The organism is Nostoc sp. PA-18-2419 (assembly GCF_005869855.1).
Lineage (GTDB): Bacteria > Cyanobacteriota > Cyanobacteriia > Cyanobacteriales > Nostocaceae > Nostoc.
The window spans coordinates 57672-115342 of the sequence record NZ_SZNH01000015.1 but is presented as its reverse complement, the minus strand read 5'-3'; the positions used below and the strand labels follow the sequence as shown (position 1 = coordinate 115342).

Below are 57671 nucleotides of genomic sequence, written 5' to 3'. Positions count from 1 at the left end.
GAGGTATACGGCGTATTCATTTGGAGTTCTAGGCATAAGATTGAATTTTTTAAAAAACATTCAACCCATTGTTAACCAAGTTACCCCAGAATGAAAAGGGTAAGCATACGGGAGGTGGGGTAGGGGCAGGAAGACAATAATAACTCCTAACTCACCACGGTCTAAGCGCGCACAAAAAAAGCTAACACCACTCCCATACCCAATGACTAATGACAAATAACCAATAACTCTCCACCTTAGACGGCTAATCCTTTAACCAGTTCCTTAAAAAGTGTAAGTCTTGCATAACTCTTCAATTAAGGTGTGATAACTAATTATCATTGTTGAACAACACCTAATTTAAGAGATAAAAATTATAAAACTTTACTATCGTGGTCTGACCTATGAATACGACCCAAGCCAAGTTGGTAGCAAAAAAACACAACAGCCGTTTCAACCAGTTCCTCAAATTGGGTCAGCTTATAATTTAATGTACCGTGGCGTTAGTTATTGCGTCGCTCCTAATTCCAAATCAGCACAAGTTCCTCTAGCATTAGAAGCTTATCAACTAAGCTTTAGGGGAATCACCTATTTTCTAAATAAAACTGGACAAGGAAAAGTTACCATAGCTTCTCAACAAGCAACTACTGCAAAAATTAGCAGTGTGCCAATTTTTCAGGAATTAAACCTTCAACAATAATATAGCGGCAAGCCGATCTGGAGTTTAGGGAGTGATTAACTTGTAGTACAATCCTCAAAAAACCTTGTAATTTTAGCACTACCTAGTTTCTTTCTCAACAGACCTTGCCAAAGCTGGTAGTTGTGCCAAGATTAATTTGAGGACTTAGGCAAGTAAGACAATGTTAGGACAGTTATTAGACGGACGTTACCAAGTCCTTCAAGTTTTAGGTGGAGGAGGGTTCGGTCAAACCTACATCGCCCAAGACACCCACCGTCCAGGTTTCCCGAAATGCGTTGTCAAACACCTCAAGCCCGTCACTCGCAGCCCCGAATTTCTCGAAACTGCTAGACGGCTATTTAGTAGTGAGGCAGAAACGCTAGAACAATTGGGAAACCATGACCAAATTCCTCGGCTTTTAGCTTATTTTGAAGAGAACCAAGAGTTTTTCTTGGTACAAGAGTTTATTGAAGGACATACTCTCAAAGTAGAACTGCCTCCCAATCAACGTTGGACACAAGAGCAAGTGATTCAACTCCTCCAACAAATATTGGGTATTCTGCAATTTATTCACAGCCACAACGTTATTCATCGAGATATCAAGCCAGACAATATAATCAGGCGGCAACGAGATGGTAAGTTAGTACTGATTGATTTTGGTGCCGTCAAACAAATCCAAACTCAACTGCTTACAGTTGCAGGGCAAACCGGAGCTAGTATTATTATTGGCACCCCAGGATACATGTCTACAGAACAGGGGCAAGGTAAACCCCGCCCCAACAGCGATATTTATTCCTTGGGCATTATTTGTATCCAAGCACTTACAGGTTTACATCCGGTAAACTTTGAGGAAGATGCAGATACAGGAGAAATTTCTTGGCAGCATCAGGCTAACGTCAGTTCTGAGTTGGCATCTGTGCTATCTAAGATGGTGCTACACCATTTTAAACAGCGCTATCAGTCTGCGGCTGAAATTCTAAGGGTGCTTGAACATCTCAATACGAGAGTAGAAGCCCAACAACCTCAACCATCATCTTTTACACAACCCCCTCAAGCTTCACTTCCTCGCCAAAATTCAATTGGATATTTGCCTACTTCTATCCTCTCTCCAGAAAATTATAATCGCTTAGAAAAAATTCTTTTGGAATTTGTCGGTCCTGTTGCCCCAAGATTACTACAACAAGTTGCGGCGTCTGCGTCTAACCCTGAAGAATTAATTAGTCAATTGGCACTTCATCTGCGAGCAAATCAACAAATTGATTTTCACAAGAAAACAATATTTATACTAGAGAAACCTACTATACTCCAGGAATTAACTATTAAATCTGATCGCTCTACAATTATCTCGAATAATTTATCAAACCAAGAACCTGAACTCATAACCGACAGCTTTATAGAAAAATGCGAGCGGGAGTTAGCTGATTTAATTGGCCCCATAGCTAAGTTTCTAGTCCAAAAAGCTGTCAAATCTTCTGGACAAATTTCTCGTGTAGAACTGGTAAAAATTTTAGCCTCAAAAATTCCCGAAGCTCAAAAAGCTTTGCAATTTCAGCAACGCTTACTTTCTTAAATTAGGCAATAGTTGAGTCTAAAAATATGTGCTAGAGGGCAAAGCATCTCCGGCTTTGCTCATCAGTAAAGATTTCCGATTTGGACAATGCCCATAACTCTTTAGCTTTGATTATTCAGCAGCTCCAAAGCTATTCTTAAACTAGCTTTCATGCGATTAAATGCTTCTGCCAAACCACCAATTTCATCATTAGATATCTCTTCAAAATCAGCGGTCATGTCACCAGTACTGACTTGTTGGGCAATTTTTTCTATTCTTTTGATACGTAGAATCACAGCTTTTTTAATTAAGAAGTTAATCAAGAAAAGTATAATTCCAAAGATAGCAATCAAAAGTATCATGATTAATATCCAAGTGCGTTTGGCATTGGCAAAAATATCTTCGGAAGGAATAGAAATTATTTGAGCAGAAACAATTTGATTGAGATGCCAGCCAAAACCATTTTCCGAGCCATAAGTTGCCAACTGACTCTTAGGAGCTTGATCTGGTGTAGAATGACACCGCAAACATTTTCGTAGTGTAATCTTTAATGGTTGAGCAATATAAAATACTTCGCCTTCTGGCAAGTCACGAAAACCAGTAATTTCTAGAGTATTGGGTTCATTACGAAAACGCTTCACAAGTTCAGCTTCAAAATTATCAGCTTTATCTGCTAAATTAGTTGGATTCAGTGTGGCGTCTTTATGAAAAAAGTTTTTATATTCGGGCTTTTTGCGAAAATTCTCAAAAACTTCTTTAGATGAAAAAGTGGGCACTACTTCAGGCATGAAGCTTGGGTTAGTATCTAGTCTAGGTTCTAATAAGGGATCTATACGATTTTGTGTATAGTTTCTAACTGCATTCACCATTCCGATGAGAATCTGCGCTTGAGAAGCTACTTCATTTTGCGCTCTCCCCTGAAGTACACTAGATAAGGCGACGCCGCTTCCCAAAATACTGACAATGAAAACTAATATTAAAAGTAAGTTAAATTTAGCACCTATTTTTAAGTTTTTTAAAGTAATGTTGTTTAACATAATCTAACCAAAGAAGGTGGTATCTTAATCTTGTTTAATATCTATTTATACCTGTTAGAAAGCCCCTAATCAATGAATTAATAAATATTAATTTTTTGTTGCAATATCACCTATTTAAGCACTAATGAAGCCGCTCTAAATTAGTTCTCAAATCTGAGTTATTTCTTTATCATAATTAGTGATGTTTTTGCGATTTTCCCGTCGTTTTTTTCTATTTAATCTACTAGGTTTGACATTTGCAAGCTGTCAATCAGGACGGAAGTTTGAAGGTACGCTAACTATTGGCGTTCTTAACTATGGTGGAGGCGAACAGATAATTAATCAATATGCTAAATTTAATAGTTATTTGGGTGAAAAAACAAATTCATATATTCAACTAGAGCCTGCTTTTAATGAAAATAGAGCGGTTGAGCGCCTTGAGGCTCGTGCTTGGTCGTTGGTATTTGCTCCACCTGGTTTGGCGGCTATTGCGATCGCCCGCTACCAATATGTTCCTCTGTTTCCTTTAATAGGTATTAGTGATTTGCGTTCAATTTTCGTTGTTCGCAAGGACAGCTCAATAACAGATTTAAAACAACTACAGGGTCAAACCCTAGCTTTAGGTCAGTTAGGTTCGGCCACAGGATATTATTTTCCTCTTTACAATCTTTATGGTACAACACTAGCTGAAATCTTATTTGCACCTACACCAAAAGCAGCACTGGAATTGGTAGCTCAAGGAAAAGCTAGCGCTTGTGCAGTTTCGGAGGCTGAATTGAGTCTCCACGGTTCACAGTTTAGCCCGATTGAATTCCGCGTACTTTTTAAAGATCCCCACTATGTACCACTGGGTGTGGTCTTGATTGGGCCTAATGTAGAGCGTAATCGTCAAGAATTCATTCGCAAAGTGATGAGCGAGTCGCCTTCGGGTTTAGCTCAAGAAGTTGGCTATGTACCCAATGGACAAGTACCGAATTACAAATATATGATTTCTGTGGTAGATCGAGTCAGTTCAATTGCTTCTAATTTGCAAACTAAACCTGTGCGTTTATTTGATTCAAAACTGCCAGCAAATATTTAATTGATAATTCCCAAGTTGTTGTAGATTTCGATTAAATTACCATCAGGATCGCGAAAATGAGCTGTGCGGATTCCCCAATCTGGGCGGTCTTTTGGTTGAGTGACAACAATTGCATTACTATCTTTTACTTGCTTGTAGACCTCATCGACGTTATCTACTGCAAAAATCAAGACAATCTTATCTCGATTCACAACATATGAAGGCTGATCGATCCTTGGGACTACTTCGTCCATTAATTCTTTTTTGAACAAACCAAGCTTGAGATATCCGCTATTCAACTCAGCATAGCCGCTATTTTCATCCCCCCAATCGACATCAAATTTTAGCAAATCTCGGTAGAACAGAAAAGAATCTTTGTAGTTGGAGACAAGCAGTCTCAAGTGTGTTAGCTGAAGCTTCATAGTGGCCTTAGTCTACTAACTGTGAATTCTAGGTTCTGGATGCAAAGTCGCCAGCAACTCGCTTTCGACAATTGCTAATTCATCAAGGCGTTGGATGACAATTTCTTTGTCGAAGTAAGTAGCAGCTAAAACCCAATATATACCGTAGTGACGCGCTTCGGATGCCATCAGACCACGATAAAATTTTGCTAATTCTGGATCCGGACAGTAAGCAGCTAATAATCCCAGGCGTTCGTGAGAGCGAGCTTCAATTAAGCCAGTAACTAGTAAAGAATCCAAAAATCGCTGAGGTTCTTGAGGGCGTACAGCAGCTTTTAAACCCGCACCGTAGGGGGGTGGTGGTAGGGGAGCCAGAGGAATGTTCCGGCGTTCTAACCATTGGTTAACTAGCTCAAAGTGTTCTAGTTCTTCACGAGCGATCGCTGTTAACTCCCGCACCATTTTAGTATTAGAAGGGTAGCGAAACATAAAGTTCAAGGCCACGCCTGCGGCTTTACGTTCGCAGTGGGAGTGGTCGAGTAAAATGATGTCTAAGTTGGCGATCGCTTGTTCGATCCAAGCAGAACTCGTGGGCTGCTTCAGGGCGTTGATAGTTGGTAACTGAGTAAGCACATCACAAAACTCCAGAATTGCAATTTGGCTGAGTACTCCAGCAAATAGTTTATATCATGTCCGCCAAAATTCGGCAGTTTTTATATTTTGAACAATTGCAATTAACTTGATGGCTTATCTTCCTGTTCCAAAATGCGTTTTGCTTGCAAAAGTTGTTGCTTGTGTTCTTCACTGACTATGGGGTATTTCAAATTCAGTTCTTCTAATTTTGTGCAGATGATATTCGCAACTACCTGACGTGTAAGCCACTTGCGATCAGCAGGGATAATATACCAGGGTGCCCATTTTGTACTAGTATTATTGAAAACTTCTTCATAAGCTTCCATATAATCATCCCAAAAAGCTCTTTCTTTGACATCGCTATCTGAAAATTTCCAATTTTTTTCTGGAGCCTCAATTCGTTGTAAAAAGCGTTTTTTCTGCTCTTTTTTAGAGACATTTAGAAAAAACTTTAGAATAACTACACCATTATCTACCAAATATTTTTCTGTATTGTTAATTTCTTGAAAACGTTGCTTCCAAATCTGATTTCCGTCAGGAAATTTGGGTAGTTGTTGCTTTTTAAGCATTTCTGGATGGACACGAACCACTAATACTTCTTCATAATATGAACGGTTAAATACACCAATTCGTCCTCTTTCTGGCAAAGCTTTCATTGTTCGCCACAAGTAGTCATGATCTAATTCTTCTGCACTTGGGCTTTTAAAACTAAACACCTGAAATCCTTGGGGATTCACACCAGACATCACATGCTTAATTGTACTATCTTTGCCAGCAGCATCCATTGCCTGAAAAATAATTAATATCGCATAGGTGTTTTGAGCATAAAGAATATTTTGGTAATTTGCTAGTCGTTGAATATCTGCTTGTAATTTACTTAAAGCATCGGTTTTTTGATAAAAATCAGTTTTATAAGCTGGGTCATAGTTTTTTTTCAGAGAAATCTTTGAACCTGGTGGAACAATAAAAGCATCATAATTCATCTATAAAATCTCCTCATTTTTGCCGTTTTGGGAGCGGACGCATAGCTTCACGACCCAAGATAAACATTCCTGCAATTCCTAAACTCACAAACCAAACATATTGATACCAATATTGCCTAATCTGCTCTACTGTATTCAGTTCTGGATGCAAAGTGTTTAAGTACAACAGTAGTACTAGGATCATCAGTGCTCCAAATCCAATAAAGCTTAAGCCAGCACAAATTCGTGCAGGTCGCAGTTCAAAATCATTAATATTGTCTAGGTCAATTTCTACCAGTTGCTTAAAAGAGTCATCTGCCAAAGATGAGGTTGTTTGCAATCTATTACTGAGCTTTGGTGGTAAAATCGGTGCTAGTGTTGCTACAGTTGGGTGGCGTAGCAAAGCCTCAGTGTTTCGTAGCAATTCTAGTGGTTTACGAGTAGTAGTTGGTTGAGCAAACTCTATATTATCTGTAGCAATAGGAGCTTTGGCTTTGCTTTCAAAATCCATAGCACGCCTCAGAAAAACTAAGATATACATAGCGTAGCGAATCAGGGACAAAGGGTCAAAATAATTCGTAATTCGTAATTCGTAATTTGTAATTCATGGTAAGAATTGAGAACTGAAAGACTATTTATAAAGTAAATTTTCTGGTAGAGTCTGTTATGGCTTTAGCCTAACGCACCACTATTTATACCATTTCACGAAATACTTAATCCTTTCCTGCTGCTGCCCTACTTGCCATTTGTATTAATTTTGAAGTGAAATGGTATTACATGGTGGGTTAGGCGCTTTCATTATCTTTTTCGTGACAAATCATCTCAAAATATGCACCTTACACGCTACTACAGTAATTTTATTTTTACTTTATAAATAATTTCTTAAAATTTAAAAGTCAGGATTAGAATTTAAAACTCAGAATAACTGGACAGGAAAAAGTGGTAAGCTAATTAATTTATTTTTTAAATTTTTAAGTGAGTAAGGTACAGAATCTAAATTGAAAATCCGAATATCAAAGCTGTTTTACTCGGAGTCTGAATTCTCTATTATTATTCATCCATCTCTTTTAATGTAGCTAATGCTGATGGAGATAAGCGGCTGAGATAGCGGAATATCCAGTATTTAAAGATAGTATCTAAAATCACGGGAAATGTGGCAATAAATAAATAGATTGCACTGTTATTGGCTGGTAGACCTAAATGTTCTGCCAATCCTTCTAGAATAATTTCCCAGCCATGCGGTGAGTGGAATCCTACAAATATATCTGTAAACAAAATAATTAAAAATGCTTTAGCACTATCGCTAAGACCATAGACAATATTGTCTATAAATGACTTAACAATTACAATTTCTTTCTTGCTTAAACTGATAACTAAGCCAAAAGCAATTAATGAGATTAAATCAGCAAAAATATTACTAATACTAAGATTACTTTTAATCCGAAATTCTTTAGCAATTTCAAATGCTTTGTCTTTTATCTTTTCTTGTACTTCCTCTGACGATAATTTTGGTGCTTGAGTTATAAAAGATTCAAATCTAAGTGCTGCTTGAAAATTCTGTAATTCATGGAGAGCTTCTTTTTCCATGTCAGAATTAATAAAAATTTGAGTTGTATTCTCTCCCCTAATTCGTTCTATTATGGGATTTACTAAAAGTTCTTTAGATAAATACTGTGTAACAATTGGTACAATAATTAAAATGAGGAAAAATCTCAGGGCAATTCTTGTCCTATTTCTAGACGAGCGGTAATTTCTGGTAAAATTTTCTTCTGCATGGGGAGAAAAATCTCCTTTAATTACATTAAGACTTCTGCCAATAGAACCGGGGAAAACTCCAGTTTTTTGAAATGGAGATGTAGTGTTAGTATCTTTGATATTAAGTGGATCTGATTGTTTGTTGATTTTGCTGTGACTAKTTTGTAAGGGCTGATAATTAATGAGTTGATTTTTGATAGCGTACCTCTCTACAACTTCATCAATAACTTTCAATTTGTCTAACAAGACAGAATTAGATATATCGATAATTTTTCGACTCAGTGTGAATTCTGCCAGCCTAATTTTGATAATAGTTAAGTTTTTATCAAGGTAGACTTGCCAATAAGACATCATATTTTCAGTATATTTTCCTGATGCTGAAGAGATTTTATTGCCATGAAAATGTTCAAGTTCAATATTTTTGATTCTCTGAGCTGCTTCGTAAGCTTCTAGGAGTGACCTTTCTGGTGTATTGAAAAACCAACCGTTAGGCGATCGCAAATATTCTTTCAGCTTTTGATAAAGTAATTCTACTCTTGTTGCAAATGAATTTTTCATTATATATATGATTATTTGACAAGATTTAGCAGACTTAAATAAGGATTAAATTTGAGTAATAGTTATTGAAAAATATTCTTAATTATTACTCAAAATTTATAAGATAAACCTGTTATTTTGATTGTACACTGAATAAACAAGTAGGTACACTATAAAGGTGAGTTTCCAGGATTTCCAACTCAAGTGTATCGGCATTATAAGCATAGGGGACTGACAAATAAAAATATCCTACTGTTTAGAGTCAATAGTCAACAGGAGCTAGTGCATTGTGCATTTTCCAACAGTTGTACCGTTAACGCCAAACCGGTAGGGTAGCAACTGGCTTTCATCAGTCAGCAACTTCAAACGGGACAAGTTATTTCTTGGACTTTCCTAGATAGCACTTTTAGGTAGCAGTACAGGAATAAGACAGTGAAAGAGCGATCGCCCTTTTGCTGCTAACAAAATCATTAATTAATTTCAAATGATTCAATCATTTTTTCTATGGTTGGTAATAAGCGCTCATAATCCTCTATTCCGGCTGAATAGGTAATGACGTATGCTTGATTATCCTTTAAAGTCCAAACTTGTAAATTTTTTAAATTCTTTTTTCCATCTTTGCTGATAAAAATTAATTGATTAGCCTGTTTTTTTGCTAAAGTTGTTTCACTTGTATTTATAATAGTTGCATCAGATAAAGTATCTTTAATTTCATTACTAAATAAATCTTGTGATTCCTTTAAAGTTCCATAAAATTTTTCAACAGATACAGTTAAAAGTTCTTGGTAGTTATTCTCGTCACTAGTTTTAGGCAATATAAATATTACTAATTCTTGAGTGATCGAATTTAAATTTTCTTGGATTTTCCAACTTTCTGGATATTTGATTTTTATTCCATAACTAGAATCTTGATATGTTAAAAAAAATTGTGTATGAGTTTGTAACTGCAATAACCATAGACTCATAGTAGCAACTACTGCGGTTATTCCTACACTCATGAAAAATTTCTGACGCGGTGCAATTTGCAAAGGTTTCTGAATTACAGTATCAGGTGTTTTATCCAGCATTTCTAAAGCTTGCAATACTGATGTTGCTGTCGGGTAACGCTGGCGGAAGTCATACAGCACCATTGTGTCTAAAATTTCTCCTAGCTGCTGACTCACTTGTATTTGATTGCGCCAATCAATTTCTCCTGTATTATGGTTAGTTTGTAATTCTTGACTGTTAAAATCAGCAGGATTAATTCCTGTCAAAGCTTGGATACCAATAATTCCGACTGCATAGATATCGCTGCTCAATTGTGGAGTGCGATTAGCTTGTTCGCTTGGTATATAGCCATAACTACCAATGGCAACTGTGAAACTTGTTTGCCCTTGAGAATTAATCATTTGCGTAGTAATTTGTTTTACAGCCCCAAAATCAACTAGTACAATCTTGTTATCTAATTGTCTGCGTCGAATATTGGTAGGCTTGAGATCCAGGTGAATCACATTATACTGATGAACAAATGCTAAAACTTCCAAAATCTCTTTTAAAAGTTTAATAGTTTCGGCTTCACTCAATCGCTTGCCTAAAGGAAGTATTTCTTGGCTAATGTCATGACCTGGAATAAATTCTTCAACTAAATAAAATTCTTGATTTTCTTGAAAGTAAGCCAATAATTGAGGAATTTGGTCATGTTTTCCTAAAGTTTGCAGAATTATTGCTTCTTGGTCAAACAAACGTTTGGCTTCTTTTAAAGTGTATGCATCAGTGGAGAGTGGTTTAAAATGCTTAACAATACACTGCGGATTTCCCGCTGTTTGCATGTCTTGAGCTAAAAAAGTCGTACCAAATCCTCCTTGTCCTAGTTGGGTGAGAATTTGGTAGCGTCCACCGATGGTTTGATCCTGGATTAAATTCACCCCTTCTCCTAGAATTAATTACTCAGTAATTTTATTAATCTTGATTTTTGCACATAATAAAGTGCTAGGTGGTGAGTTAAAAGTGAGGATTTAAGAGTTATTCTCCCCACACTTCCTATTTTTCAAGCAGTAAATTAAATAACGATTGGCTTATGAGTTTGAGTCTGTGCATGATTGTGAAAAACGAAGCAGCAACATTGCCTAAATGCCTAAGCAGTGTGAACAAAGTGGTAGATGAAATGGTAGTGTTGGATACAGGCTCAATCGATCGCACTGCTGATGTTGCCCAACAGTTTGGAGCAAAAGTGCATCATTTTAAATGGTGCGATGACTTTAGTGCCGCCCGCAATGCAGCTTTAAAATATGTAACTGGTGATTGGATTTTGGTGTTAGATGCTGATGAAACTCTCACACCAGGAATTGTACCGTTATTGCGAGACACGATCGCCAGGGATGAATACCTGTTACTCAACCTTGTCCGCCAGGAAGTTGGCGCAGAACAATCTCCCTATTCTCTGGTTTCGAGATTATTCCGCAATCATCCAGATATTCGCTTTGACCGTCCTTACCATGCCTTAGTCGATGATAGCGTGTCAGCAATTTTAACTAAAGAACCCCATTGGCAGGTAGGTTATTTACCAGGAGTGGCAATTCTTCACGTAGGATATCAAAAAAGTGCGATCGCTCAAAATAACAAATATGCCAAAGCCGCCACCGCGATGGAGGGATTTCTCGCTACTCATCCTCATGACCCTTATGTTTGCAGTAAATTAGGGGCATTGTATGTGCAAACTGGCAAAATTCCCCAAGGAATGGAGTTACTCAGACGAGGACTACAGCACATCAGTGAAACTCACGCAGCTGGGGAAGAAAATTACGATATTTTGTACGAACTCCACTATCATCTAGGCATTGCCTACAATCGCTTAAAAAATTATCCACAGGCGATTTATCATTATCAAGCTGGAATTAAATTACCAATTTATCCCATGCTCAAACTAGGAGCATACAACAATTTGGGTAACTTGCTCAAAGCAGCAGGAGATTTCAATGGTGCGAAAACTGCTTACATCGCAGCTTTGAAAATCGATCCGAGTTTTGTGCCAGGATATTATAACCTGGGGATGACATTTAAAGCTTTGGGTTTACTTACAGATGCGATCGCTTGTTATCAAAATGCGATCGTCTTAAATCCCTACTATGCCGAAGCGTATCAAAATTTAGGCGTAGTTTTGCTCAAAGCTGGCAATCATCAAGAAAGTTTAACAGCTTTTAAAAGAGCGATCGCCCTTCACGAAAGGCACAATCCCCAAGAAGCCAAAAGACTACGTCAGGGGTTGCAAGAGATGGGAGTGATGTAGGAGAAGGGAGTGTGGGGAGTGTGGGGAGACAAGAGAATTTTTGAGAATAACTTCTAACTCCTAAATCGTCTCCCCTAGTTTTCCCCGATTGTTTTTTAATCTAAAACCATCGACTTATGGAAACCAATTATAAAGTAAACCTTAAGTAGGGTGTGTGACGGTTTTAGCCTAGCGCACCCTACAAAAATTATATTTTTACTTGATAAATAACCTCTAAAAATTGAAATCAAAACTATAGCCGTAGTCACACCCTTTAGGACATTTTGAAAGGATGAATTCTAGGAATAGTAATAGTTTTACCTCCTGCCCCCTGCCTCCTGCTATACAAATCAGCACAGACTACTAGCTATACCAAACTTTTTAACATCCTATGAAAGAAGATACAAAATTCCTGCTTCTATTTGGTTCAATCTTTGGTGGTGTTGGCAGCATATTTGCTGTTATAGGCATAATTATTGGCATGAATACTCGTTCTTATATCGCCAAGGCAATTCCAGCACAAGGGACAGTCATTGATTTAGTAGAACATTCATCAGTTGACAGTGATGKCCATTATTCTTATGCCTACTATCCAATAGTGCAATTTACTACTCATGCTGGTGAACCAAGAGTTTTTGAATCAAATTCAGGTAGCGACCCACCAGGATATACTAGAGGCGACCAAGTAGAAGTTTTATACCGTCCTGACAAGCCAGGTTCTGCAAAGATTAACTCTTGGCTTAGTTTATGGTTATTGCCCTTAATATTTATCGGCTTAGGCTCGATTTTTGCTTTAGTTGGAGGAATTGTATTAGTTAAGTTGTTTCCGGCTTTGATGAATCCTAAGAGGGCGCTTTAGCAGAGGGCAGGGGGCAGGAGGTAAAACATTACTATTCCTAACATCTAGGCTTTCAAGAGTATCTGTAGGGTGTGTTATGGTGTAGCGTAACGCACCCTAAGTGTATTTCAGAAATCAAACATGAGTTCTATATGATTGCTTGTTTCCACTTCGTTGCACTCGCTTTGGACATACGTTAATAGCAACGAAGTTAACGACAAATGACTAATGAGAAATCACAATTAAACTTCAATTGGCATTGCTTTATCCTCATTCTTTGGCTGTGAACTCAGTCGATCTAAAATTTCTAAAATCTCTTGTTCAAAAGCGACTTGGGCGCGATTAGTTTTACCACCGACATATAAGCGATCGCCTTTTTGTAATGCCCAAATCTGCGAGTGGGAAAAGTAACTCATCACCACACCCAACATCAGTAAAGCAAATCCCGAATAAACAATTGGTATACCCGGATCGGCTTTGATTTGTAAGCCGGTACTACCAATTACATCAATTATTTTCAACTTCACGCCATTGACTTCGGCAGACATGCCAGTGCGTATAGTATTAATTAGTTTGCCTTTGACATCATAAATTAATACCATTCCTTGCAAGTCTTTGGCTAACACGGAAACACCTTGACTCAAATCTGGTTTAGTCGGAATCCAGCTTCCCCAAATTGCACCTTGACCGTTAGTATTTAACTTGACCATTGGTAGCTGAAAAACTGGGCTGTTATTAAATTGGACGCGAACAGCTGCAATTCCCCAATCAGTTTGGTAAAAAGTTACGCCATGATAACGCAGAGGTTGGTTGACAAAAATATTTTTGCGGTCAACTTCCTCTCCCTGATTATTTAGGACAGATAAATCTGAATAAAATTGATTAATACTTCCAGTTGGAGTGTAATCAATCCAAAAACGATTAACTCGTACAGACCAATCTTTTGGCACTTGGCGTACTGCTAAAGGGCCAGCATCTATAATATTTTTCACCTGAAATGTATCGCCACTGGCAACCATTTCCTGGGCCATAAATCCAGTCATTGCTCCCCAAATTCCCCCAAGCAGAATAGTCACAATGCCAATATGCACAATAATTGGGCCAATGCGTCCGATTATTCCCTTACGGGCGTATAACAGATTTTCTTTTTCTGGATCGGAAAAAATTTTATAGCGGTGATTTTGCAATATCTGATTAAGAGAATTAAGAGAACCAGTATCTAATTCTGCACTTAAAGCTAGTTTTTTAAATTGCCGTGGTTCTTCGTAATATTTCCAGCGTTGGGCTGCTTTTAGGGCTGGTAACTGACGGCTAAAAGAACAGGCCGTTAAGCTAGTGCCAAATAAAATGAGTAATGCTAAAAACCACCAAGTCCGATATACATGGTCTAAGCCAACTACTTGAATTACTTTCCAAGTTAAGAAACCAAATAATGCCGGATGTTCTGGATAGTTAGCTTGGTAAAATACAGGTGACTGCCCTTGCTCAATTACAGTACCAGTAGCACTAAAAATTGCAATCAATAATAGTAAAACGATCGCCAGTCGTAAATCTGTTAATATAGGCAAAAACTCTCGGCGGAAATATTGCCCAGGTACAGCCCACCAACTGATTTTTGGGGAAGTGGAATCTTCTAAAGTCATTACTCACATGGGATAATTAATATACAATATTCAGACTTCTGATTTCTTTGTTAAAAACTACCAACAGGAATTCGAGAAATTAAAGAAAACACCCCGAATCCTACTAATAATGCCCCGCTAACTGGGTTAATCCAACCTGACCAGCGACGCAATTCTAGCAACTTTTTGATTGAAGCAGTAAAAGTACCCGCTAAAATCAATGGTGCTACATAACCAGCTGTATAGGAAAGTAGTAAAACAGCGCCTAAAATTAAGTCTTTTGTATTGGCAATCCAACCCAGCAAGCTAGCTAAAACAGGCGTGCTACAAGGAGATGCAACTAAACCGAAAGTCAGCCCCAGCAAATAGGAACGCAATCCTGCTGGTAAATCTGGGGAAATCCAATTTGTTTCGTTCAAGGATGGAAATTGCAGAGGTAGGGCTTCCAATAAGTTTAGTCCCATGAGAATAGCGATGATGCTAACAATGATTGGTAAACCAATTCCCACTTGACCGTAGACTTTTCCTACCAAACCTGCTATTATACCCAGTCCTGCCAGTGTAGTTGCTAATCCCAAAGCAAACCAAGTTGATTGTGCAGCACCCTGGAAGCGGCTTTTTGCTTCATAACCACCGATGTAACCAATGGTAATTGGCAGCATGGAAAGCATACAAGGCGTAAGGCTGGTGAGTAAGCCAGCTACAAAGATAATCCCAATACTCAAGACGCTAATATGCGTCAGTTGTTGAGAAACAAGGGAGTTGGCAAATTGTTCTAATTGATAAAGTCGAGTTTCTAGGGTCTCAAACATGAAGTGTTCCTAAGCGTGAGATGCTTACTCTGCTTGAATTTTAGCTTAGGTTTACCTGTTTTGTCTCAGAGGGAGAGGGAGGTGTAGGGATAATTTAAGAGACTTCCAATTAAAAAAGTATTCGATCCCTGCGGGACGCTACGCGAACGCCCTGAGGGCAGGGGAGCAGGGAGCAAGGGGAGAGAAAGTCGTTTTGATGGGCATGAAATTGGATAATTTATTTTCTGAAAGTCCCCGCCCTGAGGGCAGGGGAGCAGGGGAGCAGGGAGCACAGGAGGAGAGAAAGTCGTTTTGATGGGCATGAAATTGGATAATTTATTTTCTGAAAGTCCCTGACAAAACTTATGGGGGACTCAAAAATTCAATATTACCGAGATTTAAAGTTTTGGCAGGAGGCAGTAAATAGAACTTTATTAATCAGTTTTTGAACCGGATGAATCCACCTTTGATAATGGTCAATGAGTATTTTAACCGGATAAAATCAGCTCTTAACCTCAAAAATCTTTCTTTTGAAATACAATATTTTTATTAATATAGGTATAATTTAACCCCTATTTAGTTAAAGCTTTGTGAAACTTGTCAAAATAAAATATAGTTCCTTTGTATCAAAAGCGAAGCACCTCAAACTATTTATTTAGTAGACAATATGGCACTGCGGCGGTCTTCTAAAAAGTCTGAATCTAATTCCACTACAGGGCAAGCTAGCAATAGTGAACAAGAACAAGAAAATCAAGAGGAATTATTTCCAATTGTCGCAATGGGAGCTTCTGCTGGTGGATTGGAAGCATTTACACGATTACTGAGTCATTTGCCAAGCGATACAGGCATGGCATTTGTACTGATTCAACACTTAAGCCCGAATGAAAAAAGCTTGTTGAGCGAAATTCTCTCTCGGACAACTCAGATGCCTGTATCTGAGGTAGAAGATGGTACGGTGGTGCAACCAAATCAGGTGTACGTGATTCCGCCCAATGCCAAGATGACTATTTCTGAGGGAGTGCTGAAACTTTCCCCACGCCCGAAGACGCGGGGTCATTTTATGACAGTCGATGCTTTCTTTGTTTCCTTAGCAGAGGAGCGGGGAAGCAAAGCGATCGCAGTGGTATTATCGGGGGGTGACGGAGATGGCACACGGGGACTGGAAGTTATCAAAGGGACTGGGGGCATTACCTTTGCCCAGTGTGAAGAAACAGCAAAATTCAGTAGTATGCCGAACACGGCGATCGCTTCTGGTTATGTAGACTTTATCTTACCCCCAGAAGCGATCGCTGAAGAACTAATAAAAATTAGTCATCATCTTTACGTAGCTAGTAAAACCCGAGTAGAACCAACTGAGCCATTACCTGAAGAAGGGGATGCTCTTTCTAGCATTTTCACTCTACTACGAAATCATACAGGAGTTGACTTTTCTCACTACAAACAAACCACACTCAGGCGGCGGATCTTACGCCGGATGATTTTATACAAACTTGAAAGGCTAGAAGATTACGTTCGCTATCTTCAAGAAAATCGTGGAGAAGTGAATGCCTTATATCAAGATGTGCTAATCTCCGTGACTTGTTTTTTCCGAGATTCCGAAGCTTTTGAGGCTTTAAAAACTAGGGTATTTCCTAATATTGTCAAAGGTCGAACCCCAGATTCACCTTTGCGGATCTGGGTAGCAGGATGTTCAACCGGTGAAGAAGCTTACTCGATTGCTATTTGTCTACTGGAATATTTAACAGGTCTGAGAATTAATCCCCCCGTGCAGATTTTTGCTACAGATATTAATGAAGTGGCGATAGAGAAAGCACGTAATGGGATTTACAAGCCTAGCCAGTTAGCAGATGTCTCTCAACAACGTCTACAGCGCTTCTTTATCCAGGTAAAGGGGGGTTACCAAGTTAGTAAGTCAGTGCGCGAGTTGTGCGTCTTTGCCAGACAAAACCTGATTACTGACCCACCTTTTTCTCGGTTGKATTTGATTACTTGTCGCAATGTGTTGATTTATTTAGGAAACTCACTTCAAAAGAAGCTCCTACCCCGGTTTCACTATGGTCTCAAGCCAACTGGCTATTTAATGTTAGGTACTTCTGAGACAGTGGGTGAATTTACTGAATTGTTTAATTTAGTAGAGAGAAAGTACAAAATTTATTCCTGGAAAACAGCCTCGACTCGAGTGGGAATCGATCTGATTGCTAACACCTATCAGCTAGAAATTGCCACCCCCCAACCTGTAGTCAATGAACAGCTTTGGAACGAGTTAGAAATAGATCGAGAAGCTGACCGGATTGTGTTAAATGAATATGCTCCGGTCGGTGTAATTATCAACGGCGATTTGGAAATTCTCCAATTTAGGGGACAAACCAGTTTGTATTTACAACCCGCACCTGGCAGACCAAGCTTTAATTTACTGAAGATGGCAAAAGAGGAGTTGCGATTAGAGTTACGCACTGCAATTCATCAGGCAAAAAAACGGCAAGAGCGGGTGGTGAAGGAAGGTTTAAATTATACACATGATGATCAAATTAGGCAGGTTAATATTGATATCATTCCCTTCAAAGCTAGCAAAGTCAGCGAAAACTACTTTTTAGTTCTGTTTCATGAGATTCCTTTATCAGCAACGCCTGTCTCACAAGCAACTGAAGATGTTCGCGTCCAGTCTAGGCAGCAACAAAACCGCAAACAGCAAGAAACTAACCAACTAAAACAAGAGTTGGCAACCACCAAAGAACATCTACAATCAATTATTGAGGAACAGCAAGCTACTAATCAAGACTTGAGAGCTGCCAACGAAGAGATCCTCTCCAGTAACGAAGAATTGCAAAGTACCAACGAAGAACTGGAAACCGCCAAAGAAGAAATTCAAGCAACTAATGAAGAACTGAACACGATTAACGATGAACTGCAACGGCGGAATCTTGAATCTACTCAGGTCGGCAATGATTTACAAAATCTACTCAGTAGTATCAATATTCCGATCCTAATGTTAGGAGGTGATTTGCGGATTCGCCGCTTTACACCAATAGCCGGGACAATCTTCAACCTGATTCCCACCGATGTCGGGCGACCGCTGAGTGACATCAACCACAATCTCAATCTCCCCGACTTAGAAGAACAAATCTTACAAGTAATTAATACCCTTAACCTCAAAGTTCAGGAAGTTGAAGACCGAGAGGGTCATTGGTATGACCTGCGAATCCGACCCTACCGGACAATAGATAATAAAATTGACGGTGCTGTGGTCGTGTTAGTTGACATTGATGCTCTCAAACGCAGCGTCAATCTGCTCAAAGCATCTGGGGATTACGCTAAAGCGATTGTAGAAACTGTGCGAGAATCGCTAGTGGTGCTAAATGCGGATTTACGTGTAGTCCTTGCCAATTTATCTTTCCATAATACATTCCAAGTTGTAGCAGCCGAAATACGAGACCACTCGATTTTTGAGATTGGCAATGGGCAGTGGAATATTCCCCAATTGCGATCGCTTTTAAAACAGATTCTCGCAAACAACAACTCAATTCAAGATTTTGAGATTGAGCATAACTTTGAACTCATCGGGCAGAAAATTATGCGGCTCAATGCCCGGAAAATGCCTAAAGTAGACGAGAATACAGAGTTGATTCTCTTGGCAATTGAAGATATTACCCACCTCAAACAGTGGGAAGCAGAACGCGCTCATTTATTGACTCAAGAACAGTTAGCCCGAACTGCGGCTGAGAGTGCCAATCGCGCCAAGGATGAGTTTTTATCCATGCTTTCCCACGAACTGCGAAACCCGTTGAATGCCATGCTGGGGTGGGCGCAACTGCTACGGACACATCAGCTAGATCAAGATACCATTAATCAGGGGCTAGAAGCGATCGAACACAGTACCAAAGTTCAAGCCCGGTTGATTGAGGATCTCTTAGACATCTCGCGCATCACCTCAGGTAGGCTGCGTCTGAACCTCGAACTGATTGAACTTACCCTTGTGGTTGAGTCAGCCATCAATCTACTGCGTTTAGCAGCAGAGTCTAAAAATATTCAAATTGCATCTCGGCTTGAGCCTTCTAGCAGAAGAATTTTTGGTGATGCAATTCGCTTACAACAAGTTATTTGGAATTTACTTTCTAATGCGATTAAATTCACCCCCAGCGGCGGCAAAATTGAAGTTTTATTAGAATACATTCACGAACAAGCTGAAATTCAAATCAGCGATACAGGTCAAGGTATCACCGCCGACTTTCTCCCCCATGTTTTTGATCGCTTCGGTCAGGCAGATAGTGGTAGAACCCGGTCAAATACTGGAGTGGGACTAGGGCTGACGATTGTGCGTCATTTGGTGGAACTCCACGATGGTACAGTTGAAGCCCGCAGCCCAGGTGAGGGACAAGGGGCAACATTTATCGTCAAATTACCCCTGCCAGCCAACCTGGAAGAAAGTATTGTGCTGAATGCTACACGGTTCTTGGGCTTAGGACAGTTAGCAGCCTCAGATGATAATATGCGATCGCTCGATGGTGTACGTATACTTGTGGTGGATGATGAACTATATGTACGCGAGTTTCTGATTACACTGCTCGAACTCTATGGAGTTGAAGTAACGGCAGTCGCGTCTGCAAGTCAAGCATTATCAACGCTGATGGCAAATCCAGGTGGCTATGACGTACTTTTGTCTGATATTACTATGCCAAATGAAGACGGTTATACACTGATTCGCCAGCTGAGGGCACTGAGTGTTGCACAAGGAGGACAAATTCCAGCCGTAGCACTGACCGCCCATGCTGGAGAAAACGAGCCTACAGAGGCTCTGAGTGCAGGTTTCCAAGTGCATTTGCCCAAACCCGTTGACCCGATTAGGTTAATATCTGTAGTTGCTTCTTTGAGCGAACGAAATAGAGAAAGTTAATATAGCAGGGGGCAGGGGGCTATATTTTAACTGTATTCAATGTCTCAATTTGAGCTGTTATTACTGCTTGCATCAATTAAATGAGTAACTACACAAACTAACTCTTTCAAGTCAATTGGTTTATATATATGACTTTGAAAACCTGCTAACAATGCACTGGTTGAGTCTTGCTCGTCAACAAAAGCTGTCATCGCAATAGCTGGAATTTCTGAGTATGTTTGTTGTTTATTTATTTTTCTAACTTTCTCCAGCAGTGAGTAGCCGTCTTCACCTGGTAAACAAATATCACAGATTAAAATGTCAGGTTGAAGATATGAAACTGCTTCCAAAGCTTCCGGGGCTGAGGCAACTGCAATAACTTCTGCCCCCTCTAATTTAAATAAAATAGTAAGTATCTTCCTCGTATCAGGGTCATCATCAATAACGAGTAACCGCAGTCCTTGGAGAGATAGTGATTTCTTGGTCATTATTTCTGACTGCAAAGCAGTTCTTTAGCCTGGTATAAAAAATTACTAGTTTTTTAGTTACTAGTTTTTTGAATAGCTTAATAATCCATCTCTTAGCTTATTAAACTACAAAAAAGTGATCGCAACATGTACTGAAGGTAAAAATTTATTTTATCATCAGGATGAGTGAAATTGGTAATTGAAGATATACCAATTACCTATTACCCATTACTCAGTTTGTTTTATCGGTATAACCAAACACGTAATAGTGAAAGCAATTGTTCGGTATCTACGGGTTTAGTAATGTAATCTGATGCGCCAGCTTCAATGCATTTATCGCGATCGCCTTGCATGGCTTTGGCGGTGAGGGCGATAATCGGCAAGGATTGAAAGTGATTGTTTTGGCGAATTTGACGTGTTGTTTCGTAACCGTCCATTTCTGGCATCATGATGTCCATTAAAACAATATCAATATCTGGTGTAGTTTCTAACAAAGTAATTCCTTCTCTGCCGTTTTCAGCATATAATACCTGGATTTGATAACGCTCTAACATACTTGTAAGGGCGAATATATTCCGCATATCGTCGTCTACAATTAGCGCTTTTTTGCCGACGAGCAAGTGGTCTCGAGAATGGAGTTGTTCGAGAATTTGTCGCTTGGGTTCTGGCAAATTTGCTTGGACTCGGTGTAAGAACAATGCTGTTTCATCGAGGAGGCGTTCGGGGGATCGGACATCTTTGATAATGATTGTCTCTGCAATTCGTCTGAGTTCAGTTTCTTGAGCTTTGCTAATTTCTCTACCTGTGTAGACAATTATTGGCAAAGCTTTGCCGTTCGGTAAAAGTTTGATTTGCTCGATTAGTTCAAATCCGGTCATGTCTGGTAGTCCTAAATCGAGGACGAGACAATCAAAATGCTGGTTGCGGATGGCCTCTAAGGCTGCTGCACCTGTATCCACAGCTGTAGTAGCAACATCGGTGTCGCCAATTAACTCGACAATGCTATGGCGTTGGGTGTCGTCGTCTTCCACTACCAGTAAATTTTTTACTTGGCGTTCGACGAAACCTTTTATTTTGTTCAACGCTTGCGATATTGTGTCACTGGTTAATGGTTTTTGCAGATATGCGATCGCTCCTAATTGTAAACCGCGCTGTCTGCCTTCTTCAACAGTCATGATGTGTACGGGAATGTGACGGGTATTTGGGTCGTGTTTGAGACGATCTAATACCGTCCAACCATCCATTTCTGGCAATCTGATATCTAGCAAAATGGCTGAAGGGAGAAATTGCTGGGCTAGCATCAAGCCTGTAGTGCCAGTTTGGGCAGTGATCACCTTGAATCCGTGCTGTTGCGCCATCTCTAGAAGGATGCGTGCAAAGTTAATATCATCTTCGACAATTAATAATACGCGATCGCCAATGGCGATTGTAGTGCGATCGTCATTTATTAGTACTGAGTGAGGAGATGAAGAAGACCCAGCAAGGGGCAGATACGGTGTTGCAGTCGTAGGTGTTTGTGTCGCTTGCGATAGCAACAGAGCGTCAGTGCCGAATCCGTTGGCTCTTAGGGTTCCGGGTGAGGCGGAGAATCGCGCAAATATTTTCTGTGCATCAGAGCGTAAGAGTGTCGTCGTGTCCCCGTGTTCTTCCCCTTGTGGTAAATAGAATGTAAAGGTGCTACCTTGACCGGGTTGACTGATTAGTTTGATTTCGCCACCAAACAAGTGGGCAATTTCGCGGCTAATTGATAAGCCCAATCCGGTACCCCCATATTTGCGACTGGTAGAGCCATCGGCTTGCTGAAATGCCTCGAAGATGACTCTTTGTTTGTCCACAGCAATACCGATACCCGTGTCGCTGACAGAGAAAGCGATTACCATCTGGGCGCGATTTAAGGTTTCGTGGTGGGAACTCCATCCTTGGGTCACCACTGCAATCCTCAACCGCACTTCTCCTTTTTCTGTGAATTTAAAGGCATTGGAGAGGAGATTTTTCAATACTTGTTGTAAGCGTTTGACATCTGTATAAATGCTGAGTGGCAATTCCGGCAGAAATTCAATTGCGAAACCAAGTCCTTTGCTGTTGGCTATTTGCCGGAAGGTGCGCTCAATTTGTTCGCCTAACTCTGCTAACAGCATTTGAGTCATTTCAATTGACATGGTTCCAGATTCAATTTTGGCGAGATCGAGAATGTCATTAATCAACCCCAACAAATCTGTACCTGCTGAGTAAATTGTCTGGCTGTATTCGACTTGTTTTTTGCTGAGGTTGCCTTCGATGTTATCTGTTAATAGCTTGGCCAAAATTAACAAACTATTAAGGGGTGTCCGCAATTCATGGGACATGTTGGCCAGAAACTCTGATTTGTATTTTGAGGAGAGGGCGAGTTGTGCGGCTTTTTCTTCTAAAGATGTTCTTGCTAGTTCGATTTCCTGATTTTTACGCTCAACTTCTTTCTTTTGCTGAGCCAGTAATTCTGCCTTTTCTTCTAATTCAGCGTTGGTTTGTTGCAGTTCGTCTTGCTGTCCTCTGAGTAAATCTTCCGAGGCTTTGAGTGATTGGGCTTGTTGTTCTAAGCGTTTGTTGGTTTCTCGGAGTTCGCTTTGCTGGGTTTGTAGTTCTTCGGCTAAAGATTGCGACTGCTTGAGTAATTCTTCAGTTCGCATGGAAGCGGCGATCGTGTTGAGAACGATCGCTATACTTTCAGTAAGTTGGTCGAAGAATGTCAGGTGAATTTCGCTAAAGCGGCGGAAGGATGCTAATTCGATGACTGCTGTCACTTGTCCTTCAAACAGTACGGGTAAGACTACGGCATTCAAAGGCGTAGCTTCTCCTAAACCAGAGCCAATTTTGATGTAGTCGTTCGGCACTTGGGTGAGCAGAATTCGCTCTTTTTCTAAAGCGCATTGTCCCACCAAACCTTCACCCATGTGGAAGCGGTTGGCTAGATGTTTGCGTTCCCGATAGGCGTAGCTACTAATTAATTTCAAATACAGCGTATTTTCCCCAGAGTCCATCAAGTAGAATAGACCATGTTGCGCTCCTACCAAAGGTGCGAGTTCTGAGAGAATTAATTTGGATACGGTTTCCAAGTCTCGCTGACCTTGGAGCATTCGGGTAAATTTAGCCAGGTTAGTTTTCAACCAGTCTTGTTCGGTGTTTTTCTGCGTTGTTTCTCGCAGATTGGCAATCATCTGGTTGATGTTGTCTTTGAGGATGGCAACTTCTCCTAGTGCTTCCACGGCAATGGAACGAGTTAAATCACCTTTAGTTACAGCTGTAGCAACTTCGGCGATCGCTCGCAACTGGGTTGTCAGTGTAGCAGCGAGTTCGTTAACGTTATCGGTCAAATCTTTCCAAGTCCCAGCCGCCCCAGGTACTCTGGCTTGTCCGCCTAATTTTCCTTCAATTCCCACTTCCCGCGCCACTGTAGTCACCTGATTGGCAAAGGTGGCTAGGGTATCAATCATCTCGTTGATTGTTTCTGCCAAGGTTTCAATTTCACCTTTGGCGTCTAGCATCAGTTTGCGTTTCAAGTCGCCATTCGCAACTGCGGTGACAACTCTAGCAATTCCCCGCACCTGTGCCGTTAAGTTCCCCGCCATCGAGTTTACATTGTCGGTCAAATCTTTCCAGGTACCGGCAACACCTTGGACTTGGGCTTGTCCGCCCAACTTGCCTTCGGTTCCTACTTCCCGCGCCACCCGCGTTACTTCCGATGCAAAGGAACTGAGTTGATCCACCATTGTATTGGTGGTGTTCTTCAAGTCCAAAATTTCGCCTTTGGCATCGACGGTAATTTTCTTTGAGAGGTCACCGTTAGCTACCGCCTTGGTGACTTCGGCAATGTTGCGGACTTGTCCGGTGAGGTTCCCCGCCATTGAGTTGACGTTATCGGTTAAATCTTTCCAGGTACCAGCAACTCCTCTAACATAAGCTTGCACGCCCAACTTTCCTTCGGTTCCCACCTCCCTGGCAACCCGCGTTACTTCCGATGCAAAAGAATTCAGTTGATCCACCATTGTGTTGATGGTATTCTTCAATTCCAGAATTTCGCCTTTCACATCGACGGTGATTTTTTTAGAAAGGTCGCCGTTTGCCACCGCCGTCGTCACTTCGGCAATATTCCGCACCTGCGCCGTTAAGCTTCCCGCCATGAAGTTTACGCTGTCCGTCAAGTCCTTCCAAGTTCCGGCTACACCTTTAACTTCTGCTTGGACGCCCAACTTGCCTTCGGTTCCCACCTCCCGCGCTACCCGCGTTACTTCCGATGCAAAGGAATTAAGCTGATCCACCATTGTGTTAACGGTGTTTTTCAACTCCAAAATTTCACCTTTGACATCCACGGAAATTTTCTTTGAGAGGTCGCCATTTGCCACAGCCGTTGTCACCGCAGCGATGTTTCGCACCTGTGCCGTTAAGCTTCCCGCCATGAAGTTCACGCTGTCCGTCAAGTCCTTCCAAGTGCCAGCTACACCACGCACATCTGCTTGTACACCCAGCTTCCCTTCAGAACCTACTTCCCTGGCAACCCGCGTCACTTCACTGGCAAACGAGTTGAGTTGATCCACCATGATATTGATGGTGTTTTTCAACTCCAAAATTTCCCCTTTGACAGCCACAGTAATTTTCTTCGAGAGGTCACCGTTGGCGATCGCAGTTGCAACTTCGGCAATATTTCGCACTTGGTCGGTTAAATTTCCCGCCATTGAGTTTACATTGTCGGTTAAGTCTTTCCAAGTGCCAGCCACTCCCCGGACTTCTGCTTGCACGCCCAATTTCCCTTCGGTTCCCACTTCCCGCGCAACTCTTGTTACTTCTGAGGCAAAGGAACTGAGTTGATCCACCATTGTATTAATAGTGTTTTTTAACTCTAAAATTTCGCCTTTCACATCCACAGTGATTTTCTTAGAAAGGTCACCATTTGCCACAGCTGTAGTCACATCGGCAATATTTCGCACCTGTGCCGTTAAACTTCCCGCCATGAAGTTCACGCTGTCAGTTAAATCTTTCCAAGTGCCAGCCACACCCTTAACATCTGCTTGTACGCCGAGTTTACCTTCAGAACCTACTTCCCTAGCAACCCGCGTCACTTCCGATGCAAAGGAACTCAGTTGATCCACCATGATATTGATGGTGTTCTTCAGTTCCAGAATTTCACCTCTCACATCAACGGTGATTTTCTTCGAGAGGTCACCGCTAGCGATCGCAGTGGCAACTTCGGCGATATTTCGCACTTGTCCGGTGAGATTACCCGCCATTAAGTTAACGTTATCCGTCAAGTCTTTCCAAGTCCCCGCCACTCCCCGGACTTCTGCTTGCACGCCGAGTTTTCCTTCGGTTCCCACCTCACGGGCAACTCTTGTWACTTCACTAGCAAAGGAATTGAGTTGATCCACCATCGTGTTGATGGTATTTTTCAACTCCAGAATTTCCCCCTTCACATCAACTGTGATTTTCTTGGAAAGGTCGCCATTTGCTACTGCTGTCGTCACTTCCGCAATGTTCCGCACCTGTGCCGTCAAGCTTCCCGCCATGAAATTTACGCTGTCAGTCAAATCCTTCCAGGTACCCGCTACCCCCCGAACTTCTGCTTGACCGCCGAGTTTTCCTTCTGCACCCACTTCACGGGCAACTCTTGTTACTTCCGATGCAAAGGAGTTAAGTTGATCCACCATGATGTTAACGGTGTTTTTCAACTCTAAAATTTCGCCTTTGACATTCACAGTGATTTTCTTCGACAAGTCGCCATTTGCCACTGCCGTTGTGACTTCCGCAATGTTACGCACTTGGGCGGTGAGGTTTCCTGCCATTAAATTCACGTTATCGGTGAGATCCTTCCAAGTACCAGCCACTCCTTTAACTTCGGCTTGGACGCCCAACTTCCCTTCAGTTCCCACCTCACGAGCAACTCTTGTTACTTCTGATGCAAAGGAATTGAGCTGATCCACCATTGTGTTAACGGTGTTTTTCAACTCCAAAATTTCGCCTTTCACATCCACAGTAATTTTTTTAGAGAGGTCACCATTAGCGATCGCAGTGGCAACTTCAGCAATATTGCGGACTTGCCCAGTGAGATTTCCTGCCATCAAGTTAACATTGTCAGTCAAATCCTTCCAAGTGCCAGCCACACCGCGCACCTCGGCTTGAGAGCCGAGTTTACCTTCAGTGCCCACCTCACGGGCAACCCGCGTCACTTCCGAGGCAAAGGAACCGAGCCGATCTACCATCGTGTTCACAATATTGGCAGTTTGGAGAAACTCACCTTGCAACGGTGTACCATCAATTTCTGTGGCGATGGTTTGCGATAAGTCGCCGTTAGCCACAGCCCGAATCACGCGAGTTGTTGCTGCTGTTGGTTGAACTAAATCTGTAATTAAACTATTGACAGAAGCTACACAATCTGACCACGAACCGCGAACATCTCCTAAAAAGGCGCGATCGGCAATCTTGCCTTCTTTGCCGACAACGTTACCAATTCGCTGTAACTCCCTCGTCATCCGCTGATTTTGGTCGATTATATCGTTGAGCGTGTCGGCTATTTTTCCAGCCACACCAGTATGGTCTATGGGCATCCGAGCCGAGAAGTCACCATGCTTGACAGCCGTCAGCGTTTTAAGTAGCTGATTTAAATCTAGATTGTCGCTGTCTTTAGTTAGGTGTTCGGTTGTCATAGCCTTATCCTTAATCTTGATTCTTGAGAAATTTTTTGTATTTTTTGTACCCGATACTTACTTAGAGTACTTTTAGGTAATGCGTATCAAAATAGAGAGTAGAGAATAGAAAGTCGAGTAAACTAAATAAATTTTTATGAGTGCAAGTGTAAGCAGTTGAAAAAGACTGCTAACTAAATGGTATTGCCGTAGATGTATCTGGCATACCACTTAGCTAATGATAGCTAGTTGAACTCTGTTATGCAGCATCAATTGTCTGTAATGCTTAACCTGGGCGAGTACAGCATCGCACAGGAGAACATACAGCAAAATTCATTACAACAATTACTGCAATGATTTAAGCCTTTCTTAATATATGGCATAGCATTTGTGCCAAAGTATTAAACATTTGTGGCAATGGTTTATACATTTCTCAGAAAGACTTAAGCCTTTCTCACACATGGAATAGCATTTGTGGCAACGGCTTATAGATTTCTCAGAAAGACTTAAGAGTTTCTTATATATGGGATAGCATTTGTGGCAAAGTATTAAACATTTGCAAGAAAAACTTAAGCCTTTGTGATAAATCAGATAATATTAGCTGCAAAGGTTTGAATTTTCAGTTTTAATTTTCATAGTCTCAAGCAGATGTAAGAAACAAGATCCCCTGCTTCTGGTAACAAGTCGGGGATCTACAACTTGCAATTTCACAAATCAAATCTGAATCTTAATTACCTAGAACTTTCCTGCTTGTACTGGCGTAATTGCTCTACTATATATACCTCTAACTCTTGCTTTTCTCTATTACTGGCATTTCGTTGATAAGTTCTTGCTGTTTCTTGAATAAACCTACGCTTCTCACTTTGAGAAGATTTGAGTTTACCTCCAGATCCTTTAAGTCCTTGCTGTAATTCTTCCCATGTTTTTTCGCCAACACTTTCACCTAGTTTAACCAGTGCCTTTGGTAGTAATATTTTTGCCTCTCTTTGAAAATCTTCTTCTGTATCTAGGGCAGCTAAATCTATATTGCTGAAGTCGATATTGATTTGAAATTTACTCATGGTATTTATTTATTCTCTGAATGATTTTTAGCACAATTAATTGTTGACTGATGATGGTTAACATCCATCACTAATATTTTTCCCAATTCAAATAAAATTGCTATAGTCCGATCGCTATCTTGAATTATCAAATATTTTTCTAATTCTTTAACTATTCAGACAGGTATATTCAAAAATTCTGAATTTTAACTAAAATGCTATCTTAAAAACAAGGTCATTTGCTCAAATATTAAGGAAAACGCTATGACTACAACGCTCATAGAGGCTAATTCTATCGAGTCATTGCTAGGTAAAGAGGCAGAAGACCTGCTTACCTACAAAGCAAAGGTTTCTAAGGATTTATTACATTTGCCAGGGCCAGATTTTGTAGAGCGAATCTGGATTAATAGCGATCGCAATCCTCAAGTATTGCGTAATCTTCAGTTACTCTATTCTACTGGTCGTTTGGCAAACACGGGCTATCTGTCTATTCTGCCAGTAGACCAAGGAATTGAACATTCGGCTGCTGCATCATTTGCGCCCAATCCAATTTACTTTGACGCCGAAAATATTGTCAAGTTAGCGATCGCCGCAGAATGTAATGCTGTTGCTACGACTTTGGGAGTATTGGGTATCGTATCACGAAAATATGCCCATAAGATTCCCTTTATTGTCAAAATCAATCACAATGAATTGCTGACTTTCCCCAATCAATTTGACCAGGTATTGTTTGCTGATGTCGAACAAGCTTGGAATTTAGGTGCGGCTGCCGTTGGTGCAACAATTTATTTCGGCTCAGACCACTCTACCAGGCAAATTCACGAAATCAGCCAAGCTTTTAAACGCGCCCATGAATTAGGGATGGCAACTATTCTCTGGTGCTATCTGCGGAATAACGCTTTTAAACAAGATAAAGATTACCACCTTGCAGCCGACCTCACCGGGCAAGCGAATCATTTAGGCGTAACCATTGAAGCCGACATCATTAAACAAAAGTTACCTGAAAATAACAATGGTTATGGAGCCGTTGTCAAAGCGACAGGTAAGAGTTACGGCAAAACCGACGAACGGGTTTACACAGAATTAACAACCGATCATCCAATTGATTTAACTCGTTACCAAGTACTCAATTGCTACTCTGGACGCGTCGGACTGATTAATTCCGGTGGCGCTACGGGCAAAAATGACTTCGCCGAAGCAGTTCGCACCGCCATCATTAACAAACGCGCTGGCGGTTCGGGATTAATTTCTGGACGCAAAACATTCCAGCGTCCCTTTGAAGAAGGTGTGAAACTATTTCGCGCCATTCAAGATGTTTATTTATCGCCAGATGTGACGATAGCTTAGGGGAGTGTGGGAGGATGGGAAGATGGCGAGATGGGCAAGAAATCTTTCCCCCACACTCCCCACACCCCCACACCCCCCACACCCCCCACACACTCCAATTTTCTACTTCAAACCCAGAATATTTAAGACTAAATACAAGCCTCCAGCGTATGTGGCAGAACCAAGGATTACGCAAACAGGCAGTGTTAGCACCCATGCTAGTAACAGATTTCTTAGGGTGTCCATTTGCAAACCAGAATGGTTCGCCGCCATTGTCCCTGCTATACCAGATGAGAGGACGTGAGTAGTGCTGACTGGTAGACCAAAGTAATCAGCAGCGCCAATAGTTGTCATAGCCACCAATTCGGCGGAAGCTCCTTGAGCATAGGTAAGGTGGTCTTTACCAATTTTTTCACCCACTGTCACCACGATACGCTTCCAACCAATCATTGTGCCCAGACCCAAGGCAATGGCAACAGCAAATTTCACCCAATTGGGAATAAACTTGGTTACTCGATCCAACTGTGTTTTATAAGTGGTAAGTACCTGTCTGGTTTGAGCGGTTAATTTTTCCTCCTTGTACAGTTTGGTAATTGTTCCAGCAACTAAATACATATCGGTTCTGAGTGAGCTTAGCTCATTCTTTGAAAGCTGCTGGAAATTAGTTTTATTAGCAAGCTTGTCTCCAATTGTCCGACTTTCGGCAGCAAGGGCTGCAAATGTTTTATCGTTAGCTTCACCAGTGGGCTTGAGAAAATTGGAAAGCTCGTCTGAAACATTTTGGCTATTTAACGATGTTCCAGACACTTGTTGTTGCAGCACTGTAATCGCAGAGTTTGAAGTAGCAGTTAACTGAGCGATCGCCGCAGCATCAGTATTGAGATTGAGTGCAAACATACCTGGTAAAATACCTACCAGAATCAGCATAATCAAACCCATACCTTTTTGCCCATCATTTGAACCGTGGGCAAAGCTGACACCAGTACATGTCAAAATTAATAAACCACGTATCCAAGCTGGCGGTGCTTTACCACCATCTGGCGCACGGTACAACTCTGGTCGTTTGATTAATATCTTTGTCAGTATTAACAGCAATGCAGCGCAAGTAAATCCAACAATCGGCGAAATTAACAGAGATGTAAAAACTTCCTGCACTTTTGACCAGTTAACGCCTTCACCAAATACATGACCCGAAGACAACACTGAGTTTGCTAAACCAACACCCATGATTGAGCCAATTAGTGTGTGTGAACTCGATGCAGGTAAGCCTAAATACCAAGTTCCCAAATTCCACATGATTGCGGAAATCAAAAGTGCAAACACCATTGCGAAACCTGCACTTGAGCCAACATTAATTACCAATTCTACGGGAAGCAAGGCAATAATCCCAAAAGCAACGGCTCCAGTTGATGTCAATACACCAATTAGGTTCCAACAGCCTGACCAAATGACGGCGACGTTGGGCTTGAGTGTGTTAGTGTAAATGACTGTAGCAACTGCATTGGCTGTATCATGAAAACCATTGACAAATTCAAAACTGAGTGCAAGACCCAGCGATAAACCTAGAAATAAGTATTCCATTTAGCACTTCCAGTAAAATACAAGAATGCAATTTGAGAAAAACAAGTTATATTCAAAAAACTTTGCACCTCACGCCCAGTAAGCTTTGAACTTCAGTCAAGACTCAAAACTGAAGTCCTTTCAAACTCACTGAAATATATATCCAGTCAGTTAAAACTAGCTTGCGCTTTCAGGCAAGGAATAAGTTTATTGGTAGACAAATAACTAGCAACGAGGTCTAAGTAAATAGACTCTGCGATCGCGTCTACCATATCGAGATGGGTATTGGTTACAATTGAAAATTAAGCTGATTAAGTTAAGAAATAAATAAGTAATGATAAACAATAGATTAAGCGGATCTAAATGCGATCGCTAAAATTGCATTCTCGAATAGAAGAGAATGAATGCACTAAAGGAATATTATCTGTATCAAAAACATTAATCCAATAAGTAGAGCTAAGTAGAAAATTCTAATTGATGTGCGCTGCCATCATCAACAAAGCTTTGTTCGTCAACACCGACTAATTCCACAATGATTTCACGCCTTGTAGGTGAAAACTCTCCTTCTCTTGTTGCAATTTCAACAATAGTTCGTTGCTTTTGTGAATTAACGCGATAAGTTGTTGTGCAAAAGGCTCCTGTTTTATATTCAAAAGTATGACCGTCATCTTCATAAAGGGTAAATTCACCTATACCCTGCCAAATCCTTAGCCTCATCTGGTCTATGGGGCGTTCATCTACATATTGCATGACTGGTATCATGGGAATAATAGAGCCAGCACGCACATATAATGGCATTTGCTCAAGTGGTGCGTGAGCAAGGATGTTGGTTGGCCCTGTAAAAGCTTCACCACTCCACCAGTCATACCACTGACCTTCAGGCAAATATACAGCACGATATTCAACACCGGGACGATAAATTGGTGCTGCTAGTAATGATGAACCCAACATTAGTTGGTCTGCGAGGGTGAAAGTCTTTGGGTCATTGGGAAAATGATAGAGCAGAGGACGCACAATTGGTGCGCCAGTGGTTGCGGCTTCCCAAAAAAGGGTGTAAATGTAGGGCAGTAGTTGGTAACGGAGTTGAATATACTCGCGGCAAATTTTTTCAACGCGATCGCCAAATGTCCAGGGTTCATGCTGTGCTGTAGTTAAGGCTGAGTGTCCCCGCATCAAAGGGTAAAGCATTCCTAGCTGCATCCAGCGAGCAAACAGTTCTGCTGTCGCATTCCCCGCAAATCCCCCAATATCTGCACCCACAAAGGCAATGCCCGACAACCCCAAATTACAGAGCATTGGTATAGACATTTCTAAGTATTGCCACAGAGATTGATTGTCTCCTGTCCATACTGCTGACCAACGCTGAACGCCAGCAAATCCGGAACGTGTCAACAAAAAAGAGCGCTCTGTGGGACGGTATCTTTCAAGTGCCTGATAAGATGCCTGTGCCATCATTAGCCCATACAGGTTATGGGTTTCAGCATGGGTGGTTTTTTCGTCAGTCGGCCCTTGTAGTGCATCCAGAGGAAAGACAATTTTGTCACCAGGGTCACCAAATGGGCGATCGTTTAGCGCAGGTTCATTCATGTCGTTCCAGATGCCAGCAATACCAATGTCAGTTAGGCTGCTTAGTAAACTTCCCCACCAATCTCGAACTTCTGGTTGTAGATAATCAGGAAATACAGCTTTGTCAGGCCAAACATAGCCGTGAAATAGCTGGCCATTGGTTTCACGGATAAAATAATCGTTCTTTAATCCCTCATCAAATACTTTGTAATCTGCTTCTGGTTCGTACTTCACTCCCGGATCGACAATTGTGACTAGTTTAAAGCCGTCTTGCTTGAGATTTTGGATTAGTTCTTCAGGGTTAGCAAATCGCTTATGATTCCAGGTAAAAACCCGGTAGCCGTTCATGTAGTCAATATCTAAATGAATCACATCACAGGGAATTTGCCGTTGACGAAATTCACGCGCCAGTTTGTGTACTATATCTTGTGATTCGTAACTCCAGCGACACTGGTGGTAACCTAATGACCATCTAGGTGGTAAGGGCATCCGTCCGGTTAGCTGGGTGTAAGTATGAAGAATTTTTGCAGGTTCAGGCCCATAAATAATGTAGTAATCAAGTTCACTTGCTTGAGTTTCCATCCGCCAGACTCCAGGCTGCTGTGCGCCCAGATCGAATCTGCTCCAAAAAGTAGTATTAAAAAAAAGTCCGTAGCCCAATCCCGGACGTAGGGCGATAAAAAAGGGAATCGACTGATACATATTATCTGTCAAGACCCCATAATCAAGCGCATCAGTTGTCCAATTGGTTCTCACTTTTGAGCGCTGATCGAGCAAACCAGTAGATTCGCCAAAACCATAGAAATGTTCCTCAGTTTCTATCCGTTTCCACCCAGCAATAGTACCAGTCCGCCACCCCATTCCTATGTCTGCATCTTCAGCAAAGGGCTGTCCGGCTGAGTCGAAGCACTGGATACGACAAGGGTCGCGCGAGACAACAATAGATATTTGTTCGGTTGTAATTTCTATAGTCTCTGCTTTTTCTTGTACCTCAAACGGTACTTTTGACCATTCTTCATCCGCCTGTGCCACTGCCCAGGAGCGCCTGGGTAAAAATTCTCCTGTTGGGGTCATCCGTACCCGAATTAAGTTTGGTGCTAAGACACTAATCTTCACACAGGGAATGCCGCATTTTAAGATAATATGCCGCTCATCTTGTTGTATTGCTTCTACTGCTCCCAGCATTGACCAAGACGGCTCAGTTGTGTGCAGTTGTCCAAAGTATTGCGGCATAATCCCTGATTAAAAGATAACTACTTTCCCCAATTGAGATTCACACAAACTACTGCTAAAAAGCTTGTATCTTTAGGCATAGCATAGACAAATTTCCGAACAATTTTTAAGTATTTATACTATGATTGAGATCGGAAATGCCAAGTAATCCAATAAGCAACTGCGATCGCATTTTACCTTCTTTCTTCAGTAACTAATGTCAGGCTAACCCATTCGCCTTTCTCGTTATAGCTACGAATCATCCGCTGGCGGAGGTTTGGTTGGATTAACCAACCCGCTTCCAAAAATAAAGGTTGACGTAATTGCACCTTTAGTGGTGAAACTATAGAACCGCCATCAGGTAGTAGTAATACTTGTATCTGCTTTTCGGGATTTTCATCAAACAGAACGATAGAACCTTTGATGCTACCAGTTGAGGTAATTGTGCGTTCTCCAAAAAAAGTACTTTGAATTAATCGCCCAGTATCATCTAATTGTAATTTTAGAGTTGTAGAGTAAGTATCAGGCGATCGCCAATCTGGATATATTGTCACTGCTTGGCCTTGCCATTCTCCTAACAAGTCATCTAACTGCAAAGGTGGGCGTTCTGCTGCTGGGGTTCCAGCTAGATGTTCTCTGATTAAAACTAATTTATTGAACTGACTGCTCTTATCAAACAGTTGCACAAAACGTAAGCGGCGATTTTCATGAACAAAAGCGAATTCTGCTCCAAATTCGGAAAATGGTCCGATCTGAATTACACCTTCAGAAAATGACCCATTTTCAAAAAACAGCAAACTCCGGCCTAAGGAACTATATTCTCTAACTAAATCATTTTTTTCCGAACGGGACAGAGTTAGCCGTACTGTCTCGTTATTGTTCAAACCTTCTAGGGAAAGACGGCTAGGAGTATCGTCTAGAAGTGTACCTTGGGGAGAAATACCAGCAAATGAACCTTCCCACACACCGAGATTTTGCAGAAAACATTCCCATTGTGATTTCATAGCGATTTTGTCCTTTGTGAGTATGTCAATTGGTTAGTCTTGTCAAGTTGATATATAGGTTTAATTTCAAATTCGTTGAATTTAAAACTTCAGTTGTTTTTTAAAAAAATTGAAAACTCCGAGTTCAGAAGTCGAAGTTTCCAGTTCAGAGGTCGAAGTTTCCAGTTCAGAGGTCGAAGTTCCGAGTTCAAAGGTCGAAGTTCCGAGTTCAGAGGTCGAAGTTCCGAGTTCAGAGGTCGAAGTTTCCAGTTCAGAGGTCGAAGTTCCGAGTTCAGAGGTCGAAGTTCCGAGTTCAGAAGCTCAAAAGAGTAGAAATTGTAATCTCATCCCAACTTATACCAATTCAAAATGACGCTCTCTACGAGATGCGCAAGGGACGCGGACACGGCTTACTGCGCTAACAAAGTTCACGCATTAAGAAAGCCAGACAGAACAAAGGTTTAGAAGTATGTATCTGTCGCATTCTTTTTTCAAATTGGTATCACCTAGACAAGACTAGGCTACTCAAAGGACAAACGACGAACGACAAATGACTATCCTTTGGCAAAACGTCTGACAGCAAATAAGCTACCTATTAATCCTACCGTGGCACCGAAGCTCAAGAGAATTACGGGCAATAATAAAATTTGGGCTGGAGTAAGTTGTACTCCGTTGGTGATAACTTGGATAAACTCAGGTTGATTAACTAGCAATTTACCGAGAAACTGTTGAATCACAGAAATAAAACTCCAAGCGATCGCACCACCAACTAAACCAAAAGTAATTCCTTGTAAAATGAATGGGAGGTAAATCCAAATAGAAGTTGCTCCCACTAGTTGCATAATCTCAATTTCCTGGCGTCGCGCCATGACAATTAAGCGAATTGTGGTGGTAGTCACGGCGATCGCTGTTACAGTCAAAATAATTGTAATTGTTAAACTAATCCAATTTAGACCTTGGTGTAACTGAGCAATCCGTTTGACTGCCTCATCAATATACTGCACCGTATCTACTCCCCGTAATTTAGCCAGCTGGGTTGCTAAAGTTGGTACTACTTGAGAATTACGCGCTTTCACCTTAATTTCATCAACCAAAGGATTCTCCCCTAGCTGTTGCGTAACACCCTGAATATCCGAAATTCTCATTTCTTTAACTAACTTACTCCAAGCTTCCTCCTTAGTAATTCTTTGTATCGCCGTTACCTCTGGCATTTTTGCTATCAGTGGCTCAATGCTTTGGGCTTGCATATCCGGTTCGAGATAAACTGATACTTCTAGCTGGCTACCGAACTGGTAGAGAAGTTTTTCGACTTGCCAAGAAGTTTGCAAACTCAAGCCAAATAAAAATAACAACACTGTCACAGTGCTGACAGCTGCCCAATTCATCCAACCTCCCCGCAGTAAACCAAGAAAAGTTTCTTTGAGCAGATAGTCAAGTTTGGTGAGAGATTTCAACACAAATCACCCTAGTCAAAAAGTTAGAAGTCAGAATTCATAATTGATAACTCACAATTCAGAATTCAGCACTCCCCACCCCCCTATCTCCCCTAATCCCCACTGGGCTTTGCCCCGCTTTGCCAACGTGGGGGCCCCAAGTTCCCCACCTCCCCATCTCCCCAGCTTGATAGAATTAGAGTAGTAGGAATTTTCACTATCTAGCCATCAAGACTCATGCCTTCTGAAATAGCTGTTGAGAAAAAAAAGTTAAAAAATCCGCCTTTGGAGCTTCATTATTTAGGCGATCGCGTGCTGCGTCAAGCTGCTAAGCGGATTTCTAAAGTTGATGACGAACTCCGCCGAATAGTGCGCGAAATGCTGCAAACGATGTACAGCAAAGATGGCATTGGTTTGGCTGCACCCCAAGTGGGAATTCACAAACAACTAATCGTCATTGACCTGGAACCAGAAAACGCAGCTAATCACCCTTTGGTGCTGATTAACCCCATAATTAAACAAGTCAGCCGCGACATCTCGGTTGCCCAAGAAGGATGTTTAAGCATTCCCAATGTATACCTAGATGTCAAGCGCCCTGAAGTCGTGGAAATTGCCTATAAAGACGAGTATGGTCGTCCCAAAATTTTAAAGGCTAATGACCTCTTAGGACGCTGCATTCAGCACGAAATGGATCACCTCAACGGCGTGGTATTTGTAGACCGTGTGGAAAACTCCTTGACTTTAGCTCAGGAGCTATCTAAAAATGGTTTCTCGTACCAAGCGGTGAAACCAGTAGCATAGGGGACTCAGTAGTGTATTTAACTCCAAAAAGCGGTTTGTTTCTGGGTGGTTGTTGTGTAAGTGCGATCGCAGCCGTAGGTTCGATTTTTGAACTCGGTTACGGACAACCAGATCTAGGTGTCACAACCACGGCAATTATCCTCGGATTGAGTATTCCACTCACAGGATTATTTTTCTTTGCCGCAGTGAGGGACGCAAGGGCTAACATGAAATAAGCATCAGGTACATAAAAAAGGTAAATGGATGAACTAAAAATACTAAATTCATCCTTTTACCTTTTATTTCTGTGATATATATTCTTCTCCCCGCTAAAGCTTAAAGCATCCTACGATTAACTTTCTAGCCTAGTTAAAATCGTTTTTTTGTAAGTGATATGATGTCCGGTAAATCACCCGTCATCTGTCCGAAGCAAGTCAAACGACGCAATCACAACGTTTTTGGTAATGCTACTTGATAAAAATTGTACATCGCGCTAGTCTTCATTGACGTAACTGCACGCTGTGACATCAGGCGATGACAAATCAATTCTCTGCAAAAATTCCCTCTTGCACTTGGAGTCGTCCCATTGGTTTAGGTTGGGACAAGCCCTATACTGTCCGCTACGCAAGTAATCTTGATGATGGCCCTTGGCATGGTATGCCATTAGGTGGCTTTGGCGCAGGTTGCATTGGTCGTTCTTCGCGGGGAGACTTTAATTTATGGCACATCGATGGTGGTGAGCATATCTTCAAAAACGCCCCCGCCTGTCAATTTAGTGTATTTGAGTCCTATGGTACATCTTCCCAAGCCTACGCTTTGTCTACCCAAGCACCTGAGGATGGTACTCTCAGCGCATGGCAATGGTATCCAGTAAGTAAGGACAGGGGAGAAGTTAATTCCATCAATCAACACCAAACTGGCGAATATCATGCTTTATATCCTCGTAGCTGGTTCGTGTATGAAAATGTTTTCCAAGCACAGTTGACTTGTGAACAATTTTCCCCTGTGTGGGCAGCCAATTACCAAGAAACTAGCTACCCTGTAGCGGTATTCGTTTGCAATGCTCACAACCCCACAAATGCACCTATTACTCTCAGCATCATGCTTACGTGGGAAAATATGGTGGGCTGGTTTACCAATGCTCTCAAATCTCCTCAAGTGCGGGTACGCGATGATGGTAGTCCAGTTTATGAATACCAACCACGCTGGCGTGAAAGTCAAGGAAACTATAATCAGCTTGTTGAAAATGCTGAACAATTTGGTTGTATTTTAAGTCGAGTTGCGAGTGAAAAATCTTTACAAGAAGGGGATGGAACTTGGTGTATTGCGACGTTAAAACATCCCCAAGCAGAAGTATTTTATCACACCCACTGGAATAGCGTTGGTACGGGTGAAGATGTGTGGCAAACCTTTGCCCAAGATGGTTCTTTACCTAATTATCAAAACACAACTCCAGCAACAGAAAATACACAACTAGGAGCTGCGATCGCCCTTCGTTTTACTCTCCAACCAGGCGAAACTCTAGAAATCCCCTTTGTCTTAGCTTGGGATTTGCCGATTACGGAATTTGCCGCCGGAATAAATTATTATCGCAGATATACAGACTTTTTTGGTAAAGATGGTAGTAATGCTTGGGCGATCGCATCCACTGCTTTAGAACAATATCAAACCTGGCGATCGCAAATTCAAAATTGGCAACAACCCATTCTCGAGGCTCAAGATTTACCTTCTTGGTTCAAAATGGCGTTATTTAATGAGCTTTACGACCTCACCAGTGGTGGTACTCTCTGGAGTTCGGCATCAAAACTTGACCCCATCGGTCAGTTTGCAGTGCTAGAGTGCTTAGATTACCGTTGGTATGAAAGTCTAGATGTGCGGTTGTATGGTTCTTTTGCTTTGCTGATGCTGTTTCCAGAATTGGAAAAGTCAGTGATACGGGCATTTGCACGGGCAATTCCTCAAGGTGATGAAACTCCCCGAATCATTGGCTATTACATGACAATCAAAGCCGAAAGTCCCCTTGCTGTCCGTAAAGCCGCTGGTGCAACACCCCACGATTTAGGCGCACCGAATGAACACGTTTGGGAAAAAACTAATTACACCAGCTATCAAGACTGCAATTTATGGAAAGATTTAAGTAGTGATTTTGTATTGCAGGTATACCGAGATTTTCTGCTTACGGGTGCTAAGGATGTCGAATTTTTAGCAGACTGCTGGAATGCGGTCGTTCAAACCCTTAACTACCTAAAAACTTTTGACTTAGATGGCGATGGGATTCCAGAAAATTCTGGTGCGCCTGACCAAACATTTGATGATTGGCGGTTACAAGGTGTCAGCGCCTATTGTGGAGGATTATGGTTAGCAGCACTAGAAGCTGCGATCGCCATCAGTAATATTTTGTTAGAAAAAAACCTTGGCGATCGCCAAGACTTAGCGCTTCAAAAATCCACCTATGAAGCTTGGTTAGAACAATCCCGCCCAATCTATGAAGAAAAACTCTGGAACGGACAATATTATCGACTTGATAGTGAAAGTGGTTCTGATGTGGTGATGGCAGATCAATTATGCGGACAGTTCTACGCCCGTTTGTTAGGATTACCTGATATTGTACCGAGCGATCGCGCCCTCTGTGCCCTGAAAACTGTTTATGATGCCTGCTTTTTAAAATTCTGCGATGGTCAGTTTGGTGCTGCTAATGGTGTTCGTCCTGACGGTTCTCCAGAAAATCCCCAAGCGACTCATCCCTTAGAAGTTTGGACAGGAATAAACTTTGGCTTGGCGGCTTTTCTTGTGCAGATGGGAATGAAAGATGAAGCATTAAAGTTAACGCAAGCTGTGGTGCAGCAAATTTACGACAATGGACTACAATTTCGCACACCTGAAGCTATCACCGCAGCTGGCACTTTTCGCGCTTGCACTTACCTGCGAGCAATGGCAATCTGGGGAATTTATTTAGTGTCTAATTTAGCAACTATACCCTATCCTCATTTAGGAAAATAACTGAATTTTAATTGTTATTCTCTCACGAGAGCGATGCAAGAGGGTTATGTTCCAGAATTTCCAGATTTATCACTGGAGTTTTCTGTGGTATTTCCTCTTATTCGTTAGTAGTAATATGGTTACCAAGAGTAGGCATTTGTTTAAGCGATCGCCTGAAATTAAGTGCTTAGTGCGATCGCTTGATAGCACGTCCTACATAGCAAGCTCCTAAAGCTACTCCAGAGGTAATTCAAGCCCTTAAGTCTATTGTCGTGGCGAAAATGAGATCAGAAAATCCAGGCTATAAGCCGTTGCCTATAGGCACGATGTCAACACTATAGGCAGACTAGGTACTTTATAATAATTTTTCTTACAGCTTAACTTGTTGTAAATGACTGCGAGGATTATACGTACGTATAGCCCGGATTTTTTCATAATATTCCCGCTCTTGTTGGCTGAGTTCTTTTGGTGGTACGATCGCCACCTTCACCAACTGATCCCCGCGCCCACCCTTGGCAAGAGGCCAGCCTTTGCCACGTAAACGCAGCGATTGTCCAGAACGCACCCCTGCTGGTAGCTTGACATTAACCATACCTTCAGGAGTAGGTACATCAATCGATGCTCCTAGCGTTGCTTCATCTGGGGTAATTGGCGCTTCACAAACCAGATTATCGCCTTCAAATTGGAAAAACGAGTGTGGTTGAAGTTCGACTTTTAAATATAAATCTCCCCGTTGTTGAGTCATGGGGTTGAATTGACCTTTACCCCGGACGCGTAGGCGAGTACCAGTTTTAGCCCCAGCTGGGATGCGAACATCAATTGTTTCATTACCTAAACTAAAGCGCTTTTGCACACCACCAAATGCTTCACCAAAAGTCAAAGTGATCGCAGCTTCACTATCCTGGACAGTACTAGCGCCTGGGTCTTGAAACCCAAAATCGTTAAAGCCCCCGCCAAAACCACTTGGCGCACCTGTGGAAGTGCGGTAAGAGTAACTTTGTCGCCCACCGCGAGGGCTACCACTACCACCAAAGCGTCCTAGCAACTCATTAATAAACTCATCAAAATTGCCGTATTGACTGAAGTCAAAACCGCCCATATCGACACCAGCGCCGCCAGATGGGAAACCTTGACCCGCTTGTTTCCAATATTGACCGAATTGGTCGTATTTTTTGCGTTTGTCGGGGTCTGAGACAACTTCGTAAGCTTCGTTAATTTCTTTGAAGCGTGCTTCTGCCTGCTTGTTGCCTGGATTAACATCAGGATGATATTTGCGGGCTAGTTTGCGAAAGGCTTGTTTAATTTCCTCTTGAGTGGCAGTCTTACTAACTCCCAAAATTGCGTAATAGTCTTTAAAGTCCGTTGCAGCCATCTACCAGCCTCCTATAAAAATTAGCCTTATGTTTTTTCAGATATACAGATGTGCCTGTTTGCCAGGTATAATGCCAAGCAAAATAATCTGATTTTAAATTAACAAAGAATATAGAAAATCAAGTGTGGTTCTTGCTCGCTGGACGATCGCAATTTCCGTACCCTCAAGTTTCTGGAAAATGCATCAGCTTGTCTAGTCCTTGTTCCAGGCTTGGGTGGGCATTCCTGAGTTAATGGTGTATCCGCAAGATGATTTTTTCTACCCACTTGACGTTCTCGCCTTTGATTGCGTGCCAAACACAACCAAACTGGTGTATTCACCCAAATTTCAGTCATGTTAGGTAAAACCCAAGTGAGGCGCTAAGAAAATAACCTAACGGCGATTGCGTCGCCGGACGTTGGTAGGATAGATTGCCGTATTTTTTATAGAAATAGCTTGTTGAAATTGCTGTTCCACTTGTCGCCAAATCAGCAACCACTATCCCTCAATAGCCATAGGAACCGAATAATTGTCCCCAAATGACATCCGTGGAAATCAGGTGTATCTGGGGACATTCTGCCAGTAATTGTTTTGCTATAGTTGACTTCCCACTAGCTGGAAAACCAATCAGTAACAAAAGTGAGGAGTGAGGAGTTAAAAGTCACAAGTCAGAAGTGAGGAGTCAGGAGTGTTAAGAATTTTATTCATAACTCCTAACTCTTAACTATTAAATGATTGTTCCATCAGGAATTACAGCATTTTTTAGCACGACAACGATACCACTACGGATGTAGAAACCTTGACTTTCACGGTCAGCTTCTTGAACGTTATCTTTATTGATAATTTTGACATCGTGACCGATACTGGCGTTTTTATCGATGATGGCACGCCGAATAATTGAGTCAGTACCAATACCTACAGGGATGTCACCTTTTTCAACGTTACATTGGCGTTCTACAGAAGCTTGATAAAAGTCTGCACCCATAAGCAAAGATTCTTCGATGATGCTGCCAGATTCAATGCGCGATCGCACTCCCAAAACTGAATGTTGAATGCGGCAATTTTTTAAAATGCAACCTTCACCAATAATTGATTCTGTGATTTGGCAATCTAATAGTTTACTTGGAGGCAAGTAACGAGCGCGGGTATAAATTGGTGCTTCTTCATCGTAGAAACTAAAGGGTGGCTGGGGCTGCTGAGTCAGGGCTAAATTGGCATGATAAAATGCATCAATTGTTCCAATATCTTCCCAGTAGTCATCAAAAAGGTAAGCTTGAACGTTGTAATCTTTAGAAGCATCAGGAATAATTTCTTTGCCGAAATCAGTCCTTTCTACACCCTCTCTTAACAACTTGAACAAAACCTCTTTTTTAAAGACATAAATCCCCATTGAGGCGATATAAGGCTGTTGCTGGGCTTGTTCTTTTGATAATCCCAGTACACTTGTATCAACTTGCATTTGGCGTAACGCTTCACCTTTGGGTTTTTCACTAAAATCGATTACCCTACCAGAATCGTCAATTTTCATCAAGCCAAAATCTGAGGCGCGGCGCTCATCGATGGGAATGACTGAGAGAGTGATATCAGCCCCCGTTTCTCTATGGCGGTTGATAAACTGGCGATAATCCATGCGGTAGAGATGATCGCCTGAGAGAATTAGATATTCTTCTACATCCCATTCTTCCATTAACCATAGGTACTGACGTACAGCATCGGCTGTACCTTGGAACCAATTAGGGTTTTCTGGTGTTTGTTGTGCGGCTAGCACTTCCACAAACCCTTCATTGAAGCCGGTAAAGTTATAGGTACGAGCGATGTGACGATTCAGAGAAGCTGAGTTGAATTGTGTCAGGACATAGATTTTGAATAATTCGGAATTTATGCAGTTACTAACAGGGATATCGATTAAACGGTATTTCCCTGCTACTGGTACTGCTGGTTTAGCACGAAGCTTGGTTAGTGGATAAAGACGCGTCCCCGCGCCACCACCAAGAATGATTGATAATACTTTTTTCACAAAATTTCTCCTGACTGCCTTTCAACTCTCATCTTAAGTTTAGGACTGTCTGCCACCACAGGTAAGGGGGATAATCTGATTCTTTGGGATGAATTTTACAGAATGCTGCTGGTGATCGATAGTGAGGCTGATAAGGAGAACATTTGTATTAATTGGTATGAGGAATGGGGAGGCGATCGCTAGACTGCTTTGACAAACTGTCAACTTTCAAAGATTATGACACTCAACCTAAAATTAATTGAACCTCTAGCGATCATTTCCCAACTTTTGCTTATATTTGCCTATTTACCTTTAGGAGAAAGATTCTCACGTTATATAGGGGTGCTATTAGTGTGTGTCTTTTGAACCTTTTTTCACGTTGTTAGCTTCTAATTCTCGGGGGCTTTGTTGCATGAAACAGAAAAAAGACACACCTTTCTCAAAAAAGTGGTAAATTAGTTTTCCGCTTTGTAACTATCCGGTTTGCCCAAGTGAATCATGCGGTTAAGAGCAGCACATTGCAGAAGTAACTCAACAGCTTGAGTGTTAAAAGCTCGTCGCCGTAAGCGACCCCCAAAGATAGTTTTGAGTCTAAACATAGCGGTTTCGGACAAAGAACATTGAGATTAACGTCACAGCTACCGAAATAAGTTCGGAAATTGAGGAGAAGGATGATGGCATAGAATACAAGGATGTACGAACAGATGCGATCGCTCGGATGCAACAAGCTCGTCAAATGATTCGTGCTTATACTATCTATGCTCTTAGTGCTTCTAAAGACTTTAATACTGCCGAGATTGAAGAGGTAAAACTTACATTTGGCATTAAGTTGGGTGGCAAAGCAGGTATTCCTTACATTACCGAAGGTTCAGCTGAAAGTAATCTGCAAATAGAGGTGAAGTGTAAGTTTACAGAAAAACAACAACCTAATTTACACTAACCGCAAAAAATTATCCCTACAATGTACGGTTAACCAATGTCTATTAAACACCTAACTTCGGTGTATTTATTCTCCTATTAACCAAATGCAATTGCTGCGATCGCTTCAAATACTTTACCCAAGGTTTCTCTGACAACTGGGAAATGGCGTTTGCTGACAGTGTTGCCGTAAAAATATTTTTGCCACTGATAACACCACTAACGCCTAGACTTTCTAAGACAGCAGTTGCAGCAGAGTTTAAAGTTGGTTCAGTATGGATAAAAACCCCCAAACTAGTTTCTTGTGGATCTTGAACATCATTCAATGCTGTAGCAAGGGCAGCATCTAGTTTTTGATAATTCATTGGCAATTCCTTAGTAAACAAGGTAAGCAATTTTCGCCTACCCTAAATTATCAAATTTATGGGTTTTTATCGCCTACCCTTGTACAGAAATAATATCTACCTTTTTCAGCCTAATTACAGATTTAGAGTATTAATCAGTCCATAACCCCATTTGTCATCAAATGTGCCTGCGGGTTTTCTGGGAATCGCACTATTTTTACGTAGCAAATCTTTCAAAGTAGCTGGATCAAGTTGAGGATTGCGTTGTAACAATAGTGCTACTAACCCAGTCACGAAAGGTGTTGCCATACTCGTACCAGCCATTGCCACAAATTTAGAATTAATCATTGATGAACGAGCAGAATTGGCATCAGCAGAAAGTGTGGAAACAATCATCGCTCCTGGTGCAGCTATATCGGGCTTTTGGGCATCATTGCGTAGAGGCCCTTCACTACTGAATTCGGAAATAGTATCCAAATCTAAGCCGATTTCTCGCACTTGGTTATCAATATCTGTATATTTAGCTTTTGTAGTGTAAGCCGCAACTGTAACGGCACTGCTAGCGGCTCCCGGCGAACCAATTTTTAGCGCATCCTTGATGCTTTTTCCTGTAAAAAACACTGATGACATATCATCTAATGTCCACACATCCACACGTGTGTCAGTTGCAGAAGCATTGCGTAAGCGCAGTTGCCAAATACCTCCCATTACTTGGGAAGGGCCATTACCACGTATTTGTACAAAGAAGTTATGGTCGCCGTTAATTTGATCCGGGCCTGGTGTGACGATTTGTACCTGTGCATCCGGTAACTGGTAATCTTGTGTAGGATTGCCATCAGTAATGATTTTTTGGAAGGGAGTGACAAAACCGTTGGGACTCCGTAGCGACACTTCTAACTCACTGTCTTTGAAATACCAACCGTTTAGCCAAACTATGCCTAATTGATTCAGAGGAACATTAAAGCGCATCCCACGAGTGCGTCCACTGGGTATTGTTGCTTGACCATGAATATTGATGCTTCCTTCGTTACCCGCAGCACAGCAAACAATTCTTCCAGGGCCGGTTTCGGCATCAATAACTTTTGATAAAGAATCGCTACCGTCATGAGCATCAGCGTGTCCACCCAAACTCAGATTTACTACTGCTGGGCGTCCCAATTCCTTAGCAACTCGAAAAATGTAACGAACGCCATCGGCAATGTGGGCATCTTGCATGTCTGACCTGACGACAACTAATTCCGCCTCTGGTGCCACGCCGCTATAGGTAGCATCAGCACCAGCGGCAATTCCAGCAACGTGGGTACCATGACCGTCAGTATCCTGAGAAATTGTCAGTTGTGCTGCGGTAAATTCAGCCCCATAGGGGCCTTCTGTTACTCCTGGACCTGGCAGGGTTTGATCCCAAATGTGTAAAATCCGTCCAGCAAAAGCCGGGTGTTTCGGGTCAATGCCACTATCTATAATGCCAACAATTACACCCTTGCCAGTCAGTCCACTCTGATTTTTAAACTCTGGTAGTTTGACTTTTTCCGGTGCAACATCCATCCGCAAATACAATTTACGTGATGGTTTAATTCGTTGGATTGCATCTTCTTCAGATAAAATATCTAAAGCATCTATTGGTAAAAAAGCTGTGCGGACACTACCTGAATCTTGATTAACTTCAATATTATATTGTAATAGATGACTCAAGTCTGCATTGGGGTCACAGTAGATAAAAACGACGCTCTTAGTCGGCTTAACAGTGCTTTTGTGGGCAATAATACCAAGCGATCGCCTATGTGTGACTAAAGCTTCTTCTCCTTCGTTTTGATAATCCTCAAATGCTAAAAGTAATCCCGGAGAAAGTTTTTCGTACCTCATTTTGGCCTCAAATTTAATTTTTTGGGAACGAAGAGTCAAAAGTCAAGATATTTTGAATCTTAACTTCCTTTTTTAGGACTTCGATTGAATGCAACTGGATATAACTCATAATCTATAAAATTAATCCAGTAATTGTCTGAGTGATTACGGACAAAGTTAATTGAAAAATTATTAATATTTATTATTTATATCAATACAATTAATCAATTTGGGAATAATTTTTGACCAAAAAATCATAGATACTGATAATATTCACTTATCAAACACATAAAAATTGTAAATAAAAAAATAACGAATAATTTTTTCATAGCCAATGCCCCATGCCGAATTTTCTATCATAAGTAAGAGTCATAAAGAAGCTAATATTTGCAACGATCGCTTCTGAAGCCACTGAGAGTTATTCATGCAAATTCAAACACCAGACTGGGTGAAGCACGCTGTTTTCTACCAAATCTTTCCAGACCGCTTTGCTAGAAGCAAAAAGCCACGTAAACGCCTGTTACATGAAGCCCGTTGGGAAGATTGGGACGCTATGCCAACACTGCAAGGGTATAAAGGCGGTGACTTATGGGGTATTGTGGAGGATTTAGACTACATCAAGGATCTGGGGATAAATGCGATTTATTTCACACCGATTTTTCAATCCGCCAGCAACCACCGCTATCATACCCACGATTATTACCAAGTTGACCCAATGCTGGGGGGTAACGAGGCTTTTAAGGAACTGCTCGACGCAGCCCATCAACGGAATATTAAAGTTGTTCTAGATGGGGTATTCAACCATTCTAGCCGGGGCTTTTTCTTTTTCCATGACGTTCTAGAGAATGGCCCCTATTCTCCTTGGGTAAATTGGTTCAAAGTAGAAGGCTGGCCTGTTTCAGCATACAATGGGGAATTTCCTGCTAACTACGTGGGTTGGGCGGGAAATCGCGCCTTGCCAGAATTTAACCACGATAACCCAGAAGTGCGGGAATACATTATGGAAATTGCCGAACATTGGATTAAATTCGGCATTGATGGTTGGCGATTGGATGTACCATTTGAAATAAGAACTCCTGGTTTTTGGCAAGAATTTCGCGATCGCGTTAAGGCAATCAATCCCGAAGCTTACATTGTCGGCGAAGTCTGGGGAGATTCCCGCCAGTGGTTGGATGGAACGCAATTTGACGGGGTGATGAATTATCTGTTTGCTGGGCCGACAATTGCCTTTGCAGCTGGCGATCGCGTAGTCTTAGAACAAGTGCAAAGCCGCGACTATAAACCTTATCCACCCTTATTCGCTGCTGAGTACGGCACTAAAATTCAAGAATTACTCGAACTTTATCCTTGGGAAATTCAGCTGACTCAACTTAATTTGTTGGCAAGTCACGATACAGCCCGATTAATGACCATTGCGGGTGGTGATGTGCCTAGTGTAGAATTATCAACTCTACTATTACTCACCTTTCCTGGTGCTTCCAGCATCTACTATGGTGATGAAGTTGGCTTACCTGGCGGCATAGACCCAGACTCACGTCGTAGTTTTCCTTTACAGACCAACTGGAATCAAGAAATTTTCAATACTCATCAGCAATTAATTGCCCTCCGCCACACTTACCCAGCATTGCGTACAGGTGATTACCAAGTCCTCTATGCTCAAGGACAACTTTACATTTTCGCGCGAACTTTGGAGCAAGAAGAATTGATAATTGGCGTCAACGCTGGGACAAGTTCGGCGACAGCAAATGTAGATATCGCTAGTTTACATACTCAACCCAACAAGCTCTTATATGGTAGTGCTGAAGTTGAGTGGAATACTGAAGGAGAAACTCCCCAGTTGTCGTTAACTATTCCCGAACGAAGTGGTTGCATTTTGGGGCTAGGGAGTAGGGAGTAACGATATGAGGAGATGGGGAAGATGGGGCACCCTGTGGGGATAAGGGGAGATGGGGAGAAAAGTTTTTTCCTCTGCCCTCTGCCCCCTGCCTCTTTCTATTCCCCATGCCCTTACTTCCCTGCTACCATTGCAGGCATTAACACTGCATCAATAATATGGATGACGCCATTGTCGGCCAAAATGTCTGTTTTAATGACATTGGCGCCATTCACCTGGATTTTGCCATCGACAGATTCAATAGCTAGAATTGACCCTTCAAGCGTCTCTGCTTCATTAATCTGTACCAAGTCATCAGACCTAACATCTCCACTGGCAACATGATACGCCACAATTTTCTTGAGCTTGGGAATGTCTTGTAGTAACGAATCTAAAGTTCCCTCTGGCAAATTAGCAAAAGCTTCGTCAGTAGGTGCAAAAAGTGTCCAAGAACCAGGACTTTTGAGAACTTCTATGAAGTCTACAGCTTTAACAGCCTTTATCAGTGTATCGAAATTTCCTGCTGCGATCGCAGTTTCCACAAGGTCAGCCATGAGGGTGCATTACATAATACTATAAGTTACTTATAAAGTGACTAAAATACTCTTAGCCTCTATCAACAGAAAGGTTGCTGGCAATTGAATAGACACTAGCAGAGTGATTTAGTGCTGTTACACTGGATAATGACCCCAAGAACCACTGATTATGCTAAAGCGTTCTAAGTTCGAGACAACTCAGTCTCAGATTATGCATCGTGCTGAGGATTTGATTAGTGCAGCCTCAAATCGTTACCGCATTACGGTTCAAGTGGCGAATCGTGCCAAGCGTCGGCGTTATGAAGACTTTGAAAGTAACGAAGATGCAATGATGAAGCCAGTGTTAAGGGCAATTATCGAGATGTCCGATGAATTGACTCAGCCAGAAATTATTGGCGAACTCTAAAAATAGTCATGAGTGCTGAGTGATGAGTGCTGAGTTAAAAGTTAAGAGTTCTAAATTCTCAGTTGTGAATTCTGAATCAGGCAAATTCATATTTGCACTCAGCAACACCCAAAATCTTGTTCTATGAAAAACAGCAAATTTCGCTTGAAATCAGTTCTTTCTCAACTCAAAACTCAGTACTCAGCAGTAGTGTTTGTCTTAATTGTGGGTTCAATTGTTTTGGCAGGGTTATCTGCTATCCAACCCGGGACGGCACAGATAATTGCTCCTACTGATGTTTGGCAGGTAGTCTACCAAAAATTGCCAGATTTTCCCCGCGAAAATAAGTATATCAGCAAAGAAAATGGCAAAGTTGCCGAAAATAATACCCTAGCAAATCGCTTGATTCGATATCACATTTATACCAAGGGGCGTGCCCCAAATTATCGCTTGGATTGGAAATTAACTTTAGCTGATTACCTGGGTGCAAACGAAATTATCTACGATACTAGCTATCCAGGAAATGATGCATTACGAAAAAATCCTTTGGAAGGCGATCGCGCTGCCATTGCTCATCTGACTCGCAGCCAGCGCAATACCTTAGTGCAAGTTTTAGTCAATATATTTAATCCTACTTCCCAAACTACATCAGCCCCTCGCTCCAACACCACAGCCAGTCCTGTTAGACCGACAACCCCACAGCCACCCCAAGGTGGAGGTGCAGAATTACTGAAATAATAGGATTTTAAGTTGTAAATTAATAAGTTCTAACCTCTTGTACAGACGCGATTAATTGCGTCTCTAGATTATGGAACGCGTTGTCAAAAGTGGAGTTGGTTGGCGGATTGGCTGGAACCCCGATGCACCTGAATTTAAAGGTTTAATAGGTACAGATGACTGGGCAATTGAGTTAACCGAAACTGAGTTGAATGATTTTTGCCGTCTGCTGGCACAGCTAGCAGACACCATGAAACAACTCGCAACAGAATTAATGGAAGAGGAAAAAATTGCCTGTGAAGCTGAAAGCGATTTATTATGGATGGAAGTAGAAGGCTATCCCCAAGACTATAGTTTGCGTTTCATCTTAAATACGGGGCGATGTGGAGAAGGTAAATGGAATGCTTCTGTTGTTGCAGATTTACTACAAGCCACTGGGATGCTCAAAGTTTTTTAAATCTCAAATCTAGATTTTTGCTTGTTTTCATGCTATAGTAGCAAAAGTCAATAAATAGATTCTTAGATTTATAATTGCTAAAATCCAAAATCTAAAATCTAAAATTGAGTATTCGGGGCGTAGCGCAGCTTGGTAGCGCGCCACTTTGGGGTAGTGGAGGTCGTGGGTTCGAATCCCGCCGCTCCGATTGATAATAAAGGATATCTGCTAGTCTTTTGAAAAGGTTGGCAGATTTTTTAATTAGGATATTTCTTGGTAGTCTCATATCGTGTCCAGTTGAATACTTATGATATCTGTGAGGGTTGGGAATGGGTAATGGGTAATGGGTAATGGGGAACAAAAACATAACTGCTCACCTCTTGGCAATTACCAATTACCTTTTATCCCAAATGTCCCGATAGCGGGGGTAAACAAAGGCAATCGGTTAACAGTAAATGCTAAAAATGGGCAAAGTGGACGCTGCCAAGTGAATTTTCCTAATTACTTTGCGCGTTTACGATCTAACTTCATTTGTTACCACTATGACTTCAGATACCAAGCCCATTTTTGATACCTTAGCTGACCAAGGGTCTACCATCGATTGGAATTGGCTGCTGACCGAAATCCTGACCGCTTTCGACTGCTCTACGGGCACAATCCATACCCTGGAGCAAGATAGCCAGTTATTGCACCTAAAGGCTCACCAGGACATTCCGGAATTCCTGTTACCTAAAATGACAGTAATTCCCATTGGTAAAGGGATGGCCGGTGTCGCTGCCGAACGCAAGCAACCCGTACAGATTTGTAACCTGCAAACTGACGAATCTGGGGTGGCTAGACCTTCGGCAAAAGAAACTAAGGTGAAAGGCTCGATCGCAGTGCCATTTATGCTGAATGGCAGATTGCATGGCATCTTAGGCATTGCCAAGCTGGTTCCTTACGAATTTACTCCGCAAGAAGAAGAAACACTGATGCAGATTGGAGAGGCAATTAGCCGGAAAATCGTCGGTTAATACGAGTAGCTAAACGAGTAGTCTGGCTTATTTGTTAGGTCAGGCGTCCTTTGTTTGCGATCGCCTCTGTTGATATTTCCAGATTGTGTTTTTAAATGTCCCTTTAATTCCTAAGGAAACATCAAATCAACAATCAGATAAATTTTAGACTAGAGCTGCAAAAAAGGCTAAAAATAAAATTCTGTTCGTGCGAACACTCTGCTAAAAATTGCTATGCGACTTATACTTAAACGCTTAAGCAGCCGTAAAATCTCCTCAGTGGCTATGCTTTTGCTTGTTATATGCTTTACTCTAGTAAGCGTGCATTCATGTAGGCAAACAAATATGATATCAGCACCTAATTTGTTGACCGATCCATTTTTGCAACTGCCAACTGAAAATTCAGTGCGAGTAGTTTGGTTTACCGAGTTTGCTGGTACTCAACACATAGTCTCCTACGGTGAAAATCTCAAACAAACCGCTAAGGCAAATACAATTAAACTCAGTCGCACACGTGAAGACCAGAAATCAAGAGTTGCAAATCAAACCCAAGACAGCCAAGTTTATCAAAAACCTGTCCAGCGTGACATTTGGCGACATGAAGCTGAGGTAACTGGATTAACTCCTGGTGTGCGGATAAATTATCGCGTTGCAAGTATGCGAGAAGATGGCGAAACTGCTAGCAGTGATGTTTTTAGCCTTGCAGCTACGCCAAAACCTGGTACACCATTAAAAATTCTGCTAACCTCAGATCATCAACTAAAGCCGATGACATCTGCAAATCTGCAAAAGGTAGTAGAAACAGTTGGACGAGTTGATGGGGTATGGTTTGCTGGTGATTTGGTCAATGTTAGCGATCGCGCCTCGGAATGGTTTGATGATAATAGTGGTGGTGCGTTGTTTCCCGGTTTACAAGGTCGTGCTAAATATCAAATGAGTCACGACGGTGTTAAGACAATCTACACTGGTGGGCAAATAATTCAACATGCACCCATATTTACTTGCATTGGTAATCATGAAGTGATGGGGCGATATGCCAGAACTGGAAGTTTAGATGATGAATTTGATGATACTATTCCTCATGTAGTTGCCGAAAAATTTTATCCAGAAAAATCTCTGAGAGATAATTCTTTTAATACTGTTACCTATGAAGAAATTTTTACTCTACCAACAAGTCAAAACGGGGGAAAAAGATATTATGCAGTTAGCTTTGGTGATGTACGCCTCATAGTACTATACATTACGAATATGTGGCGGACTCCCAAGTTAGATACACAGGCAAAAGGCAGATATCAAGAACCAGAAAAAGATTTGAATAACCCAGAAAATTGGGGTTATGGACAGGTTATTTATGAGCCAATCGCTAAAGGTAGCAAACAGTATAATTGGTTAAAAGCAGAACTCAACAGTCCGGAGTTTAAACAAGCAAAACACAAAGTTGTGATGTTTCATCATCCACCACATACTCTGGGTGATAATATAGTTCCTGCTTATACAGATTCAATACAAATAATTGAACGCGATAATAATATTAAAGCAGTGCGTTACGAATATCCGAAAAACGCAGATTATATTATCCGCGATGTTGTGCCTTTACTAGAAGCAGCTAATGTGCAATTGGTATTTTACGGACATTCCCATTTATGGAATCGCTTTGTTAGTCACACTGGAATGCACTTTTTAGAAACATCTAATGTTGGTAATACTTATGGTGCTGCTTGGGGTAACAGAAAGCGAGAAGTACCAATTGGCTATCAAGAGGATTATGTTCAGCTTGGTGATCCTAATGGTTTAGAACCGATACAGCCAACAATTGCCCCTTTGTTAGATAAAGATGGTAAAGCAATCCCTTATATTGCTAGTAATGAGATTACAGTTTTTAGTATCTTTGATACAGGGACAGGTACGATTAGTAGTTATCGTTTTGATACTCGCAAGCCGAATTCAGAAGTAGTCAAGTTTGACGAATTTAAGTTGAAATAAGTCATTGGTCATTAGTTATTTGTCCTTTGTTAAAAACCAATGGCCAATGACAATCAAATAAAGTAAGTTATAGCAGGAGGTAGGAGATAGAAGGCAGTTCTTGCTGGAGGTAGAACTATTATTATTCCTAGCATTCACGCTTGTCATTTTGTCCTAAAGGGTGTGGCTACAGCTATAACATCCAATTGTATTAACGTCGTTTCATTGCTAAAGTAAGTCCATCGGCAATGGGGATAAGAGAAAGAGTTACGCGTTCGTCATCGTGTAACTTTTCGTTTAGTGCCCGAATTGCTTGGGTACTTTCATTTTGAAATTGTGGGTCAGCAACGTGTCCTGACCAGAGAACATTATCAATCGCAATCAATCCACCCGGACGAATTAATTGCAGCGAGCGCTCATAATATCCATCATAATTTTCTTTATCGGCATCAATAAAAGCAAAATCAAATGTCTCGGCTTGCCCAGTTGCCAACAGTCGATCTAAAGTTTCTAAAGCCGGTGCCAAGTGCAGCTCAATTTTATCGGCAACCCCGGCTTCTTGCCAATACCGTCGCGCGATCGCAGTAAATTCTTCACTAACATCACAAGCGATAATTTTTCCATCATCTGGTAACGCCAAAGCTAGAGAAAGTGAGCTATAACCCGTAAATACTCCTATTTCTAGGGTTTTTTTTGCACCAATCAGTTGCACCAAAAGTTTCATAAACTGTCCTTGTTCTGGTGAAATCTGCATTCCACCTCGGGGATGACTGGCGGTTTCTTGGCGCAACTTCCCAAGAATCTCTGGCTCCCGTAGCGAAACGGATAAAAGATAATTGTAGAGTTGGTTATCAAGACCTATAGACTGTTTTGGCATGGGAGATGAGAAAATTTTAAGAATCTACAGTTATACTATCGCTGAAGAGTGGAATCTCAGAAAAACATGGTGCGGTTAGTTTTGACAGCAATATTGCTAGTATTAGTGACAGCTTGTGGCACTATTGGACTGTTACCGACTAGCTCTTTAGTGCAAAAAGCGATCGCATTTGAGCTAGAACAAAGTCAACAAAAGCTTAGCCAGCAGTTAGATCTAGATTTTCAAGGCTTTGAAATCAAGCGCCTATCAATTACCCAAGAACAACCCCTAACTATTGAGAATTTACCAGCTTTCCGCGTCCAGGGAACCTACGACTTGATTATCAAGTTACCAAAACGAAGCTTGACGCAACCACAAAAACCCTTTCAAGTTTACCTGCAAATACAGCAAGAAGGCAAAACTTGGCGGTTACTACTTCCAGAAAAGGGTAGTAAAAATACTCAATCAATTTGGCGTAGTTATCTCATCCAATAGCTGATATGTGCAACTATAAAAACCATCACACTTATTTCAGTATAACTGCCAGGGCAAGTCAGGATCGAAATGATAGTTTGATTAAAGACAATACAAAATGTATATTAACTTTTTCATCAGTTCCATTATTGGAATTGTATTGACGGTATTAGTAGCTTTTGGATTGCTGCAATGGTTGCACATACCTGCTGGTAACTTTCTCGACTGGGTGATTGGTGGTGCTAGTTTTTGGTGGCTGTTGGTAATTGTTACCGTACCGTGGAATGTGCATTTTCAAGCTAAAGAAGTTTTAGCCGAAGCAGCACAATCTACTGAAAAAGGAATTCCAGTTGATGAGAAACAAGTGAAGTATGTGACAGTTTTGGCAAAGCGATCGCTCTGGGTTGCCATTGCTTTACACTTATTCTCAGCCGTTGGTCTTTATACTCTTGCTGCTACTGGTATTAGTACAGTTGGATATGTGAGTTCTGGTGCAGCTTTGTTATTAACGATTCTGCGTCCAGCGATTCGAGCTTACGAGTATTTATATGCACGATTAGCGATGATTCGCCAAGAATGGAAGTATCCCCGTGAAGATATTGTTGAATTGCGCGATCGCTTTTCCAATTTAGAACAAAAAGTTCAATCTTTAGAGGATCAACTTAACCCAGAACAACCCTATTCTTTGCCAGTAACTCAAGAACGTTTTGCTGAAGAAACTCGAAGAGATTTAGCCCGAATTGCTGCTAATTTAGAAGAATTACGGGCAATAAATCATACAGAACACGAGCGTTTAGGGAGAGAAGCCAGAAATGCGATCGCCCAACTTTCAACTGACGGACAATTTCTCGACCATGTGCGTGAAATTATTCGATTTTTTAAATCAGCCTGAATTCTAGCTATATTCAGCAAGTATTCTTTTATTCTATTTCGTAAGCCTGCAATAAATGTTCGCCATTGAAATGAATGAGATGAGTTGCATCTTCAGCAACCCAAACATCTGTTTCCCAAGCAATATCTGCCAGATATCCTACCATTGCCTTGCGACTAAGAAATGTTGTCACCATAACTAAAGGGATTTTGACACCTTTAAATAGAGATTCCAAATCGTTTTTTCGTTTGGGATTAATTGGCCCGTGTGAAGTTACAGCTTCAATTAGCACTAACCACTTATTTGTTGTTAAATGGATAATTACATCTGGCATTTTGCCGTGGGAATCGATGTTAACGCCTAAATCCGTCAATGCTACTTCATCGAAGTGGGCGAACTTTTCATCGGTATCGCCAACATAAATCAGCTTTCCACCAGGGGTGAAACGAGGAGCAAAATTGTTAATAATTTTCTCAATTAGAATATTTTGACCACCTGGTGACAAAGTTTTAATTTCCCCTGCAATTAGCACCGGAATACGGGACATTTCCCGCTCTTGTGCATACTGTTTAATAAATCAATCTTAAGCTGCCTCACCGTATCTTCGATAAAATCAGTTTCACGAATTTCGTAATTAAAAGAAATATTTAGGCGTTGACATTCCTTTTCACATAGCTTTAGAGTTTGATGCAAATATCTAATTAGAAAAGGATCAATTTCATAGGCTACAACACGCAAAGTTGAGATGTGTTTTTGATGCTGGCATACTTTGATCACAAAAGCAGCTAATAATGAACCGATTCCTGCTCCAGCATCGAGCAAGGAAATTTCAGGCAAATCGAGCCTATCAAACATCCCAGCCATCAATTCTGCTACCGAAGCGGGGGTAAGAAACTGACCCATTGACCCTTTTTTGTCTTGTGTTAGCTTCAAACTTGCTAGAGACCGAAGAAGATCCACTTCTGCAAGCAAGCTCTGACTTGATATTTCTGCTAAGGTGCTGAACCCCAAGTTACTAATATAATTTGCTATTAAGACTTTATTTTTTGATGGGATACTCACGGTATAGCTAAAAAATTGATTGTTTGTTTAAAAATAAGTTGGTTCTCTTGATGGATAAAATGTTAGAGGATGTTTGAAAAGTCTGTAGTAGTGTATCAAATATTTTTTACCCCATCCTAACCCTCCCCTTATAGTCGTAGAGGTATATTGCTCGGCTTATTGTCCACTTATTTTGGTCAACCTTGCCAACTTTTACCGTGGGAGATTAACCTCCTCAAAATACACGCCGATCATGCTGCCAATCTGATCGAAGTGTTTCAAACTGAGAATGTCCGGTAATTCGTAATTACTGATTAAAAATTATTAAGGGTAGCTTGACAATAAAAGTTGCACCCTGCCTGACTTCTGGACTTTGGGCGTAGATAGTACCACGGTGGAGTTCTAGGAGATTAGGTGCGATCGCCAGGACAAACCGCTAATTGTTGCTCTAAAGGAGCTTATACTCTCAATAAATTAATAATTACAAATTATTCTCTCAAGCCTATTTTTGCGGGATCTCGACGAAAACTTAAAGAAGTCCTGCTGACTCATACAAACGTTTCAGCATTGCTGTAATTTTTGTACCATAATCCAAATCTGCTGACCAGCGCCCTGATAGCTGGTCAATCAATGGGGCAATTCCCCGCGTCACAAACCGAAATCTGGGATCTACTACTTCCTGTACCAAAGGTTCTAAACTAGCGTAAGCTTTTAAATGTTGGATGTGCGCCCTGACTCCAATTCTGGCACTTGGAAAAGATGCAGCCTCCGAACCACCACCGATCGCACCCAAGCCGGCAAAGTTATTTTGTTCGGGTTTAATATCGCCGCCAAACCGTAAAAATCCAGTTTCTACACACATTTGACAAAAGGCAATATCATAATTTATTCCTTCTATACCTGCTTCTTCCCGATAAAGTTTGGAGATATCAGGAAACTGTGCTAAAGCATTTTGATTATTGTTTCTTAAGAATAATTGTAACTGTACTTCTGAAGTATTACCGTTCGACATTACCCGGTCTAATTGTCCAGCACAAACTATTAAATTTGTTCGCAAGCTGACAGTACGAGTTGCAGCATCCCAAGTGACTGCAACATTAAAATCCCGTAATTCGATTGCTTTGACATACACTACTCGGCGA

General features: G+C 41.4%; 46 protein-coding genes, 1 tRNA gene and 2 pseudogenes (2 of these 49 cut by a window edge). 21 read left to right on the top strand and 28 right to left on the bottom strand.

The features are described 5' to 3' along the window. Window positions 1–36, bottom strand: the beginning of a protein-coding gene (locus FCR06_RS17085; RefSeq protein WP_138501758.1) for a hypothetical protein. 219 nt of this gene lie to the left of the window's left edge; only the first 36 of its 255 coding nucleotides appear in the window; its start codon is at window positions 34–36; its stop codon lies off the left edge, out of view. 310 nt (window positions 37–346) lie between these two features. Between FCR06_RS17085 and FCR06_RS17080 the strand changes: the two genes are divergently transcribed. Next, window positions 347–679: a DUF4278 domain-containing protein gene (locus tag FCR06_RS17080; protein WP_317616827.1), complete on the top strand. Its 333-nt coding sequence runs from the start codon at window positions 347–349 to the stop codon at window positions 677–679. A gap of 160 nt (window positions 680–839) precedes the next feature. Next, entirely contained in the window at window positions 840–2228 is a 1389-nt protein-coding gene (locus FCR06_RS17075) for a serine/threonine-protein kinase (RefSeq protein WP_138501754.1), read from the top strand. 101 nt (window positions 2229–2329) lie between these two features. On the opposite strand, the gene FCR06_RS17070 is transcribed toward FCR06_RS17075, so the two are convergent. Next, entirely contained in the window at window positions 2330–3244 is a 915-nt protein-coding gene (locus FCR06_RS17070) for a DUF3365 domain-containing protein (RefSeq protein ID WP_138501752.1), read from the bottom strand. 181 nt (window positions 3245–3425) lie between these two features. Between FCR06_RS17070 and FCR06_RS17065 the strand changes: the two genes are divergently transcribed. Next, a complete protein-coding gene (locus FCR06_RS17065) occupies window positions 3426–4304 on the top strand; it encodes a phosphate/phosphite/phosphonate ABC transporter substrate-binding protein (protein ID WP_138501750.1) in 879 nt (292 codons plus the stop codon). Here FCR06_RS17065 and FCR06_RS17060 read toward each other — a convergent pair. The 6 genes from FCR06_RS17060 to FCR06_RS17035 form a co-directional block, all read right to left on the bottom strand. After that, entirely contained in the window at window positions 4301–4705 is a 405-nt protein-coding gene (locus tag FCR06_RS17060) for a VOC family protein (protein ID WP_138501748.1), read from the bottom strand. The genes FCR06_RS17065 and FCR06_RS17060 overlap by 4 nt on opposite strands. A gap of 15 nt (window positions 4706–4720) precedes the next feature. Further along, window positions 4721–5317, bottom strand: coding sequence for a tRNA-(ms[2]io[6]A)-hydroxylase (locus FCR06_RS17055; RefSeq protein WP_138501746.1), 597 nt, complete (start codon window positions 5315–5317; stop codon window positions 4721–4723). A gap of 101 nt (window positions 5318–5418) precedes the next feature. Continuing rightward, the gene (locus FCR06_RS17050) at window positions 5419–6300 is read right to left on the bottom strand and encodes a polyphosphate kinase 2 family protein (protein ID WP_138501744.1); all 882 of its coding nucleotides are present in this window, start codon (window positions 6298–6300) and stop codon (window positions 5419–5421) included. A gap of 13 nt (window positions 6301–6313) precedes the next feature. After that, window positions 6314–6790, bottom strand: coding sequence for a hypothetical protein (locus tag FCR06_RS17045; protein ID WP_138501742.1), 477 nt, complete (start codon window positions 6788–6790; stop codon window positions 6314–6316). Window positions 6791–7329: 539 nt separating this feature from the next. Continuing rightward, window positions 7330–8592, bottom strand: a complete 1263-nt coding sequence (locus FCR06_RS17040) for a proton extrusion protein PcxA (protein WP_138501740.1) — start codon at window positions 8590–8592, stop codon at window positions 7330–7332. Window positions 8593–9041: 449 nt separating this feature from the next. Beyond that, complete coding sequence (locus tag FCR06_RS17035; protein WP_223280172.1) at window positions 9042–10475, bottom strand: serine/threonine-protein kinase; 1434 nt, start codon at window positions 10473–10475, stop codon at window positions 9042–9044. Between the two features lie 152 nt (window positions 10476–10627). Here FCR06_RS17035 and FCR06_RS17030 point away from each other — a divergent pair, with 152 nt between their 5' ends. Both FCR06_RS17030 and FCR06_RS17025 read left to right on the top strand, forming a co-directional pair. Beyond that, the gene (locus FCR06_RS17030; protein ID WP_138501738.1) at window positions 10628–11836 is read left to right on the top strand and encodes a tetratricopeptide repeat protein; all 1209 of its coding nucleotides are present in this window, start codon (window positions 10628–10630) and stop codon (window positions 11834–11836) included. 370 nt (window positions 11837–12206) lie between these two features. Further along, window positions 12207–12674 carry a DUF3592 domain-containing protein gene (locus FCR06_RS17025; RefSeq protein WP_138501736.1) on the top strand — a complete coding sequence of 156 codons (468 nt, stop codon included), beginning with the start codon at window positions 12207–12209 and terminating at the stop codon, window positions 12672–12674. A gap of 221 nt (window positions 12675–12895) precedes the next feature. Here the strand turns inward: FCR06_RS17025 and FCR06_RS17020 are convergent, their stop codons facing one another. Continuing rightward, window positions 12896–14296 (bottom strand): cytochrome c biogenesis protein, encoded by a 1401-nt coding sequence (locus FCR06_RS17020; protein ID WP_138501734.1) that lies wholly within the window; start codon window positions 14294–14296, stop codon window positions 12896–12898. Between the two features lie 50 nt (window positions 14297–14346). Continuing rightward, the gene (locus FCR06_RS17015) at window positions 14347–15087 is read right to left on the bottom strand and encodes a cytochrome c biogenesis protein CcdA (RefSeq protein WP_138501732.1); all 741 of its coding nucleotides are present in this window, start codon (window positions 15085–15087) and stop codon (window positions 14347–14349) included. Between the two features lie 646 nt (window positions 15088–15733). Between FCR06_RS17015 and FCR06_RS17010 the strand changes: the two genes are divergently transcribed. Beyond that, window positions 15734–19957 (top strand): chemotaxis protein CheB, encoded by a 4224-nt coding sequence (locus FCR06_RS17010; protein ID WP_138501730.1) that lies wholly within the window; start codon window positions 15734–15736, stop codon window positions 19955–19957. 44 nt (window positions 19958–20001) lie between these two features. Here FCR06_RS17010 and FCR06_RS17005 read toward each other — a convergent pair whose 3' ends face one another. The 3 genes from FCR06_RS17005 to FCR06_RS16995 form a co-directional block, all read right to left on the bottom strand. Further along, window positions 20002–20424 (bottom strand): response regulator, encoded by a 423-nt coding sequence (locus FCR06_RS17005; protein ID WP_138501727.1) that lies wholly within the window; start codon window positions 20422–20424, stop codon window positions 20002–20004. A gap of 221 nt (window positions 20425–20645) precedes the next feature. Then, window positions 20646–27077, bottom strand: coding sequence for a HAMP domain-containing protein (locus FCR06_RS17000; protein ID WP_138501726.1), 6432 nt, complete (start codon window positions 27075–27077; stop codon window positions 20646–20648). Between the two features lie 710 nt (window positions 27078–27787). Continuing rightward, the gene (locus FCR06_RS16995; protein ID WP_138501724.1) at window positions 27788–28117 is read right to left on the bottom strand and encodes a hypothetical protein; all 330 of its coding nucleotides are present in this window, start codon (window positions 28115–28117) and stop codon (window positions 27788–27790) included. A 243-nt stretch (window positions 28118–28360) separates the two neighbouring features. Here FCR06_RS16995 and FCR06_RS16990 point away from each other — a divergent pair, with 243 nt between their 5' ends. Further along, a complete protein-coding gene (locus tag FCR06_RS16990) occupies window positions 28361–29443 on the top strand; it encodes a class I fructose-bisphosphate aldolase (RefSeq protein WP_138501722.1) in 1083 nt (360 codons plus the stop codon). Between the two features lie 102 nt (window positions 29444–29545). Here FCR06_RS16990 and FCR06_RS16985 read toward each other — a convergent pair whose 3' ends face one another. The 3 genes from FCR06_RS16985 to FCR06_RS16975 form a co-directional block, all read right to left on the bottom strand. After that, window positions 29546–31003, bottom strand: coding sequence for an inorganic phosphate transporter (locus FCR06_RS16985; protein ID WP_138501720.1), 1458 nt, complete (start codon window positions 31001–31003; stop codon window positions 29546–29548). Window positions 31004–31438: 435 nt separating this feature from the next. Next, window positions 31439–33781, bottom strand: coding sequence for a glycoside hydrolase family 31 protein (locus FCR06_RS16980; RefSeq protein WP_138501718.1), 2343 nt, complete (start codon window positions 33779–33781; stop codon window positions 31439–31441). Window positions 33782–33954: 173 nt separating this feature from the next. Next, window positions 33955–34764: a DUF3598 family protein gene (locus FCR06_RS16975; RefSeq protein ID WP_138501716.1), complete on the bottom strand. Its 810-nt coding sequence runs from the start codon at window positions 34762–34764 to the stop codon at window positions 33955–33957. A 109-nt stretch (window positions 34765–34873) separates the two neighbouring features. Here FCR06_RS16975 and FCR06_RS16970 point away from each other — a divergent pair, with 109 nt between their 5' ends. Continuing rightward, a complete protein-coding gene (locus FCR06_RS16970; RefSeq protein ID WP_189523461.1) occupies window positions 34874–35116 on the top strand; it encodes a hypothetical protein in 243 nt (80 codons plus the stop codon). Window positions 35117–35297: 181 nt separating this feature from the next. On the opposite strand, the gene FCR06_RS16965 is transcribed toward FCR06_RS16970, so the two are convergent. Further along, window positions 35298–36200: a cell division protein FtsX gene (locus FCR06_RS16965; protein WP_138501714.1), complete on the bottom strand. Its 903-nt coding sequence runs from the start codon at window positions 36198–36200 to the stop codon at window positions 35298–35300. Window positions 36201–36413: 213 nt separating this feature from the next. Here FCR06_RS16965 and def point away from each other — a divergent pair, with 213 nt between their 5' ends. The 3 genes from def (at window position 36414) to FCR06_RS16950 (ending at window position 39956) form a co-directional block, all read left to right on the top strand. Continuing rightward, a complete protein-coding gene (gene def, locus FCR06_RS16960) occupies window positions 36414–36977 on the top strand; it encodes a peptide deformylase (protein WP_138501712.1) in 564 nt (187 codons plus the stop codon). Window positions 36978–36988: 11 nt separating this feature from the next. Continuing rightward, on the top strand, window positions 36989–37192 hold the full coding sequence (locus FCR06_RS16955) for a hypothetical protein (RefSeq protein ID WP_138501710.1): 204 nt from the start codon (window positions 36989–36991) through the stop codon (window positions 37190–37192). Window positions 37193–37490: 298 nt separating this feature from the next. Continuing rightward, window positions 37491–39956, top strand: coding sequence for a GH116 family glycosyl hydrolase (locus FCR06_RS16950; protein WP_138501708.1), 2466 nt, complete (start codon window positions 37491–37493; stop codon window positions 39954–39956). 349 nt (window positions 39957–40305) lie between these two features. Here the strand turns inward: FCR06_RS16950 and FCR06_RS16945 are convergent, their stop codons facing one another. The 4 genes and pseudogenes from FCR06_RS16945 to FCR06_RS32725 all read right to left on the bottom strand — a co-directional run. Beyond that, complete coding sequence (locus FCR06_RS16945) at window positions 40306–41307, bottom strand: DnaJ C-terminal domain-containing protein (RefSeq protein WP_138501705.1); 1002 nt, start codon at window positions 41305–41307, stop codon at window positions 40306–40308. Window positions 41308–41470: 163 nt separating this feature from the next. Further along, window positions 41471–41923 (bottom strand): annotated as a pseudogene (locus FCR06_RS16940) (AAA family ATPase). Window positions 41924–42013: 90 nt separating this feature from the next. Beyond that, complete coding sequence (locus tag FCR06_RS16935) at window positions 42014–43303, bottom strand: glucose-1-phosphate adenylyltransferase (RefSeq protein ID WP_138501702.1); 1290 nt, start codon at window positions 43301–43303, stop codon at window positions 42014–42016. A 434-nt stretch (window positions 43304–43737) separates the two neighbouring features. Then, window positions 43738–43899: pseudogene (locus FCR06_RS32725) on the bottom strand (IS5/IS1182 family transposase); the annotation flags it as partial. Between the two features lie 2 nt (window positions 43900–43901). Here FCR06_RS32725 and FCR06_RS16930 point away from each other — a divergent pair. Further along, window positions 43902–44222, top strand: coding sequence for a CU044_2847 family protein (locus FCR06_RS16930; RefSeq protein ID WP_138501700.1), 321 nt, complete (start codon window positions 43902–43904; stop codon window positions 44220–44222). Between the two features lie 43 nt (window positions 44223–44265). Here FCR06_RS16930 and FCR06_RS16925 read toward each other — a convergent pair whose 3' ends face one another. Together FCR06_RS16925 and FCR06_RS16920 are read right to left on the bottom strand one after the other, a co-directional pair. After that, window positions 44266–44565 (bottom strand): hypothetical protein, encoded by a 300-nt coding sequence (locus FCR06_RS16925; protein WP_138501698.1) that lies wholly within the window; start codon window positions 44563–44565, stop codon window positions 44266–44268. Window positions 44566–44679: 114 nt separating this feature from the next. Next, window positions 44680–46407 (bottom strand): S8 family peptidase, encoded by a 1728-nt coding sequence (locus FCR06_RS16920; protein WP_138501696.1) that lies wholly within the window; start codon window positions 46405–46407, stop codon window positions 44680–44682. A 403-nt stretch (window positions 46408–46810) separates the two neighbouring features. Here FCR06_RS16920 and FCR06_RS16915 point away from each other — a divergent pair, with 403 nt between their 5' ends. After that, window positions 46811–48283, top strand: a complete 1473-nt coding sequence (locus FCR06_RS16915) for a glycoside hydrolase family 13 protein (RefSeq protein ID WP_138501694.1) — start codon at window positions 46811–46813, stop codon at window positions 48281–48283. A gap of 110 nt (window positions 48284–48393) precedes the next feature. Here the strand turns inward: FCR06_RS16915 and FCR06_RS16910 are convergent, their stop codons facing one another. After that, window positions 48394–48813 carry a fasciclin domain-containing protein gene (locus tag FCR06_RS16910; protein WP_138501692.1) on the bottom strand — a complete coding sequence of 140 codons (420 nt, stop codon included), beginning with the start codon at window positions 48811–48813 and terminating at the stop codon, window positions 48394–48396. Between the two features lie 151 nt (window positions 48814–48964). On the opposite strand from FCR06_RS16910, the gene FCR06_RS16905 reads away from it, so the two are divergent. From FCR06_RS16905 to FCR06_RS16880, 6 genes are all read left to right on the top strand, one after another. Then, on the top strand, window positions 48965–49201 hold the full coding sequence (locus FCR06_RS16905) for a DNA-directed RNA polymerase subunit omega (protein WP_094351515.1): 237 nt from the start codon (window positions 48965–48967) through the stop codon (window positions 49199–49201). Between the two features lie 123 nt (window positions 49202–49324). Then, complete coding sequence (locus tag FCR06_RS16900; protein ID WP_138501690.1) at window positions 49325–49918, top strand: hypothetical protein; 594 nt, start codon at window positions 49325–49327, stop codon at window positions 49916–49918. 70 nt (window positions 49919–49988) lie between these two features. After that, a complete protein-coding gene (locus FCR06_RS16895) occupies window positions 49989–50354 on the top strand; it encodes a DUF1818 family protein (RefSeq protein ID WP_138501687.1) in 366 nt (121 codons plus the stop codon). A gap of 113 nt (window positions 50355–50467) precedes the next feature. Then, window positions 50468–50541, top strand: a tRNA-Pro gene (locus FCR06_RS16890). Between the two features lie 334 nt (window positions 50542–50875). Beyond that, on the top strand, window positions 50876–51346 hold the full coding sequence (locus FCR06_RS16885) for a GAF domain-containing protein (RefSeq protein WP_138501686.1): 471 nt from the start codon (window positions 50876–50878) through the stop codon (window positions 51344–51346). 324 nt (window positions 51347–51670) lie between these two features. Beyond that, complete coding sequence (locus FCR06_RS16880; protein WP_223280171.1) at window positions 51671–53308, top strand: purple acid phosphatase family protein; 1638 nt, start codon at window positions 51671–51673, stop codon at window positions 53306–53308. A 190-nt stretch (window positions 53309–53498) separates the two neighbouring features. Here FCR06_RS16880 and FCR06_RS16875 read toward each other — a convergent pair whose 3' ends face one another. Then, on the bottom strand, window positions 53499–54164 hold the full coding sequence (locus FCR06_RS16875) for an O-methyltransferase (protein WP_138501682.1): 666 nt from the start codon (window positions 54162–54164) through the stop codon (window positions 53499–53501). A 66-nt stretch (window positions 54165–54230) separates the two neighbouring features. Between FCR06_RS16875 and FCR06_RS16870 the strand changes: the two genes are divergently transcribed. Together FCR06_RS16870 and FCR06_RS16865 are read left to right on the top strand one after the other, a co-directional pair. Then, window positions 54231–54638 (top strand): hypothetical protein, encoded by a 408-nt coding sequence (locus FCR06_RS16870; protein WP_138501839.1) that lies wholly within the window; start codon window positions 54231–54233, stop codon window positions 54636–54638. Window positions 54639–54735: 97 nt separating this feature from the next. Then, complete coding sequence (locus tag FCR06_RS16865) at window positions 54736–55509, top strand: hypothetical protein (RefSeq protein ID WP_138501680.1); 774 nt, start codon at window positions 54736–54738, stop codon at window positions 55507–55509. A 28-nt stretch (window positions 55510–55537) separates the two neighbouring features. On the opposite strand, the gene FCR06_RS16860 is transcribed toward FCR06_RS16865, so the two are convergent. The 3 genes from FCR06_RS16860 to FCR06_RS16850 form a co-directional block, all read right to left on the bottom strand. Then, on the bottom strand, window positions 55538–56035 hold the full coding sequence (locus FCR06_RS16860; protein ID WP_223280170.1) for a BsuBI/PstI family type II restriction endonuclease: 498 nt from the start codon (window positions 56033–56035) through the stop codon (window positions 55538–55540). Then, window positions 56014–56550 carry an N-6 DNA methylase gene (locus FCR06_RS16855; protein ID WP_223280169.1) on the bottom strand — a complete coding sequence of 179 codons (537 nt, stop codon included), beginning with the start codon at window positions 56548–56550 and terminating at the stop codon, window positions 56014–56016. The genes FCR06_RS16860 and FCR06_RS16855 overlap by 22 nt, the downstream gene beginning before the upstream one ends. A 508-nt stretch (window positions 56551–57058) precedes the next feature. Further along, a protein-coding gene (locus FCR06_RS16850) for an N-acetylmuramoyl-L-alanine amidase (RefSeq protein WP_138501678.1) crosses the window boundary here: on the bottom strand, window positions 57059–57671 show its 3' end. It continues 737 nt past the right edge of the window; 613 of the gene's 1350 nt are visible here — the last part of the coding sequence; its start codon lies beyond the right edge, outside the window; it ends in the stop codon at window positions 57059–57061.

What these genes read in the sequence shown, in the direction of transcription:
- FCR06_RS16925 (WP_138501698.1), bottom strand. Translation starts at nt 44,565, where the DNA reads ATGAATTATCAAAAACTAGATGCTGCCCTTGCTACAGCATTGAATGAT.
- FCR06_RS16910 (WP_138501692.1), bottom strand. Translation starts at nt 48,813, where the DNA reads ATGGCTGACCTTGTGGAAACTGCGATCGCAGCAGGAAATTTCGATACA.
- FCR06_RS16975 (WP_138501716.1), bottom strand. Translation starts at nt 34,764, where the DNA reads ATGAAATCACAATGGGAATGTTTTCTGCAAAATCTCGGTGTGTGGGAA.
- FCR06_RS16875 (WP_138501682.1), bottom strand. Translation starts at nt 54,164, where the DNA reads ATGCCAAAACAGTCTATAGGTCTTGATAACCAACTCTACAATTATCTT.
- FCR06_RS17070 (WP_138501752.1), bottom strand. Translation starts at nt 3,244, where the DNA reads ATGTTAAACAACATTACTTTAAAAAACTTAAAAATAGGTGCTAAATTT.
- FCR06_RS17005 (WP_138501727.1), bottom strand. Translation starts at nt 20,424, where the DNA reads ATGACCAAGAAATCACTATCTCTCCAAGGACTGCGGTTACTCGTTATT.
- FCR06_RS16885 (WP_138501686.1), top strand. Translation starts at nt 50,876, where the DNA reads ATGACTTCAGATACCAAGCCCATTTTTGATACCTTAGCTGACCAAGGG.
- FCR06_RS17075 (WP_138501754.1), top strand. Translation starts at nt 840, where the DNA reads ATGTTAGGACAGTTATTAGACGGACGTTACCAAGTCCTTCAAGTTTTA.
- FCR06_RS17015 (WP_138501732.1), bottom strand. Translation starts at nt 15,087, where the DNA reads ATGTTTGAGACCCTAGAAACTCGACTTTATCAATTAGAACAATTTGCC.
- FCR06_RS17050 (WP_138501744.1), bottom strand. Translation starts at nt 6,300, where the DNA reads ATGAATTATGATGCTTTTATTGTTCCACCAGGTTCAAAGATTTCTCTG.
- FCR06_RS17020 (WP_138501734.1), bottom strand. Translation starts at nt 14,296, where the DNA reads ATGACTTTAGAAGATTCCACTTCCCCAAAAATCAGTTGGTGGGCTGTA.
- FCR06_RS16865 (WP_138501680.1), top strand. Translation starts at nt 54,736, where the DNA reads ATGTATATTAACTTTTTCATCAGTTCCATTATTGGAATTGTATTGACG.
- FCR06_RS16950 (WP_138501708.1), top strand. Translation starts at nt 37,491, where the DNA reads ATGACAAATCAATTCTCTGCAAAAATTCCCTCTTGCACTTGGAGTCGT.
- FCR06_RS16905 (WP_094351515.1), top strand. Translation starts at nt 48,965, where the DNA reads ATGCTAAAGCGTTCTAAGTTCGAGACAACTCAGTCTCAGATTATGCAT.
- FCR06_RS16990 (WP_138501722.1), top strand. Translation starts at nt 28,361, where the DNA reads ATGACTACAACGCTCATAGAGGCTAATTCTATCGAGTCATTGCTAGGT.
- def (WP_138501712.1), top strand. Translation starts at nt 36,414, where the DNA reads ATGCCTTCTGAAATAGCTGTTGAGAAAAAAAAGTTAAAAAATCCGCCT.
- FCR06_RS16870 (WP_138501839.1), top strand. Translation starts at nt 54,231, where the DNA reads ATGGTGCGGTTAGTTTTGACAGCAATATTGCTAGTATTAGTGACAGCT.
- FCR06_RS16945 (WP_138501705.1), bottom strand. Translation starts at nt 41,307, where the DNA reads ATGGCTGCAACGGACTTTAAAGACTATTACGCAATTTTGGGAGTTAGT.
- FCR06_RS16985 (WP_138501720.1), bottom strand. Translation starts at nt 31,003, where the DNA reads ATGGAATACTTATTTCTAGGTTTATCGCTGGGTCTTGCACTCAGTTTT.
- FCR06_RS16900 (WP_138501690.1), top strand. Translation starts at nt 49,325, where the DNA reads ATGAAAAACAGCAAATTTCGCTTGAAATCAGTTCTTTCTCAACTCAAA.
- FCR06_RS16980 (WP_138501718.1), bottom strand. Translation starts at nt 33,781, where the DNA reads ATGCCGCAATACTTTGGACAACTGCACACAACTGAGCCGTCTTGGTCA.
- FCR06_RS16895 (WP_138501687.1), top strand. Translation starts at nt 49,989, where the DNA reads ATGGAACGCGTTGTCAAAAGTGGAGTTGGTTGGCGGATTGGCTGGAAC.
- FCR06_RS16995 (WP_138501724.1), bottom strand. Translation starts at nt 28,117, where the DNA reads ATGAGTAAATTTCAAATCAATATCGACTTCAGCAATATAGATTTAGCT.
- FCR06_RS16880 (WP_223280171.1), top strand. Translation starts at nt 51,671, where the DNA reads ATGATATCAGCACCTAATTTGTTGACCGATCCATTTTTGCAACTGCCA.
- FCR06_RS16915 (WP_138501694.1), top strand. Translation starts at nt 46,811, where the DNA reads ATGCAAATTCAAACACCAGACTGGGTGAAGCACGCTGTTTTCTACCAA.
- FCR06_RS17065 (WP_138501750.1), top strand. Translation starts at nt 3,426, where the DNA reads ATGTTTTTGCGATTTTCCCGTCGTTTTTTTCTATTTAATCTACTAGGT.
- FCR06_RS17045 (WP_138501742.1), bottom strand. Translation starts at nt 6,790, where the DNA reads ATGGATTTTGAAAGCAAAGCCAAAGCTCCTATTGCTACAGATAATATA.
- FCR06_RS16920 (WP_138501696.1), bottom strand. Translation starts at nt 46,407, where the DNA reads ATGAGGTACGAAAAACTTTCTCCGGGATTACTTTTAGCATTTGAGGAT.
- FCR06_RS17030 (WP_138501738.1), top strand. Translation starts at nt 10,628, where the DNA reads ATGAGTTTGAGTCTGTGCATGATTGTGAAAAACGAAGCAGCAACATTG.
- FCR06_RS17060 (WP_138501748.1), bottom strand. Translation starts at nt 4,705, where the DNA reads ATGAAGCTTCAGCTAACACACTTGAGACTGCTTGTCTCCAACTACAAA.
- FCR06_RS16860 (WP_223280170.1), bottom strand. Translation starts at nt 56,035, where the DNA reads ATGTCCCGTATTCCGGTGCTAATTGCAGGGGAAATTAAAACTTTGTCA.